General features: G+C 39.7%; 56 protein-coding genes and 1 riboswitch (1 of these 57 running past the window's edge). Of the genes, 53 read left to right on the top strand and 3 right to left on the bottom strand.

Translation table 11 applies throughout. The features are described from left to right. The 16 genes from N9I19_RS07070 to N9I19_RS06995 all read left to right on the top strand — a co-directional run. On the top strand, nt 1–134 hold the 3' portion of the coding sequence (locus tag N9I19_RS07070; RefSeq protein WP_061463924.1) for a hypothetical protein. Its footprint begins 283 nt before the window's first position; the window shows 134 of its 417 coding nt (coding positions 284–417); its start codon lies off the left edge, out of view; the stop codon is at nt 132–134. Nucleotides 135–156: 22 nt separating this feature from the next. After that, complete coding sequence (locus N9I19_RS07065) at nt 157–645, top strand: YpuI family protein (protein ID WP_034308117.1); 489 nt, start codon at nt 157–159, stop codon at nt 643–645. A gap of 121 nt (nt 646–766) precedes the next feature. After that, nucleotides 767–1642: a superoxide dismutase gene (locus tag N9I19_RS07060; RefSeq protein ID WP_284470289.1), complete on the top strand. Its 876-nt coding sequence runs from the start codon at nt 767–769 to the stop codon at nt 1640–1642. A 440-nt stretch (nt 1643–2082) separates the two neighbouring features. After that, nucleotides 2083–2646, top strand: a complete 564-nt coding sequence (ahpC, locus tag N9I19_RS07055) for an alkyl hydroperoxide reductase subunit C (RefSeq protein WP_057217417.1) — start codon at nt 2083–2085, stop codon at nt 2644–2646. A gap of 178 nt (nt 2647–2824) precedes the next feature. Beyond that, the gene (locus N9I19_RS07050) at nt 2825–4471 is read left to right on the top strand and encodes an FAD-dependent oxidoreductase (RefSeq protein ID WP_125160586.1); all 1647 of its coding nucleotides are present in this window, start codon (nt 2825–2827) and stop codon (nt 4469–4471) included. Nucleotides 4472–4639: 168 nt separating this feature from the next. Then, a complete protein-coding gene (locus N9I19_RS07045) occupies nt 4640–5800 on the top strand; it encodes a D-alanyl-D-alanine carboxypeptidase family protein (protein WP_317777345.1) in 1161 nt (386 codons plus the stop codon). Beyond that, entirely contained in the window at nt 5793–6386 is a 594-nt protein-coding gene (locus N9I19_RS07040) for a nucleoside recognition domain-containing protein (RefSeq protein WP_061463920.1), read from the top strand. The genes N9I19_RS07045 and N9I19_RS07040 overlap by 8 nt, the downstream gene beginning before the upstream one ends. 13 nt (nt 6387–6399) lie before the next feature. Continuing rightward, nucleotides 6400–6927, top strand: a complete 528-nt coding sequence (locus N9I19_RS07035; protein WP_411730414.1) for a spore maturation protein — start codon at nt 6400–6402, stop codon at nt 6925–6927. Between the two features lie 311 nt (nt 6928–7238). Further along, entirely contained in the window at nt 7239–7979 is a 741-nt protein-coding gene (gene rluB, locus N9I19_RS07030; protein ID WP_061463918.1) for a 23S rRNA pseudouridine(2605) synthase RluB, read from the top strand. Between the two features lie 208 nt (nt 7980–8187). Next, nucleotides 8188–8718: a thiol-disulfide oxidoreductase ResA gene (gene resA / locus N9I19_RS07025; protein WP_061463917.1), complete on the top strand. Its 531-nt coding sequence runs from the start codon at nt 8188–8190 to the stop codon at nt 8716–8718. Between the two features lie 18 nt (nt 8719–8736). Further along, the gene (resB, locus tag N9I19_RS07020) at nt 8737–10386 is read left to right on the top strand and encodes a cytochrome c biogenesis protein ResB (RefSeq protein WP_317777343.1); all 1650 of its coding nucleotides are present in this window, start codon (nt 8737–8739) and stop codon (nt 10384–10386) included. Next, nucleotides 10379–11557: a c-type cytochrome biogenesis protein CcsB gene (gene ccsB, locus N9I19_RS07015; protein WP_317777342.1), complete on the top strand. Its 1179-nt coding sequence runs from the start codon at nt 10379–10381 to the stop codon at nt 11555–11557. Before resB ends, ccsB begins: the two co-directional genes overlap by 8 nt. A 293-nt stretch (nt 11558–11850) precedes the next feature. Further along, the gene (locus N9I19_RS07010) at nt 11851–12567 is read left to right on the top strand and encodes a response regulator (protein ID WP_061463914.1); all 717 of its coding nucleotides are present in this window, start codon (nt 11851–11853) and stop codon (nt 12565–12567) included. Beyond that, nucleotides 12564–14357 carry an ATP-binding protein gene (locus tag N9I19_RS07005; protein WP_061463913.1) on the top strand — a complete coding sequence of 598 codons (1794 nt, stop codon included), beginning with the start codon at nt 12564–12566 and terminating at the stop codon, nt 14355–14357. The genes N9I19_RS07010 and N9I19_RS07005 overlap by 4 nt, the downstream gene beginning before the upstream one ends. Nucleotides 14358–14553: 196 nt before the next feature. Next, a complete protein-coding gene (gene sigX, locus N9I19_RS07000; protein ID WP_081109019.1) occupies nt 14554–15135 on the top strand; it encodes an RNA polymerase sigma factor SigX in 582 nt (193 codons plus the stop codon). Next, nucleotides 15101–16318: a hypothetical protein gene (locus N9I19_RS06995; protein ID WP_317777341.1), complete on the top strand. Its 1218-nt coding sequence runs from the start codon at nt 15101–15103 to the stop codon at nt 16316–16318. Before sigX ends, N9I19_RS06995 begins: the two co-directional genes overlap by 35 nt. Before the next feature lie 116 nt (nt 16319–16434). On the opposite strand, the gene serA is transcribed toward N9I19_RS06995, so the two are convergent. After that, the gene (gene serA / locus N9I19_RS06990) at nt 16435–18009 is read right to left on the bottom strand and encodes a phosphoglycerate dehydrogenase (protein ID WP_061463911.1); all 1575 of its coding nucleotides are present in this window, start codon (nt 18007–18009) and stop codon (nt 16435–16437) included. 1079 nt (nt 18010–19088) lie between these two features. Further along, nucleotides 19089–19225, top strand: a riboswitch (FMN riboswitch). Between the two features lie 166 nt (nt 19226–19391). On the opposite strand from serA, the gene N9I19_RS06985 reads away from it, so the two are divergent. Beyond that, nucleotides 19392–19973 carry an ECF transporter S component gene (locus tag N9I19_RS06985; protein WP_061463910.1) on the top strand — a complete coding sequence of 194 codons (582 nt, stop codon included), beginning with the start codon at nt 19392–19394 and terminating at the stop codon, nt 19971–19973. 138 nt (nt 19974–20111) lie between these two features. Here N9I19_RS06985 and N9I19_RS06980 read toward each other — a convergent pair whose 3' ends face one another. After that, nucleotides 20112–20360, bottom strand: a complete 249-nt coding sequence (locus tag N9I19_RS06980; protein WP_034308087.1) for a ferredoxin — start codon at nt 20358–20360, stop codon at nt 20112–20114. A 289-nt stretch (nt 20361–20649) separates the two neighbouring features. On the opposite strand from N9I19_RS06980, the gene N9I19_RS06975 reads away from it, so the two are divergent. From N9I19_RS06975 to fni, 19 genes are all read left to right on the top strand, one after another. Continuing rightward, the gene (locus N9I19_RS06975) at nt 20650–21714 is read left to right on the top strand and encodes a YpbB family protein (RefSeq protein WP_317777340.1); all 1065 of its coding nucleotides are present in this window, start codon (nt 20650–20652) and stop codon (nt 21712–21714) included. Further along, nucleotides 21714–23225, top strand: coding sequence for a RecQ family ATP-dependent DNA helicase (locus tag N9I19_RS06970; RefSeq protein ID WP_317777339.1), 1512 nt, complete (start codon nt 21714–21716; stop codon nt 23223–23225). Before N9I19_RS06975 ends, N9I19_RS06970 begins: the two co-directional genes overlap by 1 nt. After that, a complete protein-coding gene (locus tag N9I19_RS06965) occupies nt 23215–23841 on the top strand; it encodes a CPBP family intramembrane glutamic endopeptidase (RefSeq protein ID WP_317777338.1) in 627 nt (208 codons plus the stop codon). The genes N9I19_RS06970 and N9I19_RS06965 overlap by 11 nt, the downstream gene beginning before the upstream one ends. Next, nucleotides 23819–24631: a LysM peptidoglycan-binding domain-containing protein gene (locus N9I19_RS06960; RefSeq protein ID WP_317777337.1), complete on the top strand. Its 813-nt coding sequence runs from the start codon at nt 23819–23821 to the stop codon at nt 24629–24631. The genes N9I19_RS06965 and N9I19_RS06960 overlap by 23 nt, the downstream gene beginning before the upstream one ends. Nucleotides 24632–24771: 140 nt before the next feature. Continuing rightward, a complete protein-coding gene (locus N9I19_RS06955; protein ID WP_061463905.1) occupies nt 24772–25230 on the top strand; it encodes a YpbF family protein in 459 nt (152 codons plus the stop codon). Between the two features lie 100 nt (nt 25231–25330). Further along, on the top strand, nt 25331–26146 hold the full coding sequence (locus N9I19_RS06950) for a metallophosphoesterase (protein ID WP_317777336.1): 816 nt from the start codon (nt 25331–25333) through the stop codon (nt 26144–26146). 98 nt (nt 26147–26244) lie between these two features. After that, complete coding sequence (locus tag N9I19_RS06945) at nt 26245–27138, top strand: MerR family transcriptional regulator (protein WP_317777335.1); 894 nt, start codon at nt 26245–26247, stop codon at nt 27136–27138. Between the two features lie 88 nt (nt 27139–27226). Further along, the gene (locus N9I19_RS06940; RefSeq protein WP_061463902.1) at nt 27227–27802 is read left to right on the top strand and encodes a genetic competence negative regulator; all 576 of its coding nucleotides are present in this window, start codon (nt 27227–27229) and stop codon (nt 27800–27802) included. Between the two features lie 271 nt (nt 27803–28073). Beyond that, a complete protein-coding gene (locus N9I19_RS06935; protein WP_317777334.1) occupies nt 28074–29351 on the top strand; it encodes a Glu/Leu/Phe/Val family dehydrogenase in 1278 nt (425 codons plus the stop codon). A 150-nt stretch (nt 29352–29501) separates the two neighbouring features. Further along, nucleotides 29502–30470: a YpdA family putative bacillithiol disulfide reductase gene (locus tag N9I19_RS06930; protein WP_061463900.1), complete on the top strand. Its 969-nt coding sequence runs from the start codon at nt 29502–29504 to the stop codon at nt 30468–30470. Nucleotides 30471–30496: 26 nt separating this feature from the next. Then, nucleotides 30497–31459 carry an asparaginase gene (locus N9I19_RS06925; RefSeq protein ID WP_061463899.1) on the top strand — a complete coding sequence of 321 codons (963 nt, stop codon included), beginning with the start codon at nt 30497–30499 and terminating at the stop codon, nt 31457–31459. A gap of 89 nt (nt 31460–31548) precedes the next feature. Next, nucleotides 31549–32235, top strand: coding sequence for a glutamic-type intramembrane protease PrsW (gene prsW / locus N9I19_RS06920; protein WP_089364793.1), 687 nt, complete (start codon nt 31549–31551; stop codon nt 32233–32235). 125 nt (nt 32236–32360) lie between these two features. Continuing rightward, nucleotides 32361–33209, top strand: coding sequence for a spore cortex-lytic enzyme (gene sleB, locus N9I19_RS06915; protein ID WP_089364792.1), 849 nt, complete (start codon nt 32361–32363; stop codon nt 33207–33209). Nucleotides 33210–33223: 14 nt separating this feature from the next. Beyond that, the gene (gene ypeB, locus N9I19_RS06910) at nt 33224–34579 is read left to right on the top strand and encodes a germination protein YpeB (protein WP_289320116.1); all 1356 of its coding nucleotides are present in this window, start codon (nt 33224–33226) and stop codon (nt 34577–34579) included. 553 nt (nt 34580–35132) lie between these two features. After that, nucleotides 35133–35318 carry a YpfB family protein gene (locus tag N9I19_RS06905; RefSeq protein ID WP_061463895.1) on the top strand — a complete coding sequence of 62 codons (186 nt, stop codon included), beginning with the start codon at nt 35133–35135 and terminating at the stop codon, nt 35316–35318. Nucleotides 35319–35508: 190 nt separating this feature from the next. Next, on the top strand, nt 35509–36183 hold the full coding sequence (cmk, locus tag N9I19_RS06900; RefSeq protein WP_061463894.1) for a (d)CMP kinase: 675 nt from the start codon (nt 35509–35511) through the stop codon (nt 36181–36183). A gap of 2 nt (nt 36184–36185) precedes the next feature. Beyond that, nucleotides 36186–36767 carry a lysophospholipid acyltransferase family protein gene (locus tag N9I19_RS06895; protein ID WP_061466133.1) on the top strand — a complete coding sequence of 194 codons (582 nt, stop codon included), beginning with the start codon at nt 36186–36188 and terminating at the stop codon, nt 36765–36767. A 215-nt stretch (nt 36768–36982) separates the two neighbouring features. Then, on the top strand, nt 36983–38122 hold the full coding sequence (gene rpsA, locus N9I19_RS06890; protein WP_061463893.1) for a 30S ribosomal protein S1: 1140 nt from the start codon (nt 36983–36985) through the stop codon (nt 38120–38122). Nucleotides 38123–38141: 19 nt separating this feature from the next. Further along, nucleotides 38142–39188, top strand: a complete 1047-nt coding sequence (gene fni, locus N9I19_RS06885; RefSeq protein WP_317777333.1) for a type 2 isopentenyl-diphosphate Delta-isomerase — start codon at nt 38142–38144, stop codon at nt 39186–39188. A gap of 62 nt (nt 39189–39250) precedes the next feature. Here fni and N9I19_RS06880 read toward each other — a convergent pair whose 3' ends face one another. Further along, a complete protein-coding gene (locus tag N9I19_RS06880) occupies nt 39251–39382 on the bottom strand; it encodes a YpzI family protein (RefSeq protein WP_081108853.1) in 132 nt (43 codons plus the stop codon). Nucleotides 39383–39516: 134 nt separating this feature from the next. On the opposite strand from N9I19_RS06880, the gene N9I19_RS06875 reads away from it, so the two are divergent. From N9I19_RS06875 to ndk, 17 genes are all read left to right on the top strand, one after another. Further along, a complete protein-coding gene (locus N9I19_RS06875; protein WP_089364789.1) occupies nt 39517–40137 on the top strand; it encodes a YphA family membrane protein in 621 nt (206 codons plus the stop codon). 505 nt (nt 40138–40642) lie between these two features. Further along, the gene (gene der, locus N9I19_RS06870; RefSeq protein WP_089364788.1) at nt 40643–41953 is read left to right on the top strand and encodes a ribosome biogenesis GTPase Der; all 1311 of its coding nucleotides are present in this window, start codon (nt 40643–40645) and stop codon (nt 41951–41953) included. Between the two features lie 16 nt (nt 41954–41969). Continuing rightward, entirely contained in the window at nt 41970–43022 is a 1053-nt protein-coding gene (locus N9I19_RS06865; RefSeq protein ID WP_089364787.1) for an NAD(P)H-dependent glycerol-3-phosphate dehydrogenase, read from the top strand. A gap of 400 nt (nt 43023–43422) precedes the next feature. Next, on the top strand, nt 43423–44760 hold the full coding sequence (locus N9I19_RS06860) for an APC family permease (RefSeq protein ID WP_317777332.1): 1338 nt from the start codon (nt 43423–43425) through the stop codon (nt 44758–44760). Nucleotides 44761–44803: 43 nt separating this feature from the next. Next, the gene (locus tag N9I19_RS06855) at nt 44804–45055 is read left to right on the top strand and encodes a hypothetical protein (RefSeq protein WP_317777331.1); all 252 of its coding nucleotides are present in this window, start codon (nt 44804–44806) and stop codon (nt 45053–45055) included. A gap of 566 nt (nt 45056–45621) precedes the next feature. Continuing rightward, nucleotides 45622–47727 carry a sigma 54-interacting transcriptional regulator gene (locus N9I19_RS06850; protein WP_317777330.1) on the top strand — a complete coding sequence of 702 codons (2106 nt, stop codon included), beginning with the start codon at nt 45622–45624 and terminating at the stop codon, nt 47725–47727. A gap of 299 nt (nt 47728–48026) precedes the next feature. Next, the gene (locus N9I19_RS06845) at nt 48027–49397 is read left to right on the top strand and encodes a putrescine aminotransferase (RefSeq protein ID WP_125160557.1); all 1371 of its coding nucleotides are present in this window, start codon (nt 48027–48029) and stop codon (nt 49395–49397) included. 222 nt (nt 49398–49619) lie between these two features. Continuing rightward, nucleotides 49620–49817, top strand: coding sequence for a DUF2768 domain-containing protein (locus tag N9I19_RS06840; protein ID WP_284470311.1), 198 nt, complete (start codon nt 49620–49622; stop codon nt 49815–49817). A gap of 13 nt (nt 49818–49830) precedes the next feature. Next, nucleotides 49831–50556, top strand: coding sequence for a hypothetical protein (locus tag N9I19_RS06835; protein WP_411730412.1), 726 nt, complete (start codon nt 49831–49833; stop codon nt 50554–50556). A gap of 231 nt (nt 50557–50787) precedes the next feature. Continuing rightward, nucleotides 50788–52266 carry a stage IV sporulation protein A gene (gene spoIVA, locus N9I19_RS06830; RefSeq protein WP_061463881.1) on the top strand — a complete coding sequence of 493 codons (1479 nt, stop codon included), beginning with the start codon at nt 50788–50790 and terminating at the stop codon, nt 52264–52266. 505 nt (nt 52267–52771) lie between these two features. Beyond that, nucleotides 52772–53044, top strand: coding sequence for an HU family DNA-binding protein (locus tag N9I19_RS06825; RefSeq protein ID WP_034308023.1), 273 nt, complete (start codon nt 52772–52774; stop codon nt 53042–53044). Between the two features lie 306 nt (nt 53045–53350). Beyond that, nucleotides 53351–53917 (top strand): GTP cyclohydrolase I FolE, encoded by a 567-nt coding sequence (gene folE, locus N9I19_RS06820; RefSeq protein WP_061463880.1) that lies wholly within the window; start codon nt 53351–53353, stop codon nt 53915–53917. Between the two features lie 20 nt (nt 53918–53937). Next, nucleotides 53938–54186 carry a trp RNA-binding attenuation protein MtrB gene (mtrB, locus tag N9I19_RS06815; RefSeq protein ID WP_061463879.1) on the top strand — a complete coding sequence of 83 codons (249 nt, stop codon included), beginning with the start codon at nt 53938–53940 and terminating at the stop codon, nt 54184–54186. Between the two features lie 248 nt (nt 54187–54434). After that, nucleotides 54435–55268: a heptaprenyl diphosphate synthase component 1 gene (locus N9I19_RS06810; protein ID WP_317777329.1), complete on the top strand. Its 834-nt coding sequence runs from the start codon at nt 54435–54437 to the stop codon at nt 55266–55268. 3 nt (nt 55269–55271) lie between these two features. After that, on the top strand, nt 55272–55982 hold the full coding sequence (locus N9I19_RS06805) for a demethylmenaquinone methyltransferase (RefSeq protein WP_317777328.1): 711 nt from the start codon (nt 55272–55274) through the stop codon (nt 55980–55982). A 34-nt stretch (nt 55983–56016) separates the two neighbouring features. Continuing rightward, nucleotides 56017–56979 (top strand): heptaprenyl diphosphate synthase component II, encoded by a 963-nt coding sequence (gene hepT / locus N9I19_RS06800; protein ID WP_061463876.1) that lies wholly within the window; start codon nt 56017–56019, stop codon nt 56977–56979. Nucleotides 56980–57075: 96 nt separating this feature from the next. Continuing rightward, complete coding sequence (gene ndk, locus N9I19_RS06795; RefSeq protein ID WP_034308008.1) at nt 57076–57522, top strand: nucleoside-diphosphate kinase; 447 nt, start codon at nt 57076–57078, stop codon at nt 57520–57522. Nucleotides 57523–57671: the final 149 nt, after the last annotated feature.

Below are 57671 nucleotides of genomic sequence, written 5' to 3'. Positions count from 1 at the left end.
TAAATGCAGAAAAAGAGCTGGCTGGTTATTTCGAAAATATAGATTTTGAAAAATTGGAGAAAGTGTTTATATCTATTGACCAAGCTAAACCATATGATATAGAATCACATGTTGACTATTATATTCAATCTTAATCATTTTGAGGAGGGTTCACGGTTGGGGAATACATTGGTAAAATCTCAGCTTGAGGATGTAAAAGGGTTTTTAGAAACGACAGTGGCTCAACTAGAAGAATTTATAAATGAGACGACCTATTCTAAGCTGCAAGAGGAAAAAAGCGGGGATGAAACCTATTATAAAGGGATCCTTTCTAGTTTAAGAAGAATGCTTGTAAGTTGTGAAGAGGGCTTGGAGGCTTGCCAAATCGTTCTGAAAAATGATGTTTTCAATAAAGCTGCAGCTGAAAAGACGCTTTATAGAGTTTATCATCAATGTATCGAAGAATACTTTTCCCCAAAATCAGATCGGTGGTTTGAGGACAGCAGATCTGCCTATACAGGAAAAAACTCGATTAAATTTCACCAAAGTGTACCTGACAGCATAATCTCCATTCTGAAGGCCGTGGAAAGTGGATTCCAGACCATGCGTGAAGAATTGGAGTTTTATGAAACGGATTACCGGACGAAAATGTTACAGTCAAGATAGAGAAGCAGCTAGGCTTAACAGGCCTAGCTGTTTTTTTAGCTATAAATGGAATCTCCGCTTAATCGAAACATAAAATACTTTGATGATTAAAAGTGCATGAAGGTTAAGAGGAGGTTCGAAGATGTCTGATGTAGAAGAGTATGCAAAAGACGTAAGTGAATGGGTTGATGGAGTCATGGAATATCTTGAGAAGATCGATATCACCGATTCGCAATTGTTGTCAAACATTGAACGACTTTCCCAGTTGACAAAAGATTTGAATGAGGAAGAAATGGATGATGAGGATATGGTCCTGATTGAGGAAGAGATGGCACGGGTCTACGAAGAAATTGAAGAACTCGCTAGAGAATTCAGTATACAGGAAAGGCAATCAGTGCCGATTGGGAGGCATACACTTCCGCCATTACCTTATGCCTATGAAGCGCTGGAACCTACGATTTCAAGGGAAATCATGTATCTGCACCATGATAAGCATCATCAAGCATATGTCGATGGGCTGAATAAAGCGGAATTGATGATGCAAAAAGCGAGGGAGACGAAAGATTTTTCCTTGTTGAAGCATTGGGAAAAGGAAGCAGCTTTTCATGGGTCAGGCCATTATCTCCATACGCTGTTTTGGGAAGTGATGATTCCAGGAGGAGGCGGACAGCCAAAGGGAGATTTACTTAAACAGATTGAGAAGGATTTTGGAAGCTTTGCAGCGTTTAAAAGTCATTTTAGTGAAGCGGCCAAACAGGTAGTAGGTGTTGGCTGGGCGATTTTAGTCTGGGTTCCACGTGCGCGGCGGCTAGAAATACTTCAATCAGAATTGCATATGGTGTTGACCCAGTGGGATACGATCCCGATCCTTGTTCTTGATGTATGGGAACATGCTTATTACCTGCAATATAAAAATAATCGGGCAGGGTATGTGGACAAATGGTGGGACGTTGTAAACTGGCCGCAAACAGCGGTAAGGTTCACAGAAGCGAAGAAGCTTATTTGGAAAAAACAATAATTGATAAAATAAAGAAATGTCTAAGGAAAACCAATTCGCAGACGAGCCGTGATGGTTCGTTTTTTTTTGTCAGAAAATCCTGTATTAAGAATCTTTTAGGGAAAATATGGCAATGATATAAAGGAATGACTGACAATTTTATTTGAAACGGCCATTGATTCTCATTTGAATATTTTTATTTGATTGGAAAGGGGATGATATCAATTTCCGAAATAATGAGCATGTGTCTTGTTTTTAACCTTGAAATAACATTTAAAATGTGTTAAAGAGGCGATTTTGAAGTGCCATGGGTTTTTTAAAATAATTAATTTATATCAATATAAAAACTGTGACTAATTTGTGAACTTGAAAATTATTGAGGTATATTTATTGACTAATTTCTATTTAATAATTATTATAAATAGGAGCATATAAAAAAATAGCTATTGGAGGAATTTATTATGTCATTGATCAATAAACAAGTTGAAGATTTTAAAGTACAAGCTTACCATGCAGGAGAATTCAAAGAAGTTACACTTGAAGATGTTAAAGGAAAATGGGCAGTATTCTTTTTCTATCCAGCTGACTTCTCATTCGTATGTCCAACTGAATTAGCTGATCTTCAAGATAACTATGAAACATTCAAGGAAATTGGTTGTGAAGTTTACTCAGTTTCAACAGATACTCATTTCAGCCACAAAGGCTGGGCTGATGCTACTGATACAATCGGTAAAATTCAATATCCAATGTTAGCTGACCCAGCAAACGTTTTATCCCGTCAATTCGGTGTATTAATCGAAGAGGATGGATTGGCTCTACGCGGAACTTTCATCGTAAATCCAGAAGGACAAATTAAAGCATACGAAGTTAATGACTTAGGGATTGGCCGTAATGCAGAAGAACTTGTGAGAAAAGTTCAAGCTGCACAATTCGTAGCAGAACACGGAGATAAAGTTTGCCCTGCAAAATGGACTCCAGGTGAAGCTACTCTTGAACCAAGCCTAGACCTTGTAGGTAAACTTTAATTTTTAATGGGATGATCCATTTCTTTGATTAATGGATATATCCAGCAATTGATTACGATTACTGGGACAATTCGTCCGACAAGATTTAATGACAAAAGGCACTTACCTAAAATAAGTGCCTTTTGTTTTTCAAAATAATCAGTTTAGCACGCATTTTCTTTCAGCAAGGAGAACAAATATGAAAAAAATATATGATTTATTAATTATTGGCGGCGGTCCTGCAGGCCTCTCAGCGGGCGTTTATGCAGGAAGAGCTAAACTAAAGACAATAATTCTTGAAAAAGGAACTGGCGGCGGACAAGCTGCAACTACATCGGAAATAGCCAATTATCCTGGTATCCGCCATATTTCGGGCCCAAGGTTAGTTGAAGAAATGAAGCTTCAAAATGAAGATTTTGGCGTGGAATTCGCCAAAGCCGATGTAACGGGCGTGGATTTCTCCGGTGAGATAAAAGTCGTTAAAACCCTTGGTGGGGACTACCAGGCCCGCGCCGTCATCATTGCAACGGGTGCTACTCCAAGAACATTGGGCTTTCCGGGTGAAGAGGAATTCACTGGACGCGGTGTAGCTTATTGTTCAACTTGTGATGGCGAATTCTTTGAAGGGTTGGAAGTTTTCGTTATCGGGGCAGGGTATGCAGCCGCTGAAGAAGCTATATTCCTGACACGCTTTGCTACAAAAGTTACAATCATCGCCCGGGAATCAAGCTTCTCGTGTGCCCCGTCCATCGTTGATAAAGTGATGGCAAATGATAAGATTGAAGTGAAATTCAATACGGAGATCCTTGGGGTATATGGGGACGGGATGATTCAAAGTGCCCGTTTCATCAATAACGAGACTAAAGAAGAATTTGAATATAAGGCGAAGGAAGAAGACAGTACGTTTGGAGTATTTGTTTTCATTGGTTACGAGCCGAAAACAGAGATTTTCACTGGCCATATCGAAATGGACCATGCTGGTTACATTCTCACGGATGATGATATGAATACTAATGTGAAGGGTGTATATGCGGCGGGCGACCTAAGGCCAAAATCTTTGCGCCAGATTATCACCGCTGTATCTGACGGAGCGATTGCAGCAACGGATGCCGGCAAATATATTGCTGAAGAAAAAGATCGTTTAGGCATTAAAGATGAACCTGAAGTTGAAAAACCGGCGAAAAAAGAACAGGCCGCTGTCCCAGCAGGAAAGAGCGCTTTATTAAGTGATGCGTTACGTGGCCAACTGAAGGGAATCTTCGGCAAGATGGAGAGCGACGTTACATTGGTGTCCATCGTCGATGAAAGTTTGCCAAAATCAGTCGAATTGCGAGACTTCTTGTTGGATGTTGCGGAATTAGGCGATAATCTTCATCTTGAGTTATACAACAAGGGGGAAAATACGGAAATTGAAGCAAAAATCAATGCAGATAAGTTCCCAGTCGTTTCCCTCTTAAATTCAAATGGTGAATACAGCGGCGTCAAATACCACGGTGTACCAGGCGGCCATGAGCTGAATTCCTTCATCTTGGCTATCTATAATCTGGCCGGACCAGGTCAGGCATTGGATTCAGCCGTATTGAATTCAATTAAGGGAATCAGTAAAAAAGCGAACATTAAGGTTATGGTTTCATTGGCATGTCACTACTGTCCAGACGTTGTAGTGGGTGCACAGCGCATAGCGATTGAAAACCCTAACGTTGAAGCTGAAATGGTCGATATAAGCAATTTCCAGGAAATTAAGAAGAAATATAAAGTCATGAGCGTGCCGGCTATGATCATCAATGATGAAGAAGTGGTATTCGGCGCTAAGAAAATAGATGAAATCGCTGCATTATTAGTATGATAGAACACTAAATCGATAGGGGACTGTCCTCCTATCGATTTTTTTATTTATTGGAAATGATCTTTGAAAATATGGAGATATCATGAAGGTTTACATTCTTTTTATTCATAACCCTTGTCCATTTGCATAAACTTGTACAAAAACAAGTAAAGAGACGAGGGGGCACTTATGCGTTTTTCATATAAAGGGTTATCAAGTTTGTGTATCGTCATTCTCCTGTTGTCTTTTATGGCACCCTTACAAAGCGCCAAAGCAAAGGTTTCCGTAAGTGCCCATAGTGCGATTTTAATGGATGAGGATAGCGGAAGGGTCATTTATGAAGTGAATGCCCATGAAAAGAATCGTATAGCAAGCATTACGAAAATAATGACGGCTATCTTGGCTATTGAATCGGGACTAATGGATGAAAAAGTGAAGGTGAGCAGTACTGCCTTCGGGACGGAGGGATCATCCCTTTATTTAAAAGAAGGTGAAAGAATTAAGCTCGAAGATTTGGTTTATGGCTTGATGCTTCGTTCAGGCAATGATGCAGCAGTCGCAATCAGTGAAAAGGTTGGCGGAAGCCTGGATGGATTCGTCTGGATGATGAATCAAAAGGCGGAAGAAATCGGGATGAAAAATACTCATTTTTCAAATCCACATGGTTTGGATAATACGAAAAATCATTATTCAACCGCATATGATATGGCCATACTCACTCGTTATGCCATGCAAAATGAAACGTATGCCAAGATTGCCGGCACAAAGGAACATAGGGCACCTAATTCCACAGAACAATGGGATTATGTATGGAAAAACAAAAATCGCCTACTTACACAATTATATGAGTATTGCACAGGGGGGAAAACGGGGTATACCAAACTAGCAAAACGTACCTTGGTCACGACGGCAACAAAAAACGGGCATGACCTGATTGCAGTGACATTGAATGGTCCGGATGATTGGAATGATCATATTCAAATGTACGAATCCGCCTTTAAGGATTATAAGCCAACAGAAATTTTACCTGAAGGCATGGTAAAGAACTTGGAAAATAAAATATATAAAGGGCATGTCTACATTAAAAAGGATTTTTCGTACCCACTAACAAAAGAAGAGACAAAGTTGGTCAATGTGAAAATGAAATTGTTGAAGCCTCAGAAGGATTGGAAAGATAAAAGGGAAATCCCGGAAGTGGTCGGCAGGGCATCCATCTATCTCGATGGAAAGAAAATAGGTACGCGTTCAATTTTTTATGGGGAATCAAAAGAAAGCTTCAAGCAACAATCGTTCCAATCATCATGGGCCGAGGTATTTGAAGCAGTATTGGGAATCGAACGAAATGGTTAATTACATTTGGGTTGGGATGTTTGTGATCGGTATTGTATTTGGCATGATTAATGGGACCATGGATCAGGTGAATAAAGCTCTTTTTGTCAGTGCAAAGGAAGCGGTCACCCTTTGTCTGGGACTGATGAGCATTCTTGTCTTTTGGCTGGGTTTGATGAAGATAGCGGAAGAATCGGGACTGCTTGATAAACTATCCAATTTGTTCAAGCCATTCATGAGATGGCTGTTCCCTGAAGTGCCGCCTAATCATCCGGCTATGGGATATATCCTTTCGAACATGATGGCAAACACATTCGGTTTGGGGAATGCCGCTACACCTCTTGGTATTAAAGCCATGGAGCAGCTAAAGAAACTAAATGGAGGAAAAGCAACGGTAAGCCGCTCGATGGTCACTTTTTTAGCGATCAATACCTCAAGTGTAACGTTGATTCCGACGACTGTTATTGCAATCCGCATGAATTACGATGCCCACTCCCCGACGGACATCGTTTTCCCGACCATAATAGCAACAGCCATTTCTGCCGTTGGAGGAATCGCGATAGACCGATATTTTTATTACAGGAGAAAGAGAAGCGGGAGGGAATAGGATGTTACACTGGATGACCACCATATCAATTTGGATGATACCGATTTTGATCCTCTGTATATTACTGTACGGTACATTGAAAAGGATTCCCACCTATGAGAACTTCGTCGAGGGTGGGAAAGAAGGGATCAACATGTCCTTTTCCCTCATCCCTTTCCTGGTAGGCATGCTTGTGGCGATTTCGGTATTTAGGGCATCAGGGGCATTGGACTTCATTGTACAATTATTAAACCCATTGCTTTCCTTTCTTCATTTTCCGTCTGAGGTTTTACCCCTTGCGATTATTAGACCAATATCCGGAACAGCCGCTTTAGGCATGACCAGCGACCTTATATCGGTTTATGGACCGGATTCATTCGTTGGACGCTTGGCTGCCACGATTCAGGGAAGTACAGACACCACATTCTACGTATTGACCGTTTATTTTGGAGCGGTCGGGATCAAAAAAATGGGTGATGCCCTTAAGGTCGGTCTTTTGGCGGACCTGATCGGAATCATAGCTGCTGTTATCGTTGTCACACTAGTTTTCGGAATGAAGTAAAAGGAAGGAAATGGGCATCCCATTTCTTTTTTTTGTCTTTTTCTTAAACTAACGGCTATGATGGGCTATCGATTTTAAATGGGGTTCAAACTTTCATCTAAAAGAAACATTTTTTTGTATGGAAAAATAAGCTATGTTACACTCATTATGGAAACCAGACCATTTAACAGTCTCATTATTAGTGTATTGATAAAAGAAAAGCTCTTAATCGCGAAAAACCTTTTGTTTTTGCCTCTCCATATGTAATAATTGTATGATTGTGTATGTATAGACAATAACAAACGAATGATTATACTATGGGGTGAAGATAGATGGAACGATTACAAAAGGTGATAGCACATGCTGGACTGGCTTCCCGCCGTAAAGCAGAAGAGTTGATTTTAGAAGGCAAGGTAAAAGTGAACGGCAAAGTAGTGAAGGAATTAGGCGTGAAGGTGGGTCCTAATGATAAGGTTCAGGTTAATGAAGTCCCGCTTGAAAAAGAAGCTCCTGTTTATTTCCTATTCTATAAACCGCGCGGTGTCATTTCGGCAGTTTCGGATGATAAGAATAGAAAAGTCGTAACGGACTATTTCCCTTACATCAATGAGCGGATTTATCCAGTTGGCCGCTTGGATTACGATACTTCAGGTTTGTTGATTTTAACCAATGACGGAGAATTTGCAAACACGTTAATGCATCCGAAGCATGAAGTGGATAAAGTGTATGTTGCAAAAGTAAAAGGGATGCCTTTGCGTGAAAGCTTGAAAAAGTTGGATAAAGGTATCAAATTGGAGGATGGCAAGACTGCTCCAGCCAAGACTAGGGTATTGTCTACCGACAAAAAAAAGGAAACGGCCATTGTAGAAATCACAATACATGAAGGCAGGAACAGGCAAGTCCGCAGGATGTTTGAAGCAATCGGCCATCCCGTCATAAAATTGAAGAGGGAACAATATGGTTTCTTGACTTTGGACGGTTTAACAGCAGGAGATTCCAGGGAGCTGACTCCACATGAAGTTAAATTAATGAGGACTTTAGCATCGACCGAACCTAAACAGCGGAGAATGTAAAAAAAAATATTTCCTTTATTAATAGGTTGAAACCACTACCCCATTCTTCCTCGGGAAGAATGGGTGGTGGAAAACAACCTGTAAATACCTTTTCTTTCATGAATCGGGAATGAATGTCACAAAACCTTCAGAAATGTAAATAAAATGGGCATGGTGTTGAATGGTATAATGGTATGGTTAAATTTAGTGTGGCATTAGGAGGATCTCTATGGATAAGAAGAAGCGACGCCTAATAAGCAGGACCATCATTCTTCTGCTTTTAGGTGCAGCTTTAGTGTTTGCCCTTTATACGAACTTCACTAAAGATAAGAATGAAAGTCTGAGAAAAGGATCAGATGCACCCAATTTCGTTTTGACTGATATGGAAGGCAAAGAGCATAAACTTTCTGAATACAAAGGAAAAGGCGTCTTCCTGAACTTTTGGGGTACATATTGTAAGCCGTGTGAATATGAAATGCCTTATATGGAAAATCAATATAAAAACTTTAAGGACCAGGGCGTTGAGATATTAGCGGTCAATGTCGGGGAATCTGACTATGCTGTCAATAATTTTATTACAAAGCATAATCTTACCTTTCCAGTTATGATCGATAAAGGCAGGGAAGTGGAAAATGCCTATCGCGTGGATATTTTGCCAGTTACCTTTTTGGTCGATAAAGAGGGGAAAGTGGTAGATATCATCACCGGAGCTTTGACAGAAGAGAGCATCCAAAAGCATATGGAGAGAATTAAACCATAATATTGGGGAGTTTTTGACATGAAAGAAGTAAAATGCGATTGCGGTCATGTAAATCCGTTTGGCACAAAGATTTGTGGGAAATGCGGGATGGTCCTTGGTAACGAAAAAGAAAACAAGCTTATTGATATGCGATATGAAGGAACTGCCAGGCGTTCACAAACATATAAAAAAACGATCATCGATAAAATATGGAACTTCTTTTCTTCCGTTAAGGTAGGGGTGACGCTCATTGTCATTGCCTTGGTCGCTTCAGCTATCGGGACGATCTTACCCCAGGAAATGTATATACCTTCAACCGCGACGCCTGCAGAACATTATGAACTGGAATACGGCTGGTTCGGGAAGGTGTATTATGAACTCGGGTTCCATAATTTATATAGTTCATGGTGGTATTTGATTATCATAGGCATGCTGGGCACATCACTCCTGATTGCCAGTATCGATCGTTTTTTTCCATTATATCGATCGTTAAAAAAACAAGGGGTCACACGTCATGACGGTTTCATGAAGCGTCAGAGGCTTTATGGAGTGACAAAGCATGAAGACCAAGATATAAACCTTGAAGAAGTAAAGAATAGATTAAAAAGGCAGCGTTATCATATTCGCGAGGAAAACGGTCATATACTTGCCGAAAAGGGGCGTTTTTCACGTTGGGGACCCTATGTAAATCATATTGGACTTATCATTTTCTTAATTGGAGCATTATTGCGTTCTGTCCCCGGGATGTATATCGACAAAGTACTTTGGCTACGGGAAGGTGAGAGAAAAGAAATCCCGGGTACAAATGGTGAATACTATCTTCAGAATAATGAATTCACCTTAGAGGTGTATGACAAAGGAAATGAAGAAGATGAACAATACAGTGCTGCAATAGATAAAACCGGTACGATAGCCAAAACCTATCAATCTGATGTTACGCTCTATGAGCGCAAGGGAGAATCAATACCAGGGGAAAAGGTGGATCTTGATAAGGTAAAAGATTATAAAATCAAAGTCAATGAACCTCTGAAATATGATCATTATGCCCTTTACCAAGTAGATTATAAACTTAATGAGCTCAGTACGATGGCTTTTAATTTAATAAATAAAAAAACCGAGGAGAAATATGGCAGCTTAAAGGTTGATTTGAATAATCCTCAAAAGAAATACGAGTTGAAGGAAGGATATTCTGTTGATTTGATCAGTTACTTCCCTGATTTCGAATTCGATGATAAAGGTGTACCTAGAACGATATCGAAGATTCCGAATAATCCAGCATTTATCTTTAAAATGCATACTCCGGATAAGCCAGAGGGTGAAGTCAGTTTCGTTGCGATTAAAGAGACTGTGGAGCCTTTAGGGGAAAACACTTATAAAATGGCTTTTAATGGTGTGGAAACCCAAGATGTCACGGCTTTGACCGTAAGGAAGGATTTAACGCTTTGGATCCTATTCACAGGTGGAATCATTTTCATGATAGGCGTTGTCCAAGGCTCTTATTGGAATCACCGGAGAATTTGGATTAAGAGGAAAGATGATGAGATATTAATGGCCGGCCATACAAACAAAAACTGGCACGGTATTAAAAGAGATATAAAACAAGCGATAGAATCAACATCACTTTCCGAACCGATTGATCAACTTGAAGATGAGAAATCTTCTAGTAAGGGGGAAGTTTTAAATGGCTGAATTAAGCAGTAACTTTTTATATGCAGCTTTCTTATTATATCTTGTCGCTACCTTTTTATTTGGGGGATCGATCAAGGATAAACGCGGAGCCGAAGAAAAGAAACAAAACAAATGGGCTAAACTGGGCATTTTCATCACCATTCTCGGTTTCACGGCGCAAATTGGGTATTTCATCACTAGATGGATTGCTGCCGGCCATGCCCCGGTAAGTAACCTGTTTGAATTTACGACCTTTTTCGGAATGATGCTGGTCGGTGCTTTCATATTAATATATTACCTTTATAAAACACCTGCCCTTGGGCTATTCGCTTTACCGATTGCGTTATTGATAATCGCATATGCAAGTATGTTCCCTACAGAAATTTCGCCACTCATTCCTGCTTTGCAGAGCGATTGGCTTCATATTCATGTAACGACTGCAGCGGCAGGACAGTCGATCCTTGCCATAAGTTTCGTTACTGCCATCATTTATTTAATCAAATTCGTCGATCAGACACAATCAAGCAAAAGAACGTTCTGGCTTGAAGGCATCATGTTCACATTAGTCTGCACCATCGGATTCGTCATCATCACTTCTTCTTTTGCTGCGATGGATTATAAGGCGAATTTTGATTGGGTCGATAAACACGGAGCCGAGGTCAAACAGGAATTCAACCTACCGGCATTGGTTGGTCCCAATGAAGGGAAACTAATCGAGACGGATCGATTTGAACCACTTATGGACATGCCTCCACTGATCAATGCCAAGAAACTGAATACTGTACTTTGGTCATTCGGTATGGGGCTTGTCTTGTATGGTTTAATAAGGTTGATTGCTCGCAAAAGAGTGGCAGCATTGATTAAACCGATCGTTAAAAATGTGAATTTAAATTTATTGGACGAGATTAGTTATCGTTCGGTCCTTATCGGTTTTCCGATTTTTACACTCGGTGCCCTCATTTTTGCAATGATCTGGGCTCAAGTGGCCTGGACACGATTCTGGGGCTGGGATCCGAAAGAGGTCTGGGCACTTGTTACTTGGTTGTTTTATGCAGCTTTCTTGCATCTGCGCATGTCAAAGGGATGGCAAGGGGAAAAATCAGCTTGGCTTGCCGTCATCGGTTTTGCCATCATAATGTTTAACTTGATATTCGTCAATCTTGTTATTGCTGGTTTGCATTCATATGCTTGATTCTGTATTGTAATATTTAGATGAAGGGGGTCTTTTGATAGAAACGTCGAGGAGTTGGCTTATCGATTTTTCTAGAGAATGATCCCTTTTTCAGTCATAACCATTAATAAGGATATTTCGGTGAAAGCATTTATGAACTTTTAGTGAGCGGTCGAAGTCTTTTTTTGTGACAAAATGGTGAAAGGTTCATGGAAGCCATGCAAAATCGGCTCTTTATCGTACTTTGTAAGGAAAAAGTATTAGTCATGGAAGTTTTCATTTTGTAGAATATATGATAGGAGGCTGATTACATAATGTATAATGCTATAAAAATTCTCGTGGTGGATGATGAGGAAAGAATCCGCCGGCTGCTGAAGATGTATTTGGAAAGGGAAGAATACATGATCGATGAAGCGGAAAATGGAGATATGGCTTTAACAAAAGCCCTTGAAAATGATTATGATTTAATTTTATTGGATATTATGATGCCTGGTAAAGATGGAATCGAAGTTTGCCGTGAATTAAGGGAAAAGAAAACGACACCGATTATCATGCTGACTGCTAAAGGGGAAGAAGTGAACCGCGTTCAAGGGTTCGAAGTGGGAACCGATGATTATATCGTAAAGCCGTTCAGTCCTCGTGAAGTCGTGTTAAGGGTAAAAGCTTTATTACGTCGCTCTTCAAGCACGAGTTACATGCAGACGGAAACAACGGCAAAAGATGTGATCGTCTTCTCACATCTAACGATCGATAATGATGCCCACCGTGTACTTGCTGATAGCAAAGAGGTTTCTTTAACACCAAAAGAATATGAATTATTATATTTCTTAGCGAAATCCCCCGATAAAGTTTTCGATAGAGAGCAATTGTTAAAAGAAGTGTGGCACTATGAATTCTTTGGAGATCTTCGAACTGTAGACACGCATGTTAAACGCTTACGTGAAAAATTAAACCGCATATCCGAAAACGCAGCCAAGATGATTGTCACTGTTTGGGGTGTAGGTTACAAGTTCGAAGTCATTAATGACTGATGCTATGGGGCAGTGTTGTTGGGAAGCTATGGGCAACGATCCTATTGCTCGTGTCGTTTGTATTAATCGTTTTAACCGTTCTGCTGGTCGAATTCTTTCAGAACTTCCAAATTGAAAATATTGAAAATAATTTAACCAAAACGGCTGAACAAATCATTAAGGTAACCAATGACCATCAAGGATCTAACAATGAGGTTTTACAAATAGCTTCGGAATTAATAGGCAACGAAACGAAAATGATTATTCTTAACGATGAAAAAATGGTATTCTCATCCATCGGAGGAGAAAAGGAGTTTGAAATCACGGCGGAATTCATTAAGAATGATCCCGAATTGCTCAAGGTTTTTACGGATAGAAAGACAGTCAAAAAGGAAATCGCGTTATCCGATGATGCGGGTAAAGAGGAATTATCCGCAATTGTTGTAGGGATTCCACTTGAATTGAATGGGGAACAGGATGAAGTTTTCTTATTTCAATCGTTGGAATCCATGGAAGAAACCACAAAGTCCACTACACAGTTCATTTTATTGGCAGCGGGTATCGCCATCATATTGACAACGATTTTTGCTTTCTTTTTATCTACAAGAATCAATGCCCCATTGGTGAAGATGAGGGAAGCCGCGCTAGCGATTGCCCGGGGAAAATTTGATACAAAGGTTCCTATCTTGACTCAAGATGAGATTGGTGAGTTGGCCATAGCGTTTAATCAGATGAGAAAGCAACTGAAATTCAATATGAATGCACTTAGTCAGGAAAAAGAACATCTCTCAAGCATTCTTAGCAGTATGGCTGATGGGGTCATTACCTTCAATAAAGATGGCACAATCCTTGAAACGAATCCGCCAGCGGAAAGGTTTCTGCAATCCTGGTACTTTGAGAAAGGCTATAACCGGGAGGATAACGTGAATGTCCCCTTGGTTTTGATGAATCTTTTTGATGAATCAGAGTCCTTCGATAAGGAGCGAGTCGGTGAAATTACCTTGCAAGGCCGTGATTGGGGTTTGATTGTCAGCCCGCTATATACAAATGCCGACAATATCCGGGGAGCGGTGGCCATCATACGGGATATGAGTGATGAAAGACGTATGGACAAACTTAGGACGGATTTCATAGCGAATGTCTCCCATGAGTTAAGAACGCCAATTTCTATGTTGCAAGGATATAGTGAAGCGATCGTAGATGACATTGCGAGCAGTGAAGAGGAAAAGGTGGAAATGGCCCGAATCATCTATGATGAATCTTTGAGAATGGGACGTTTAGTCAATGACCTGCTTGATCTGGCTAAATTGGAATCGGGAAAAATGAACCTTAGCTTTGAATGTGTGCCTATATCTCCTTATTTAAAGCGGATAACAAGTAAGTTTTCCGGACTTGCCAAAGAAAAGGGGATCACAATATCAGCTAGTCTTCAAGACAATGAAATCGAATGGCAATTTGACCCTGACCGGATTGAACAGGTTTTGACTAATTTAATTGATAATGCGATTCGTCATACTCCTTCAGGCGGTAACATTGATGTCATCCAGAGGACTAGTGATCGAAGGGGTCTGATCATTGATGTGAGGGACTCTGGATCAGGTATTCCCGAAGAGGATTTACCTTTTGTATTCGAGAGGTTTTATAAAGCGGATAAAGCAAGGACCCGCGGCAGATCAGGTACCGGATTGGGTTTGGCAATCGTAAAAAATATAATCAATGCCCATGACGGCTACATTTCGGTAAACAGTTTACCTAATAAAGGGACAACGTTCAGTTTTATCCTGCCTCGAATTATGGAAAATGCTGAATGAATGACGGGTAGCTTGCCAAAAAATCTTGTTTCATACAAAACTGTGAAGACAAAGGCAATTGGATTCATTTCCAACTTGTCTTTGTTTTTTTTTAGGAGAAAGATGAGAAGCCTCGGATATGTGGCAATTTACGGAATTTTATAATAAGATTAAAGCCGAGGTATGTAACTTTTATTTAGGAATGACGACTATATTTATGAACGGATGTGGGGAAATGAAGGATTCCGTTTTCCACGATCTTTATGAAAAATATCATCAGGAAATTTATCAATTCATTTATTATATGACTAAAAATCGTGAAACGGCTGAGGACCTTGTTCAGGAGGTCTATATCCGGGTATTGAAGGCCTATGAACGCTTCGAAGGAAAAAGCAGTGAAAAAACGTGGATTTATTCGATTGCAAGAAATGTGACAATTGATTTTTTTCGGAAACAAAAAGGGTGGAAAGACAAAATCTTCCCTAACTTTGATTGGGATAGGCAATTGATTAAAGATACACAGCCCATTCCGGAAGAAGTGGCTATCATGAACGATGATATCCAAGATATTTATCAATGCTTAAACCGGTGTACCACGAATCAAAGATCCGTCATCATTTTACGATATATTCAGAGCATGTCCATTACGGAAACTGCTGAAGTATTAAATTGGAGTGAAAGTAAGGTAAAGACGACCCAGCACCGTGCTTTAAAGGCAATCAAAAAATTGATGGAAGATTCATCAGGGAAGGAGGGCCACCGCATTGAGAAAATCCCGTTGGAAAGAAAGCGAAATTGAAGACATGCTGCGCGAACTTCCAAAATTAAAAGATGACCGAACAAAGGCAGAGGTGTTTGCGGGAATACATGATAAAAAGAGAAAGAAACACTGGATGCCTCTAATTGCGGGTGTTACCTCCTTATTCTTATTGGTTGCTTTTGCGTCATCATTAATTATTGGGAAAAAAGGAACTACAAGTCAAGAGGAGACCGGCAGTAATGGGAAATTTTCCATTTCTGAAAATAAGGAAATGACAGAACATGAACGGCAGGGTATCAAAAAAGATACATCAGAAGATAAACAGGATAATCAAGAGTTTTTGGGTAAGCGAGTGGAAATTGAATCTAACGACGAGGTTTCAGAAATAGAACCATTAAAAGGTGAAAAGGAAAAAACTTTTGTACATGCGATTTATCAAGACGACCTGAAAAATGCTTCGTTCATTACCATGGGTATACCGGATGATCAAATGAATTTCATCGTTCCCATCTCAATAAAACTCAAACATAATGACGAATCGAATACACTGAATCGGTTAGTTAACCAAATGTCCGATATCGATGAAGAGCAATATGGGCTATTTGACTATTTTCCGCTTGATATAAAGATTAGCCAAGGAAAAGATATGAACACTGCTAATATTGACTTTCGAAAAAACAGCCGGCTATTGGATGATGATACACTTTTTCTCCACTCGATGGAAGAAACGCTTTCCTATAATAATATAGAGAAGATGACTTTTTCTACAGGTGGTAAACAAGGTGCAATGTTTGCACATGCAGGATTTTTAAAGGAGGCGGATATTCCTCATCAAAAAAAACGCACATACCTTCTTTACCAAAGAGATGAATCCTCTCCAAGGTTTCTTGTTCCAAGCAATCTGGATTATCAGGACTTCGAAGAGGCGCTTCAAGCTGGAAAAGGGAAGCAGGACATTGAGGGAATATCACCTGCAATCCCGGATGACCTGAATTGGGAAAGTATACGTTCAAAAGGAGATCTTGTGATCATTAATCTATCAGATCAAGCTGCTATTGAAAATAGCAAGGAATCCCTTCAAGCTTTAGAAGCCATTCTCTTCATTGCTAAGGATTTTGGTTTTGAAAAAGTGAAATTCGAAAATGCCCCTATTGAAGAGGTAGGCCAGCTGAATTTAACTGAAGACATAGTGGTGCCCAAAGCACCGAACCAAGTCAATTGATGCAGGGAGTTAGGCTAAATGATGGGGAGAAGTACATGTAATGGTGCTGAAAAGAACGTACATAATAAACACCCTAAAAGAAAAGTGCCCGCGCATGACGGGCACTTTTTTTCTTCTTATAATGAAATACGGGCCATGAACGTAATATCATCTATTTCCATTAAAAATTGTTTCATGTTGTCCTCTAAGGGTTCATCAAAGCTCAGAACCATGATGGCTTCCCCGCCAGCTTTTTTACGACCTACCTGCATTGTGGCGATATTCACTCCGTGGTCACCAAGGATCTTACCTACGTTACCAATAACACCAGGTTTATCGGTATGCTGGATATAAAGTAAATTCGATTCCGGATGAAAGTCGATTTTGAAATCATTCAAACTAACAATTCGAGAACCGTAATTTTCGATATAAGTTCCACTGATTGTTAATTCACGGTTGTCACCTTTTACTTTAAGGCTGATCAAGTTAGAGTACCCTAAAGAGTCCGTAGAGATTTTTTCACCAACTGTGATGCCACGCTCTTTTGCGATCAGCAGGGCATTCACTTCATTGACGGCTGCATCAACTCTTGATTTGAAGAAACCTGAGATCAGACTTTTTGTCAGAATCGCTGTATCGAAGTCCAATGATTCTCCAGCATACGTAACGGAGATTTCCTGAATTCCTTCTTTCATGCACTGAGAAGCAATGGATCCCATTTGCTGAACAAGTTGATAGAATGGTTGTACCTTTTCAAAGACTTCTTTAGAAATGGCTGGAAGGTTGATGGAACTTGAGACTGGATTTCCTTCGAAATAGGTCAATACTTCTTGGGCAACCTGTACGGCCACATTTAATTGGGCCTCTTTCGTAGATGCACCTAGATGAGGTGTAGCTATGACGCTATCCAGTTCAAGCAGTTTATGGCCAAGTGGAGGTTCTTCGACGAAAACGTCCAGTGCCGCTCCGGCAACATGTCCTTCAACTATCGCTTCATATAAGTCATCTTCATCCAGAATACCGCCACGGGCGCAGTTCAGTACATATATGCCTTTTTTACAGGTAAGCAGTTTTTCTTTATTGATCAATCCTCTAGTTTCATTCGTTAGGGGAGTATGCACAGTAATGATGTCTGCTTTAGGAAGCAATTCATCTAAGGGCAGGGATGTAACGGACATTTTCTTTGCACGATCGGCAGTAAGGAACGGATCGTAGACAATGACATCCATACCAAATACTTTAGCACGTTTGGCAATTTCCCCTCCGATACGTCCAAAGCCGACTATACCCAATGTTTTGCCGCGAAGTTCCGTTCCTGTATATGAAGAACGTTTCCACTCCCCATTCTTTAATGAAGCATAAGCTTGCGGAATATGTCGCATCATGGAGGCCATCATCGCAAATGTATGTTCTGCTGTTGAAATGGTATTTCCGTCGGGTGCATTAACCACGACAATTCCGCGTTTTGTCGCTGCGGGGATGTCTATGTTATCGACGCCGACACCAGCGCGTGCTATGATTTTCAACTGCGGCATACGGTTCATTAAATCTTCCGTTACCTTCGTTGCACTTCTTACAAGTATTGCATCAATTCGATCAAGTTCATTTGCCGCTTCTTCTACTGTCTTCTGAATAAGAAGAATATGGGATGCCTCTGATAGCGGTCCGAGTCCTTCTGGTTTGATGGCATCTGCCACTAAAATCCGATACATGCTAAACACCTTCCTAGGGGAGAATAATTATCTTAAATTTCAGTTAATTTTACAATTGAAATGGTAATTATGTCAATTTGACTTAAATGGATGTAAGCGCTTAAAACAATAATTATCATCCTGATCGTGTATGGAAGGCCGCCATAATATTGGCTTCCTCATCGATTGCTAAAAAAGAAAAATTATTTACATTATTCCGAATTATCATTTTGTATATCCAATTATTGTTTTAAACCTTTTAATCTATAAATGGACATTCACCATGACGATAGATATTCATCCTAACTGTATGTAACAGATGCTCAAAACCACTGGTAAGCCCAAAGTGGATTACTGGACCAAAGATAAAGTAAGTAAGTCTTAGCGGATTTGAGTACCGTAACAAGATGATCTTCATATTGGCTTCGAATCCGGCAAGGTGAACTCATGGCATTACGTAAGAGAAATGTAAGATCTTTGGTCCCACTAATCAAATTGGCGGCCAGACAGGAAGTATAGCGATTTATAATGCGGATCAACAGGATAAACAGAAAAAACTGGAGCGATTAAAACGCGTTGTCAGCCGTTTGCCTAAAAGAAAAGGCCTCTGATCAAAGAAAAAAATACATAAGGAGGAATCGAATTATTAAAAACTAGCTGTATTTAAAATAAGGAGATTTTAAAATGGGGCTTATAAACAGAAACGAATATCCCGAGGTGCTTGAACCAAAAGAGATTCAAGAAATGCTTAAGATAGGAAGAAGACAAACATATGAGTTATTAGCCAATGCTCGTTATAGAGTACTATAGGTCGGTAGGAATAATAAAATACCCAAGCATGTCTTTTTTAATTGGTTTGGAGCAAATGATAAAAAGGTTAAAGGCGGAAATTTATTTCTTGCTTTTTTAAATTTGCATGATAAAATCAAATAAATTAAGTGGTGGAGAAACGGTAGGTTTTTGGTAGGAAACTTGGTTGGAAAAGCGGGTTTTCAAAGGGGATTAGTGGAAACACATTAAATCGCCTATATGAATAAACTGCTGATACAAAGCTACTTAACGCACCTTTCGGAAACGAAAGGAAACTAAAAATTTTATAGGTCTATCTTCGGGGCGGGGTGCAATTCCCCACCGGCGGTGATGAAGGAAGTTCTCCTTCTAAGCCCGCGAGCCTTACGGGGCAGGATTTGGTGTGATTCCAAAGCCGACAGTATAGTCTGGATGGGAGAAGATGGAGGTTCCTGAGTGCGTTTCAACAGTCATTTGCTGATACGTTTGTTTGATGTAACCTTTAATTTATCCCTTTAATTCTATTGGAATTAAAGGTTTTTTTATTGAGCATCGACATCATTAAGGAACACTAACCTCTTTTCAGGTAGATCGGAAAAGAAGGAGAGAGAACTATGAAAAAGAATAAAGTGAAAAAAACGGTCACACTGGCAATGATGGGAAGCATTTCTTATTTATTGATGCTTTTGAATTTTCCGTTTCCAGGATTTCCACCTTTTCTGAATGTTGATTTTAGCGACATACCAGCATTGATGGCGGCATTGATTTTTGGTCCTATGGCAGGAATTCTAGTTGAATTCCTTAAAAACCTATTGGATTTAGTCATGACAGGGACCTTGACAGCTGTACCTGTGGGGCATATTGCTAACTTTATAGCTGGAATACTGTTTGTCTTGCCAACTTATTATGTATTTCAGAAAATCAATTCAAAAAAAGGGATGACGTTCGCTTTACTTGCGGGAACAGTTTCCATGGCAGTATTTATGAGTGTTTTAAACTATTATGTCTTTTTACCGGCTTATACCTTCTTTATGGGATGGGATGCAATGTCGGCACCCGAATCAAGAAAGCTAATCACGACGGCAATCTTGCCTTTCAATGTAATTAAAGGCGTGCTTATAACATCTGTATTCATGTTGTTGTTCATTAAATTACAGGCATGGATCAATAAGCAAACATTATATAAAAATGCTTAATGGCATTTACGATAGAAACATAAAAACAACCGATATCCAAATTCGGTTGTTTTTTATGTCCGTTTAATTTGGCAGGGGAAGATGCAATGAAATTGACCAAAAAAAAAAGCCATTCTCGATTGAAAATGGCTTGTATCTTTATTCGAATTTTAGTGCATCCCCGTCAAATGCCTCATCAGCAACTTTAATAGAATCCGTTGGACATCCTTCAAATGCATCCATCATGTCATCTATAAGTACATCTGGAATTTCAACGATTCCCTCGTTATCGTCAAGGGTAACAAATGCAATCCCTTCGTCATCATAATCATATATATCTGGTGCTGCTGCTCCGCAAGCGCCACAAGCGATGCATGTTTCTTTATCCACAATAGTAAATTTAGCCATGAATATAACCCCTCCTAAGTTGATAGACAACTGATAATCTTTTTATTTCAGATTATTATCTCTTTCTTATTGTAAGACCGAATGCCAAACTTTTCAATAGAAATTGTATTGATAATAACTATCATGTAGCAGGATGTCAACGAAAATCATCGAATAATTAACATGGCCCTTTCCATGATGCGTCATTTAGTCACATAATTTTCCTTGTATTCATCAATAATAACGGCGATTTTTGCAGTTTTTTGTTACAATAGGTTTATTGGATAAATGAAACAAGGATGTGAGTCCCATGAAAAATTATCTACAGGCAATCATTCTATATGCGATAAAAAAATTTCAAGGTGAACGTTCCATTTATGCTATATACCATATGCTTCAGGGGAAGAAGTCGTCACAAACAATCCAGGATGCCCATTTATTCGGGTTGACGAATATATTTGGGACAATACCACGATTTACCCGTCAGCAGTTAAATCAAAACATTGAACAGTTCCTTGACCATGAATACATAAATTTAACGGATAAATCAGATGCATTTGAAATTAGTATGCAAGGTGAGGGGATGTTAGTCGATTACTTCAATGATAATCCTTTTCCGAATTTTATAAATGGTTGGAAGTATCACAATATCACCCCGGTTTTCTGGGGAAGGTTAAACTTACTCATTCAAACCATATCCCATATTGTCCACAATGAAAGGCGTTTTTATCCGATACAAAGAAATCCCAAAATCCAATTTTTCGTAAAGGAATTTTTACATGCCAATCGTCAGGACCGAGAGTTGATTGCGCAACATCTATATGAAGAACTGATATCCCTTTTAGAAAGTCAAAGTGATTTGAAACGAGATGTTTTCATTATGAAATTAACTGGGACAAACAGGATTGGGCTTACGTTTGAACAGATTGCAAAAAGGAAAGATCTAGAAGAAGAGTTTATCCGCTTTACTTTCCTTGACTCGTTGCATCAAATGCTTTCTGAAATGGAAACGGGAACGGGTTACCCCCTTTTGTCAACGTTGATCTATGATTGGCAAAGGGGTGAAAATCCTCATTTGACACAATCTACACAAACTACTTTACGATACATCCAAGAAGGGAAAAACCTTGGGGAAATAGCTGAGGTCCGCCGATTGAAAGTCAACACCATTGAGGATCACCTAGTCGAAATTGTTCTATCGGATAAAAGTTTTCCGATTGCCGATTATGTGTCTCTCGACGATGAGAGGGAAATTGCAGCCGCTATTAATGAACTTGGTACGAAAAAGCTTAAGGCTATCAAGCAGATGGTCGATAATAAACAGATAAGCTTTTTCCAAATCAGGCTTGTACTTGCGAAAATAGGTGATGGATGATGAATATAGAACGTGTCCTAAAAGAAAAATTTGGATTTGATGAATTTCGTCCTGGACAAAAAGAAGTGATCGAATCATTGATGTCCGGACGTCATACATTAGCGATGCTACCCACCGGATCCGGTAAATCATTGTGTTATCAGCTGCCGGCTTACCTTTTAAATAAGACTGTCCTAATTGTCTCCCCATTATTATCATTAATGCAGGATCAGGCAGATCAACTGAAGATGAGTGGCGAAAAAAGCGTATTGACCCTCAATTCTTTTTTGACGCTAAATCAAAAAAGGAAAGCTCTCGATCGATTACATAGTTATCGTTTTATCTTTTTATCTCCTGAAATGCTAAGTCTTGAGAGTGTACTAAAATCCTTGAAATCGATAGAAATCGGTTTGTTCGTCATAGATGAAGCACACTGTATCTCACAATGGGGTTACGATTTCCGTCCGGATTATTTGAATTTAGGAGAAGTGAGGCGTGAGTTGAAAAATCCGTTGACGCTTGCCCTGACAGCAACTGCAACCACTGAAGTCCGAAGGGACATCGTAAGTAAACTCGAAATTGGTCAAGCGGAAGAAATCGTCTCATCTGTTGATCGGGAAAATATTGCAATAATTGTCGAGCGCCTGATCAGTTACGATGAAAAGCTATCCCGTGTACTGGAGCTTGTCAGGAAATTTACAGGGAGCGGTATTATTTATTTTTCATCTAAAAAGGTTGCGGAATCGGTCACTGGGTTTTTACAGGAAAACGGGATTGACAGTGTCAATTATTATCACGGTGGCATGGAACAGGAACAAAGGATGCTCATTCAGCAGCAATTCATTTCTGGTCAGTTGAAAATTATATGTGCAACAAGTGCTTTTGGCATGGGTGTAAATAAATCGGATGTCAGATACGTTATCCATTTTCATATGCCATCCACGATGGAAGCATATCTTCAGGAGATAGGCAGGGCGGGACGAGATCGGAAACAAAGTGTCGCTGTCTTATTATATTGCGAAGGGGATGAAGGGCTTCCCTTGCGTTTGATGGAACAACAGTTACCTACGGATATGCAAATCGATGGTGTTTGTTCTTTCCTTAATGCTTCACAAAAGGGTTTGGCGAATTTCACCCTATCAGAAAAAGAACAGCTGTCTCAATCTTTTTCTTTGAACGATATCCAACTTCGTTTTTTTACCCAGCTCATTAATGGAACTAAAAATCCTTTAGACCAAATGTCAGAAATGAAAGAGTATTGCCAAAAGAGGAAATCCGGTAATCAAGAAAAGCTGCATAAATTCCTTCATTGGTTATATGCACGTGAATGTCGCCGTATAGGGATACTGCACTACTTTGAAGAAAAGCAGCGAGTAGTGAACCCCATTTGCTGTGATATCTGTGGGATGGATGCCGAAAAAATGGCTGATGTATGGCCGGAAGTTAAGGTTGATCCAGTTAATCCCTTTTCCACGTGGAAAAATGAATTGGCTTTAATCTTATTAAAGAAGGAAAATGGGAATGAAAAATAAGCAAGCTGAATTAATTAAACAACTAACAGACAAGCAGTTGCTATATAATTTGTTTCTTACACAAATTATTCTCTTAACGTTAGCCGTTTTTTTAGGTATTATTTTATTTGAGGACCGTTCTGCTTTTTTCGACTTATTTATCTTTGATGACCTAAATATTTTGCTGATTGGAATTCCCGCTGGAGTCATTGTCTTGTTATTTGACATTTTATTGATGAGAGTGACACCATCTTCCTATCAGGATGATGGTGGTATTAACGAACGCATTTTCAGTAACTTGTCATACCAGATGATTTTTGTCGTTGCTTTAGTGGTAGCGATAAGCGAAGAATTATTATTTCGTGGAGTGTTGCAAACACATTTGGGATTGCTATGGACGAGCCTGATTTTTGCAGCCGTTCATTATCGTTACCTTTTTAATTGGTTTTTATTTTTAAATGTTTTGGTTTTGAGCTTCTTTATCGGTTTTCTATTTGAAATGACTAATAATATCATCGTGACGATTACGGCCCACTTTTTGATTGACTTTATCCTTGGTGTTCTAATCAGGAGCAAAAAGCAAAGAGGGTTGAGCAAGAAAGGGGGTGACTTGAATGAGCCGAGTCCAAAAGAATGAAAAAGAAAACGACCAGGCTGGTGAACTTCGTTCGCGAATTGAACGTCAGAAGGCTAAGTCATCATTGCCCAAGCGCAGTAAAGTCCACCAGAATAAAAAGAAAAAAAGTAAAGTGAAGATTAAGTTTCCAATGATACAATTATTAGCGTTATTTTTTATTTTGCTTCCAATTGGATTTTACAGCCTTTATACATATCTTCAGGATAGACCTGTACATGATACAAAAAGTGACCAAGTCTTCATTGATGAAAATAAGGGAGACGAGGATAAAGAAACGATTCCAACTACAGCAACAGCAGCTGATTTAAAGGAAAAGAAAGAGAAAGCGTCGGCAAAGGCTGAAGCGGAGAAAGAAAAAAAAGAAAAAGAAAAAGAAGAAGCTGAAGCTAAAGCTAAAGCAGAGGAAGAAGAAAAGCGGAAAGCCGCAAAAGAGGAGCAAGCAAAGAAAAAGGCAGAAGAAAAGGCAAAAGCACAGCAAGTAGCAGAAGAAAAGGCAAAAGCACAGCAAGTGGCAGAAGAAAAGGCAAAAGCACAGCAAATAGCTGATGAAAAAGCAAAGAGGGAAGCAGCCGAAAAGAAAGTGACAGCCGAACGCGTTCAAGACGCGAAACCGAATAAAGATGATTACAAGGTTCTCTTACATACTGTACAAGGTGAGGAAACATTATTCCGCATTTCCATGAACTACTACAAATCACAGGAAGGCATTGCCCTTATCAGGGAGTGGAATGGGCTGAATGGCAATGAAATCTCCAAGGGTCAGGTGTTAAAAATACCGATCAAGAAATAATGATGGCACCCTGTCTTTAGAGGCAGGGTGTTTTTGTTAAATGTTTGGCTTGTTTTTAGTATGTAAACTTGAAAGGTACTTTATCATTTTTTCCTGGACAGCTTCATATCATGATTTGTAAGAGTAGAGGAGGAAATGCGATGGAATCGACAATCATTTTATTGGATGAAAAAACCGATCAAGCAACAAAACAAATGCTTCAGAATGTTGTGGGTCGAAAAAAAAAGTTCGAGGCTCTTAAAAAGAAGCATCTTCAAAGCTTGTGGGCAACCATGATTGTTGCTGCCCTTTTTTTGGTTTATCTTTATTTTTATATCGTTGTACCTTATTCCTATTCCTTTTTTAGTATGTTTAGTGTTTTCGTCGACCATTTTAGCCATTTCCTTTTTTTGGCGGCCGCCATTGGACTATATGGATATATGGTATTAATTAAAAAAAAGCTTGATAAAGCAGAAAAGGAGTTTCAGCTTCTTCGCTGCGAAATTATTAATAAAAGCAAGCAGTTATGGGAAAAAGAGGAAGAATGGAAAAATCGACATAAAGTATTTGAAATGATGAAAAAAAATTATGATATTAACTTATATCATGAAAATAAATGAATGATCACATTAAAAATCATATTTGATTGCGAGTAATTTTGTTTTATGGTTATATGAAGGTAACTCTTGGGATTAGGATGGAAAGAAGGTTTAACGAAGGATGTTATTGGTATCTGGATTACTATTAGTCATCATTTTACTGATTGTTGCCACGATCATTTATATGTGGCGTACGGCTAAGCAAGATAGGCTGATTTTTCAAGATTTATATTTCAAAGACTTTCCTGAAGGGTTTGGCGATATGCGGATTTTCTTCATATCCGATCTTCATCGACGGATCATATCGGATAAATTAATTGAGGGTGCCCGTGACAAGGCAGATTTGGTAATCATAGGCGGGGACATAAGGGAAAGAGGGGTCCCCATAGAACGTGTGGAAAAAAATATATTAAAATTAAAAGAACTTGGTCCCCTTTATTTTGTTTGGGGAAATAATGATTATGAAGGGGATTTCCATGAGCTTGATGCAACTCTTCTGAAGCATGGAGTAAAAATGCTTGATAATACAGCTGTTTCTTTTGAGTCTCAAAATGGCAGGAAAATCGCTCTTCTGGGCATTGATGATATAACGGAGGAACGAGATAGGCTTGACCTTGCTCTGTCGGATTGCGGGAATGAGGCTTTTCGGATTTTGGTGAGTCATAACCCTTTGATAATGAAACAATTGATTCCGGAACACCAGATAGGTCTCGTCCTGTCCGGTCACACCCATGGCGGACAGATCCGCATATTCGGATTAGGGCCCTATAAGATAGGCAGCATTAAAAAGGAGGGGGAGTGTTTGTTTATGACAAGTAATGGTTATGGGACAAGCACAGTCCCTTTAAGGCTTGAGGCTAAGCCGGAAACGCATCTATTCAACCTGAAAAGGGGGACGAGCACTGAGGTGGGCGTTGCGGTGGAGAAGACCTATTAAGCTGCTTTTAATCTAGCATATCTGGATTTTACAGACTTAAAATAATCAACTATAATTTCAACAAATGAACGTACAGTTATTGGAGGCCTTGTAAAACCATGCAAGAAGGTAAATATAATATAAAGGCAGTTTCAAAACTGCTAGACATTCAGCCGGGAACCTTGAGGGCATGGGAAAGGCGCTATAAATTTATCGAACCTGTCAGGAATGAATCAGGGCACCGGCTGTATACAGAAAAACATTTGCAAATCCTAAAATGGCTCATCAATAAAACAGAGCAAGGTTTCACAATCAGCCAGGCCGTTTCACTTCTTGAAAGTACTGGCACTCTAGCGACTGAAGTTCCTGAAATGACCCGTAAGGACGAACAAACGATTAAGTTATCGGATCAATTAATCGAGGCCCTATTGAATTTCAATGAAAATAAAGCACACATGCTGATAAGCCAAGCATTCAGTATGTATACACTCGAACATACCATAGTTGATATACTCGGTTCCATATTGGTTCAGGTAGGGGATAAGTGGGAAAGGGGAGAAATTACTTCCGCCCATGAACACTTTGCTTCGAACATCCTAAAATCCAGGATCAGTTCAGTCATGCATACGATTCCGACTAACGGTTTTCTTCCGAAAGCCCTTACCGTTTGTGCCCCTGGTGAAAAACATGAATTCGGACTGTTGGTCTTTACCGTTTTTTTGAAACGGAAAGGATATGAAACTATTTATTTGGGAGAATCCATCGTGGATAAGGATCTTTTTACTGTTTTAAACATCATAAGGCCCTCATACTTATTCATGTCATGTTCACAGAAAGAGAATCTCGATGGAACATTCAGGCTGGTTGAAGCCTTAATAAAGGATTTTCCGGATTTGAAGGTGGGTCTTGGGGGTGCGGCGCTGAGCCTTGTATCCGAAGAAATCCGTACTTCCTTCAGCGGAGTTTTAATGGGGGATACACAATCGGAATGGGAGGAATGGCTGAAAGGTTAGCGGCAGGCTTTGGAGAAATAATGGATATGCACTCTAAGACCAAGGCTTCATATGATGTATGAAGATGGTAACCAGGGGGCATTTTTTTATGAAGCTGGAGCGATTAACTAATAATAAAATCAAGATTTTTTTGACCCTTGATGATTTGATTGATAGAGGTATAACAAAAGAAGATATTTTAGGGAATTCCTTAAAGGTCCACAAGTTATTTCAGGATATGGTCGAAGAAGCGTGCGAAGAACTCAGCTTTAAAATGAGTGGTTCCATTGCAATCGAAATTTTTTCCCTGCCTGCTCAAGGGTTAATAATCATTGTAACGAAGGAAGAAGAGGAGTTATTGACAGACGAAGAGGAATTTTTGGATTTACAGGTGAAAATTGATGACCATCCCCATATTCTGTATGTTTTCGATGATTTTGAAGATATCGTCCAATTATCTCAAAGATTGTCTTTTCAAGGTTTGATAAAGAGTAATCTTTATCATTATGAGGGAAGATACTATTTACTTATCGAAAATATTAAAGATGCGACATATGACACGATCATCTCTTTAGCGGCTGAGTATGGCCATGCATCAACACTGACACTCTGCCGCATCAATGAATATGGAACATGTATAATCGAAAATGAAGCGATACATGTTTTGATCTCACACTTTAGTTAGATGTAAACCGAAAGAGACAAGGCAGCCACATAATGGAAAAACAATGCGGGTTGCCTTACTTGTCTCACCTTTCCTGCCGAAGAAAATATATGGTAAAAGGGTAAGAAAACAGTTGATATGATAACGTTTTCATTTTTAGAATATTTCCAACTTTTAAATTCCCATTTTAACTCTTGCATAAATATAACGAAGGTGTATACTAGCACATGAAGAGGACTATTTGAAGATTATAATTTGATATATGGATGAGATTTTCTAGGAGGTACTTTTAATGGAATCGGCAAAAGGCAATAGCCATGTAAATGAAGAGGAAAAACACGATGTACTGAGGTCTACCCAAACAGTAATACATAAAGCTTTAGATAAGCTGGGTTACCCGGAAGAAGTTTATGAGCTTTTGAAGGAACCATTGCGTTTATTAACGGTGAAGATGCCAATCCGCATGGATGATGGGTCAGTTAAAATTTTCACTGGTTACCGTGCACAGCATAACGATGCTGTTGGGCCTACAAAAGGTGGTATCCGTTTTCACCCAAATGTAACGGAACGTGAAGTGAAAGCATTATCCATCTGGATGAGTTTGAAATGCGGAATCGTTGATTTACCATATGGCGGGGGTAAAGGCGGTATCGTTTGCGATCCTCGTAATATGTCCTTCCGTGAACTGGAAAGGCTAAGCCGTGGCTATGTTCGCGCAATTAGCCAAATCGTTGGGCCGACTAAAGATATCCCGGCACCTGATGTATTTACAAATTCTCAGATCATGGCTTGGATGATGGATGAATACAGCCGTATGGATGAATTCAACTCACCAGGATTCATTACGGGTAAACCGCTTGTACTTGGCGGTTCTCATGGCCGTGAATCAGCCACTGCCAAGGGTGTAACGATTTGTATCAATGAAGCTGCCAAGAAACGCGGCATTGATATTAAAGGTGCACGTGTCGTCATCCAAGGTTTTGGTAACGCTGGTAGTTTCTTAGCTAAATTCATGCATGATGCAGGTGCTAAAGTTATTGGGATTTCAGATGCATATGGTGCTCTTCATGATCCTGAAGGCTTGGATATCGATTATCTTCTCGATCGGAGAGATAGTTTCGGAACCGTAACGAAATTGTTTAAAAGCACAATTTCAAATAAGGAACTGCTTGAATTGGAATGTGATATTTTAGTTCCCGCTGCAATTGAAAACCAAATCACTGAAGAAAATGCTGCTGATATCAAAGCATCGATCGTTGTCGAGGCAGCAAACGGACCTACAACAATTGAGGCGACACAAATCCTAACGGATCGTGGAATCCTTCTTGTTCCTGATGTTCTTGCTTCTGCTGGTGGAGTAACGGTTTCCTACTTCGAATGGGTACAAAATAATCAAGGATATTACTGGTCTGAAGAAGAAGTGGACGAAAAGCTGGAAAAAATCCTTGTCAAATCTTTTAATAATATATATGAACTTGCACAATCCAGACGTGTTGATATGCGTCTTGCGGCTTATATGATCGGTGTAAGAAAAATGGCTGAAGCTTCACGCTTCCGTGGTTGGATCTAAAAGATTCAGATCATGTATTGATTATAATTAAAATCATGTTCATTGCTTTATCATTGAAATGATTTGTAAAAACTCCTATCATGTATTGATAGGAGTTTTTATTTTTAGACGAACGAATTATATAGTGAATGGAAAGGCAGTGGAGTATAGATGAATGTTGAAGAAGTCATTATCATAGGCGGGGGGCCTTGTGGATTGGCTGCTGCTATCGCTCTTAAAGAAGTGGGAATACAGTCCCTGATCATTGAAAAAGGTAATGTGGTGGATTCCATTTACCGGTATCCAACTCACCAAACATTTTTCAGTTCAAGTGAAAAACTGGAGATTGGTGATACCGCTTTTATTATCGAAAATCGTAAACCGGTCCGTAATCAGGCGCTAGCCTATTATAGGGAAGTGGTCAGAAGGAAAGAATTGCGGATCAATAAATTTGAAAAAGTAGAAAAAGTGGAAAAACGTGAAGATGGGAAATTTTTGGTCAAGACATCAAAAGGTGACTATACTGCTCTACATGTGATCGTATCGACCGGATATTATGATCATCCTAACTATATGTGCATTCCAGGCGAACAGCTTCCTAAAGTGTTTCATTACTTCAAGGAGGGCCACCCCTACTTTAATTGTGATGTTGCAGTCATCGGTGGTAAAAACTCAAGTGTGGATGCGGCACTGGAATTGGTCAAATCAGGCGCAAGAGTTACAGTCCTTTATAGAGGATCGGATTACTCTTCAAAAGTCAAACCATGGATTCTCCCGGAATTTGAATCATTAGTCCGCAATGGAACGATCAAGATGGAGTTTAATGCGAATGTTGATAAGATAACTGAAGATAGTGTCATATATCATGTAGGTGAAGAGGAAAAAGTTGTTAAAAATGATTTTGTGTTTGCCATGACTGGCTACCATCCTGATCATACCTTTTTAGCTTCAATGGGCATAAATATTGATAAGGAGACTGGAAGGCCCGAATATAACGAGGAAACGATGGAAACGAACGTTAAAGGCCTTTATATTGCAGGAGTTCTGGCAGCAGGAAATAATGCGAACGAAATCTTCATTGAAAATGGCAGGTTCCATGGTGGTTTGATTGCCTATCATTTGGCTGTTAAAGAAAAGTGAATGGAATGAAAAGGAGATGGGGAAATATGGATAAAATAACATTGATAACGACAGGCGGGACTATTGCCAGTAAAGAAACCATTAATGGTATGTTGGCCTCAGGTGCATTGACTGGCCAGGAGTTGGCATCACTTTGCGAATTACCCAACGATATTGAGGTTAAAGTGGTGGATGTTTTCCAGATTTCTAGCATGTCCATGTCCTTTGAGAAAATGCAACAGCTTAAATTAGCCATTCATAAGGAATTGGAAGATCCGGAAGTTACGGGAATCGTTGTGACCCACGGTACGGACACACTAGAGGAAACGGCTTACTTCCTTGATGTCACGAATAAGGATCAACGTCCAATTGTATTAACCGGCTCCCAGCGGTCTCCCCATGACGTGGGAACCGATGTATATTCCAATCTAAGGAATTCAATATTATGCGCTGCGAGTGATTTGCTTAGGGATGTTGGCGTAGTTGTCGTTTTTAATGAGCGGATCTATTCAGCAAAGTATGTTAAAAAAGTCCATGCTTCCAATTTGCAGGGATTCGAATCCTTTGGATATGGATATTTGGGGATAATTGATAATGATGTCGTAAGCATTTATCAAAAACCTTTACATAGGGAGTATTATGAGATTCAGAATTGCATTCCCAGAGTGGATATCATCAAGTGCCACACAGGTGCTGATGGCATCTTTATTGATGCAGCGGTTGCAAATGGTGCAAAAGGCATCGTGCTCGAGGGTGTAGGAAGGGGACAAGGTACCCCTGAAATGGTAACTTCCATACAAAATGTAATCGATAATGGCATTACGGTCGTCATGACAACAAGTGCCGAAGAAGGTAAAGTTTACCCGGCATATGATTATGTAGGCAGCGCATTTGATTTAAAACAGCGCGGCGTGATATTAGGTGCTGATTATGACAGCAAAAAGGCTAGAATTAAGTTAGCTGTCGTGCTGGCAAGCGAAAACTCTGTAGATGAAACCTTCTTTAAGTAAATAAATGCTGGAAGACTTGATTCTTGGATTCAGTTTTTCTTCATTCCGTGGTACGATTAAGGAAAAGAAGAGGAAAAGAGGGTCAGCTAATGCTGGTCATGTTGTCAGCGGCTATTGCGCCAGGGTTGGCGCTACTTAGCTATTTCTATTTGAAAGATCAATATGAAACCGAGCCTATATCGGTTGTGGTCAAAACATTTTTATTCGGTGTCTTTCTGGTTTTGCCGATAATGTTCATACAGTATGTGCTCGAAACGGAACATATCTTGAATACCGACTTAGCTAATGCATTTTTATGGGCTGCACTGCTTGAGGAATTCTTCAAGTGGTTCATTCTCATTTATGTTATTTATCAGCACGTAGCATTCGATGAGCCATATGATGGGATCGTGTACGGCGCTGCAGTCTCCCTTGGATTCGCTACGATGGAGAATATTTTATACCTGCTGGCCAACGGGGTGGAACATGCTTTTCTCAGGGCGGTTCTCCCTGTATCCAGTCATGCTTTGTTCGGTGTGCTCATGGGGTATTATTTGGGCAAGGCGAAATTTTCAGCTTCGAATAATAGGTTCTATTTATTATTGGCATTGGTCATCCCAATTGCTTTACATGGGGTTTATGACTATATTTTAGTTTCCCAAAAATTTTGGGTATACTTCATTATGCCATTTATGATTTACCTATGGTGGTTAGGTATGAAAAAAGTAAAAAAAGCACGTTTGTTGTCTGACTTTCACGCAGAAAAACTTTCTCAAAAACATTTTATTAGCAAATGATAAATACTTCCAAAACGGAGTGCTGGCATATTTTGCCCGCTCCGTTTTTTTATGGTATGGAATAAAAAAGCCAGTTAAGAAGAAAATAGTATTACATTAATTCAAGAAAAAGAGGAGTGTTTTTGATGAAAGGAATTTCGTCAAAATGGAAATGGCTATTGCTGTTTTCGTGTATAACTATTTGTTTCGGAATTTACCCGGAAACAAGAACAAATGCCTTTTCGAGCCAAGTCATTCAAAAAGGTGCGGTGGGTGATGATGTAATTGAAATGCAGGCACGATTACAAAACATCGGTTACTATAATGGAAAGATTGATGGAGCCTATGGATGGGGAACTTATTGGGCACTTCGAAACTTTCAACAAGATTTCGGGCTTCCTATCGATGGTTTAGCAGGAACTACAACAAAACAGAAGTTGACCAATGCCTCTAACTTCAATAAAAAATTTGTTCACGAACAGATCAATAAAGGGAACGAGTTCACCTATTATGGGGGGGTCCCCATTGAAAAACAGGTGAAAGTGAAAAGAAATGCAAATGGATCCAAGTCAGGTGGAGGCAATGCTTCCGGAAATGCTCCTTCCAAAACGGCGACATCAGCCAATCTTCCGGGAGGATATTCTCAAAACGATATACAGCTGATGGCCAATGCCGTTTATGGAGAGGCACGAGGGGAGCCATATACAGGTCAGGTTGCTGTTGCAGCAGTAATACTGAATAGGGTGGAAAGTGCAGCTTTCCCGAATACGGTTTCAGGAGTAATTTTTGAACCTGGGGCCTTTACGGCTGTTGCGGATGGACAGATTTGGCTGACTCCAAACGAAAGGGCAAAAGAAGCCGTGGTGGATGCCATCAATGGTTGGGATCCAAGCAGTAATGCAGAATATTACTTTAATCCCGATACGGCAACAAGTAAATGGATCTGGTCAAGACAACAAATTAAAAGAATCGGAAAACATATCTTTTGTAAGTAAAGAGGTGAAGGAAAATGATCAGGAATATAGTGATTGCCCTGCTTGTTGTAGTTGTTGCAGGAACTGCATTCTGGGGCTATCAAGAACATAAGGAAAAAAATGCTATATTAATTAACGCGGAAAATACGTATCAGCGAGCCTTTCATGATTTAAGCTACCAAGTAGATTTATTGCACGATAAGGTCGGCGGTACTTTGGCGATGAATTCAAGATATTCATTAAGTCCAGCTTTAACAGATGTTTGGCGTATCACTTCCGAAGCCCAAAGTGATGTAGGGCAATTGCCATTGACCTTGCTTCCTTTTAATAAGACAGAAGAATTTTTATCAAAAATTGCGGACTTCAGTTATAAAACAGCTGTACGTGACCTTGAAAAAGAACCATTGAATGATCAGGAATATTCGACTTTGCAATCCTTGTACACGCAGGCAGGGGACATCCAGGACGAGTTAAGAAAAGTCCAGTATCTAGTCCTTAAAAACAATTTAAGATGGATGGATGTCGAAATGGCTCTTGCATCTGGAAAAGAAAATTCAGATAACACGATCATTGACGGATTAAAAACTGTAGAGAAAAAAGTTTCTGGATATGGGGAAACAAATGAGATGAATCCGACGTTTACTACTGCACCACAGAGGGATGAAAACTTCAAAAATTTGCAAGGTGCAACCATTACAAAACAAGAAGCGATTGCGACAGCAAAAAGCTATGCTCATTCAAAAAGCAAAAATTTGAAGGTGAATGTTGAAGAAAACGGCAAAGGTTCCGATTATGGATTTTATAGTGTGAGCATCCTCGATAAGGACTCCGGTACCGAATTAAATATGGATTTAACAAAAAAAGGCGGTTACCCTATTTGGTATATCAATAATAGGGACGTGAACAAAACAAATATTGATTTGAATCAAGCCAATACAAAAGCCATAGATTTTTTAAAGGAACATGATTTCAGTTCACTTGAATTATTTGAAAGTGCTCAGTACGATAATATCGCTTTACTTAATTTCGTATCATCTGAAAATGGAGTCAAGATTTATCCTGATTCAGTCAAGGTCAAAATCGCATTGGATGACGGATCCGTTATAGGATTTTCAGCTGACGAGTATTTAAAATCACATAAAACCAGGGAAATAGGAAATCCGAAAATATCCGAGAAAGAAGCTAAGGACAAAATCAACTTGAATGTGAAAATAATGGAAGAAGGAAAGGCGTTAATCATCAATGATATTGGTGAAGAAGTACTTTGTTATGAATTTCTCGGCACGATTAAAGAGGATACCTACCGTATTTTCATTAATGCAGATACTGGTCAAGAAGAAAAGGTGGAAAAATTAAAGAACTCCGAACCCGTATACGAGAATTTAATTTAAACTGTCAGGATGTTTCATTCATTTAGGGAAATGTGCCCAGTCACTTTCCCTTTTTTATTTCATGACATAATAAATTATATGTTTTTTGAATTATATGGGAAAAATCATTAGTAATGTTATGTTGTTTCCTGATAGTTCAAATACGTGCGAATGGTTGTAACCCTTGATACGGCATATATCCAGAACATTCCGGGTGTACTCCCTTTCGCAATGGAGGATATCAGTAGCAGAGCTTCTAAAGGCTTTAAAAAGGGGCTCATATACAATCGGTTTCGCAATTATACCTGTGGATGGCGCTTACACTAAAATCAGGGAGATCCATTATTTACGTTTAAAAGTAAAGTCATTCGTGTAACGGAGAAAGAGCCTGGAGATAAGCTGCTGTACGTCAATTTCTTGGACTGACTAAAAATGAAGTACAGACACTAATGAGATTCATTTTTGAAAAGCAGGTCGATTTAAAGAAAAAAAGGCTTGTAAGTTTGACATGATTGAATGAAAAACAGCTATTCCATCCATACTGCTAATATAAACAGTATGGAAGGTGCGGCTTATGAAAACATTTGAAAGACTATTAATTAAAGTGATAATCATCCAATTGGCCTGCTTATTTTTTTTCCAGTTCCTTTTGAGCAGGGAGGATCAAATCTTTGATTTGACCAAGCTTTCGAGGTATGAAGGTGTCACTAGCAATAATTATACGAAAATCATTGAAACATTCAATGGGACCTCAAAGTAAAAGCGGTGATCCGCTTTTTTTTGTATGAAGATTTTGGATAAAGGGAAATGATTGATGGATGTATGATCGAGAGATGAACTAGGTGATTTTGAACGTACACTTCCCTTTTATTAATGATTTTCCCGCTAGATGTGATAAAATATAAGGGTACTAAATAATCAGCATGATTGTAGGATTCTTGGGAGGATTTATGGAAAAAAAATTATCAGTTGCAATCGATGGGCCAGCTGCTGCTGGAAAAAGCACGGTTGCTAAAATTGTTGCAGAAAAGTTCAATTACATATATGTGGATACAGGTGCAATGTACAGGGCCCTTACCTATAAGGCCATTAACCAACAGATTCGACTGAATGATGAACAAGCACTATCCGAAGTTCTCATCAATACAGATATCGAATTAAGACCAAGTGAAAATGGGCAGTTGGTGTTCGTGGATAATGTGGACGTGACAGCCCAAATCAGAAACAATGAAGTGACTGGTTCTGTTTCGGAGGTGGCAAAGCACCGGAGCATCCGGGAAGAAATGGTTTGCAGGCAGCAAATCTTTGGTGAAAATGGCGGAGTGGTCATGGATGGCAGAGATATCGGAACGCACGTTCTTCCTAACGCCGAAGTAAAAGTTTTTCTAGTCGCCTCTGTAGATGAAAGGGCACAGCGGAGACATCAGGAAAATATATTGAAAGGTTTCCCATCCGATATCGAAAAGTTAAGGGAAGAAATTGCAACAAGGGACAAGCTGGACTCGGAACGCGAGGTATCGCCCCTGAAAAAGGCAGTGGATGCCATCGAAATTGATACGACTTCATTATCGATTCAAGAAGTGGCAGAAAGTATCATGTCTTTAATAGAAGAGAGGAAAAGATGAAATTGGATTTTTACACATTTGGCAAAAACGTCGTAAAAGGCGTTTTAATGCCAGCGTATAGGGTTAAGACGCTTGGAAAGGAACATATCCCTAAAGAGGGCGGAGTATTGATTTGTGCCAATCACATTGATAATTTTGATCCGCCTGTAGTTGGCATGACATCTCCAAGGGACATCCATTTCATGGCGAAAGAAGAGTTGTTTCAAGCACCTATTTTAAAGGGTATATTACCAAGAGTGAATGCTTTTCCCGTGAAGCGGGGCAATAGCGATCGGGAATCCCTTAGAAAAGGTTTAAAGCTATTGAAAGAGGGCAAGGCTATTGGGCTGTTTCCCGAGGGAACCAGGAGTAAGACAGGTGAATTGGGAGAAGGTTTGGCTGGCGCCGGATTTTTCGCACTGCGATCTGATGCCGTGATCATACCATGTGCGATTATCGGCCCATATAAACTTTTGCGTCCTTTGAAGGTGGTTTACGGACCTCCTATAAATTTTACCGAATATCGGGAACGGAAAATATCAGCTGATGAAGCTACTAAAATCATCATGGAACAAATTGGAAAATTGATTTCCGAGCATAAATAGTTCTTGATACTTGACAATTTTCTGATTTTGTTAGAATTTATAAAATAAGGGTATTGTTCCTTATTGGGGATGAAAAGGAATATAACCTTATTACTCTAAAAAAAACTGTTTTTATCTTTATTAGGAAAGTGTTTTTATTGAACCACTTTAAATAAAATATGTGGCCGATGAAGAGGAAGTTTGCTGATCAGTCATGGGTTAAGGAGGAGTTAGTAATGACAGAAGATATGAACCAGGTAGAAGTGAACAATTACAAAGTTGGGGATCAAGTTAAAGGTACCGTTTCAAAGGTAGAAGAAAAACAGGTCATTGTCGATTGTGAAAACAGCAAGACAGATGGAATCATTCCTATCAGTGAGTTATCGAGCCTTCATGTCGAAAAGGCGTCAGATGCCGTTTCGGTAGGTGATGTATTGGAGCTGGAAATCATTAAAGTAGAAGAAGAAGCTCTCATTCTATCTAAACGTAAGATTGACGCTCTGAAAGCATGGGATGACCTGGAATTGAAATTTGAAAACGGAGACGTATTTGAGGCTGAAGTTAAAGATGTCGTCAAAGGCGGGCTTGTTGTAGATCTAGGCGTACGTGGTTTTGTTCCAGCTTCTCTAGTAGAAGACTATTTCGTTGAAGACTTTTCTGATTACAAAAACAAAACCTTAACATTCAAGATCGTTGAGCTTGAGAAAGACAAGAATCGCTTAATCCTCTCACATCGGGCAGTCGTCCAAGACCAAAAGGAAAAACAAAAAGCAAACGTTTTGGATAAGATTGAAAGCGGGCAGGTGCTTGAAGGTGTGGTCCAAAGGATTACCGATTTTGGTGCATTCGTGGATATTGGCGGCGTAGATGGTCTTGTCCACATTTCCCAGCTATCCCATCAGCATGTCGAAAAGGCATCCGATGTGGTTTCCGAAGGGGATAATGTGCAGGTGAAAGTTCTATCCATTGATCGTGATAATGAAAGGATTTCACTTTCCATAAAGGATACTCTTCCGGGACCATGGTCAGGAATTGCAGAAAAAGCGGCAAAGGGCTCTACACAAGATGGTATCGTTAAACGCCTTGTTTCTTTTGGTGCATTCGTTGAGATTTTCCCAGGGGTAGAAGGTCTTGTCCATATTTCACAGATCTCGCACAAGCATATTGCAACACCACAAGAAATACTTAAAGAAGGCCAGTCTGTTGAAGTGAAGGTCCTGGATGTCAATGAAACGGATCAACGTCTATCATTGAGCATTAAAGAACTTGAAGAACCTCAATCCAAATACAACACATCGGATTATGAGCTTCCTGAAGAATCGAAGGGCTTTCAGCTAGGTGAAATGATTGGTGATCAATTGAAAAAACTAAAATAAGATAATAATGGTGAGGGTCTTGGAGAGAGAACAACGAAAATTAGATCATATAGAATTTGCGTTAAAAACAGGTCAGCAGCATAAAACAGGGCTAGAGGATATTTCGTTTATTCACCAAAGCTTACCAGGAATTTCCTTGAATAATGTGAACCTATCAGCGGAAGTTGGCGGACTTGAATTAAGTTCGCCAATTTTTATAAATGCCATGACCGGTGGCGGAGGCCCTGAAACTGAAAAATTGAATGGTGACCTGGCCATTGCTGCCCGGGAAACAGGAATCGCTATGGCGGTTGGATCACAAATGGCAGCCATCAAGGATTCTAGTCAGCAAGACTCCTTTAAAGTGGTAAGACAGGAAAATCCTGATGGGGTGCTGATTGGTAATCTTGGCGGTGAAGCAACAGTCGAACAGGCAAAGCGAGCCAGCGAAATGATCGGGGCAAATGCCCTGCAGATTCATCTTAACGTCATTCAGGAATTGACGATGCCTGAAGGGGATAGGAATTTTGCGGGTACCCTTTCGAGAATAGAGAAAATCAACAGAAGTATCGGAATTCCTGTCATCGTAAAAGAGGTTGGATTTGGGATGAGTAAGGAAACGGTGCAGCAATTACATTCCGTTGGTGTATCGATCATTGATGTAGGCGGGTTTGGCGGAACGAATTTTGCTAAAATCGAAAATGAAAGACGAGCGAAAATACTCGGATATTTTAATGAATGGGGCATACCGACAGCTGCTTCGATAGTCGAAGCCGTTAATGTTTCACCTCAGCTTTCAGTTATTGGATCGGGGGGCATTCAAAGCCCTTTGGAAATTACAAAAAGCCTGGCCTTAGGAGCGAAAGGTGTCGGGTTAGCCGGACATTTCCTCAAGCTGCATAAAGAGTTTGGCCTGGTACAATTGATTAAAGAAATAAACTACATACATGAAGATTTAAAGATCATCATGACTGCACTAGGGTGCGGTAATATTTCAGAATTAAGGAACGCGAAAATAGTCATCAAAGGCAACACCTATCATTGGTTATCTCAAAGAGGCATAAATTGTTCGGCATATGCTAAATGAATTCCACAAAAAGAAGCATCTCAATTGAAACGATTGAGATGCTTCTTTTTGTTCGGGATAACTTAGCTATTCCTTTTTCGTGCCTCTTCGGGACTTTCCATTCTTGTTGCCCCTTTATGACCCAAGGATTGGTCCCTATCGGACTCCACCCGTTTACTTTCTTTCAATTTCTTTTCTTGTCGATCTTTGCCCATGTTTACACCTCCTTTTTAAAATGATAGGGGGACGGTTTTATGGATGAATATTGCAGTTCCTCATTTAAATCCCCGCCTTTACGTTTATTCTTTGAATAAACAAGCCATAATGTTCCTAAAAGGGGGATGCATGCATGGATGGAATTTTGTTTTATTGGATGTCATGGATAGTTTGGGTCATTGTCATGTATTTTATTCCAAAAACGGTTCCATTTCGTTTTGATTTTCTTTTTCATCTATTAGCCGTAATGGTATTAACGGGGTATAAACTGGAGGTTTCCTTATTTTCCATGCATTTGAGCGGTCCATATCTTTTCTTTATACTATGTGTGTATATTAGGAAACAATCAATCATCAAGGTGATGGAACTGATCTGCGGAAGTCTTATTATCACTCTCGCCTATGCCAGTTTTCAACTTTTTTCTTTACTTGATCCGATATGGCTCATCATGAAACCCTCTTATCTTTTGTGTATTTTCCTGAATTATCTTATCCTATTACTTTTTAAAAATTGGAAACATCGATTGTTCGTCCTTTTAATCGGTTTGATAATGGGTGATATCATATATTCTGGATTGCTTGTTTATCACTCTTTGTCTTATGTGGCCCTTGCATACGCATGGCACGATAATGCAGTGCTGATATTGGGCACGAACATACTGTGGAGAATGTTGGAGCTTGTTGGCCAATACATTTATTCATCATCCCAATCGAGATTGTTATCAAAACAAAGAAAAGAGAATTTTAATCAATGAGGAGTATTGGGAAAGATTAAGGAAAAAAGATATGGGGTGTTATCCGTTTTTATCCAAAATGCTGCAGGTTTAAATGGAATCAATTGGAAGTGGAAGGCTTTTATGCATACAATCATTGTTGATTGGCGAGAAATTTGTTACTATAGGATAGTTAGAGGTCTGTAGATATATCGTAAAATGCTCTAAATAATTAAAAGGAAGCAGTGTGCCGAAAGCTTCTTCATTTTTTTGGGCTGTTTATAATCACGTTTTAGCATGCTGAGGGTTCAGCTTCACGCCACCTGAGGAACTGGGGAGTAAAGTGGACAAACTGCCTGATACGTTTAACTGAACATCAGTAGGGAATTCTCTTACTGATGAAATTTTCCTTTATATGATGATGGATACAGCCTTTTCCTTTAAAAGGAAATAATGAAAATCAATAATGCAAAAAGCAACCTTAATAAATGCATTCATGAATTTCGTGACTTTGACAGAGATATAGTAGCAGAAAGGGTGAATAGCAATGCCAAAACCGGTAATTGCGATAGTCGGTCGTCCGAACGTGGGGAAATCGACAATCTTTAATAGAATAGTGGGAGAACGGGTTTCGATTGTCGAAGACGTTCCTGGAGTAACACGTGACAGGATTTATAGTTCAGGTGAATGGTTGACACATGATTTTAACATTATTGATACAGGTGGAATTGATATCGGTGACGAGCCGTTCCTAGAACAAATTCGCCAGCAGGCTGAAATTGCCATCGATGAAGCCGATGTGATAATTTTTATGACGAATGGTCGTGAAGGGGTAACGTCTGCAGATGAAGAGGTCGCTAAGATTCTCTTTAAATCGAGAAAGCCAGTTGTCCTTGCGGTAAATAAAGTCGATAACCCAGAAATGAGAGATCAAATCTATGATTTCTATGCGTTAGGTTTTGGAGATCCATTCCCGATCTCCGGGTCTCATGGACTCGGTCTTGGTGACCTACTGGATGAAGCGGCCAAACACTTCCCTAAATTCAGCGGCCAGGATTATGCTGATGATGTCATTAAATTCAGTTTGATTGGACGACCGAATGTAGGTAAATCTTCACTGGTCAATGCATTGTTAGGTGAAGATCGTGTCATTGTAAGTGAAATTGAAGGAACGACTCGCGACGCGATTGACTCCCCTTATAAATATAATGGCAAAGAATATGTCATTATTGATACTGCTGGGATGCGGAAAAAAGGGAAAGTGTATGAAAGTACGGAGAAATATAGCGTTCTTCGTGCATTAAGGGCAATTGAACGTTCAGACGTTGTTCTTGTGGTCCTGAACGCTGAAGAAGGTATTCGTGAGCAGGATAAAAAAATTGCCGGATATGCCCATGAAGCGGGTAGAGCGGTCATCATCGTCGTCAATAAGTGGGATGCCATCGAGAAAGATGAAAAAACGATGAAGGATTTTGAAGAAAAGATCCGTGCCCATTTCCTATTCTTGGATTATGCGCCAATCATCTATCTTTCTGCCTTAACTAGAAAAAGGACACATACCTTAATACCAGTCATCGATCAGGCTAGTGAGAATCATGCTATCCGTGTTCAGACAAATGTATTGAATGAAGTGGTCATGGATGCCGTGGCGATGAATCCGACACCGACTCATAATGGCAACCGTTTGAAAATCTATTATACGACTCAGGTTGCGATTAAGCCGCCTACTTTCGTTGTATTCGTTAACGATCCGGAGTTATTGCATTTCTCATATGAGAGATTTTTAGAAAATCGAATTAGGGATGCCTTTGGTTTTGAAGGAACACCGATACGAATTTTTGGACGCCAAAGGAAATAGTAAAGGTGGTTATACAATGGTGAAAGCAAAAGAAAGTATCGCTGTGATTGGTGCAGGGAGCTGGGGAACTGCTTTAGCGATGGTAATAGCTGATAACCAGCATGAAGTGAGATTATGGGGACATAATCAGAAACAAATTGATGAAATGAATCAAAATCATACGAATGAAAAATACTTGCCTGGGATTGAATTGCCTTTGGGGATTAAAGGATATTCGTCCATTAAAGAAGCGTTGGCCGGGATTGAAATAATTATTTTGGCGGTGCCGACCAAAGCCTACAGGGAAGTGCTTGGTCAGATTAAAGAGGCTCATGATAAACCATTGACGATCGTTCATGTGAGTAAAGGAATTGAACCTGATTCACTGCTTCGTATATCGGAAATGATTGAAGAAGTCTCTTCGGCGGATTGGCTTAAAGATATAGTGGTTCTTTCAGGACCGAGTCATGCAGAAGAAGTCAGTCTGCGTCATCCGACAACAGTTGCCGTTTCTTCAAAGAATATGAAGGCAGCCGAAAGGGTTCAGGACATCTTTATCAATAATAATTTCCGTGTGTATACAAATCCCGACTTGATTGGTGTTGAAATCGGTGGGGCATTGAAGAACATCATTGCTTTGGGTGCCGGCCTTACGGATGGTTTAGGCTATGGTGATAATGCCAAGGCTGCATTAATGACACGGGGATTGGCTGAAATATCCCGCCTGGGGGTGGCCATGGGGGCCAACCCACTAACGTTTTCAGGTTTAGCTGGGATTGGCGACTTGATCGTCACTTGTACAAGCGTCCATTCCCGTAATTGGAGAGCTGGGAATATGCTTGGTAAAGGGCAAAAGCTTGAAGAAGTTTTGGAAAACATGGGTATGGTCGTTGAAGGTGTCAGAACCACTAAAGCCGCCTATCAACTAGCTAAAAAGTACGAAGTGAACATGCCGATCACAGAAGCCTTGTACGATGTTTTATTCAATGGGGAAGAAGTGAAAAAGGCAGTTGACCTTTTAATGAATCGTTCAAAAACGAATGAAATGGAAGAACTTTTTAACATATTGGATAGCAGACAGCAGGATTAACCTCGCGTTTGTTGATTTTAATAAAAGAATTTCATTAAATTAGGCATTCGATGATGCGCCTTGCCGTGTATCAGCATACAATGCAACGAAAGTAAACTAGTAATTTGACCTCGGCACGGGGGATTTAGTCAAATGAGCAGAAGGTATCTTTATATCTTCTGCTTTTTTTATGGGCAAAAATCATTGATTCTCTTTTAGCTAACTTTAGGTTAGGGATTATGAATAATTGCATGAGTTATTCAAATTTGCATGAAATATTCTACTTATTTCCTTGTTTTTTGTTAAAAATCGACTTTTTTTTTGGTATGAAAATTGCGAAGTGTAATATAACAAAAAAATTATAAAGGAGGCCGGGAAAGTTGGTTAACTTTTCTGGCTAAACAAGGAAGGGGAAGGATACATGCAAACAGGTCAACTGAAAAGGTCTTTAAACTTATGGCATATCGTATTGCTTGGTGTTGGTTATATGACGCCGATGGTTGTTTTTGATACTTTCGGGATAGTTTCAGAAGAAACGGGGGGGCATGTGCCAACAGCTTATGTCATTGCTCTTATGGCGATGTTGTTTACTGCAGCCAGCTATGGAAAAATGGTGAAAATTTATCCGCAGGCAGGTTCATCCTATACTTATACTCAAAAAACGATAAATCCACATTTAGGCTTCCTTGTCGGGTGGTCATCGATGCTTGATTATTTATTTTTACCGATGGTGAACGCCATTTTAACAAAAATATACCTAACAGCTCTTTTTCCTGAAGTATACCCGTGGATATGGGTAGTGGCATTTGTTCTTTTAATGACAGGGATTAACTTATTCAATGTTAATTTTGCTGCCAACTTTAATAGCTTTCTAGTTTTCTTTCAAATGTTGGTCATCATTATTTTTGTGGCTCTTGTGGTCAAAGGGGTCATGGGTGGAGAAGGAACAGGTGACGTTTTTTCAGTTCAGCCATTTATCGGGCCTCATATGGAAATTTCCACACTCATTACAGGCGCTACAATCCTTTGTTTTTCGTTTCTGGGGTTTGACGCTGTAACTACATTATCGGAAGAAACACCAAATCCATCTAAAACGATTCCCCGGGCCATCTTTTTGACTGCCCTGATCGGTGGGGTTTTATTTGTGACGGCTGCATTCTTTACACAGTTATTTTTCCCTGATGTTTCCCGTTTTGGCGATCCTGAGGCGGCTTCCCCGGAAATTGCCCTTTTTGTGGGCGGGAAGTTATTTCAAGCTTTCTTTCTCGCTGGAACTTTATCCGGTACCCTTGCCTCCGGTCTTGCATCCCATGCTAGTGTTTCTAGGTTGTTATATGTCATGGGGCGTGACCAAATGATCTCAAAAAAACTTTTTGGGTTTGTCCACCCCAAATACAATACGCCATTTTTTAATGTCATCTTTGTCGGGACCATATCAATGATTGCCTTATTCCTTGATTTGGTTACGGCCGCTTCCCTCATTAACTTTGGGGCTCTAATTGCTTTTACTTTTGTGAATATTTGTGTAATCGTCCATGCAATAAGAAACAAAAGTTTCCGAACGATGAAAGGATTTCTTTCAACTATTCTGTCCCCGGTTATTGGAGGGGCATCGGTATTCATTCTGTGGCTTAATCTCGATATGAGTTCATTGATCCTAGGGGTTGTCTGGGCGTTAATTGGAATTTGTTATCTTCTGTACCGGACAAAATGGTTTACGGAATCCCCTCCGCTATTTCATTTTGAAGAAGCCCAGTGAATCCACTCTATTGATGTAACGAAGGGGGGAGGTTATAAGTCTGATGAGAAAATGGAGAGGTTTCATGCCTGTTATTCTATTCGGTTTTTCATTCATGGCTTTAGCAACGGTGTTCAGCACATATGGCATCGCAGCAGAAATGTCACATGTGGTTCCTGGAGCCTACATACTCGCTTTAATGGTGATGCTTTCCACGGAAAATGGCGAAGGTCATTCCATCGGCAGGTTCAGCATATGCCTACGCAAAAGTCGATTAATCCATATGCCGGTTTTCTGGTGGGTTGGTCGATACTAATGGATTTTATTCATTCCAATGGTCAATTATTTGTTGTTCAGCAGTTCTTTTCAGCAGCTTTCCTTCTGTACCGGCTTATGTGCGGGCTTTGAGTTTACTGATTATTGCGACGATTATCAATGTTGTGGAGGATATTAAATACGAAAAGGTGAACGCCCCTTTGTCCAATGAAAAATAAGTAAAAGATGTTTAACTGATCTTTAGGTCAAAAGGGTTCAATAAAGAACTCTTCAGATTGTAGACAAACTCGATAATAATTGAGTTTGTCTACAGTCTTTTTGAGGGTTTGTAAAATAGAACGTTGATTGGAACGTAGGGCACTCGCTTTCCACGGACGGTCCGCCCTCGGCCCTTTGCGCCTGCGGGGTCTCCCCTTGGACGGGCTTTTCCCGCAGGAGTCTCACGCACCCGTTCCAATCACTTTGTTTTAACATTTAGAAGGAACCCCTTTTATTATGGATCGAATAAAGGTAAATGTTGGGTATGAGAAGCTGAACATATTTTTTTATCTTGCAATTCAGAATTGTGTTAAAATATAGGTTGGGTTACAAAAGGAGAGTGAAACTGTGTTATCTATTCCGGATGATAAAATTAGACCATTCATATCTATAACAATTGATCAGCCAACATTTTCAGAGCAAAAAATTGATGAGATACAGGAACCTTTCTTCTTTCTTATGAAGGATAATCAAGTATTTGCCTATATCCGCATGGATGACCTCCCGTTAAATGAAAGAGTAACGACAGTCGATCAGCTTTTACAGTATGCTTTCTCGATTGAAAATGTTTGTAAATTGCATCCAAACATTTCCATGCCGCTTCTGTTTCAAATTATCGGTGAACCTATCGTACTGATAAAAACGGATGAAGGCCTGCTTACCGGTTATGTAAAAAGGGAAGATGTTTTAGCTGAATTATTCAAGCAGGACAGCAAACAAAACTTAGACCTGCTAAATGTGATTTTAACATCCATTCCTATGGGGATTTTTGTGGCTGATAAAGAAAAAAATATCGTGAACTTCAATGAATCTGGCTTGAAAATGATAAAAAAACCTTCAGAACAAGTCCTTAATGAACCTGCTGCAAACATCTTCGATAAGCAGCATATACATAACGTGTTTGCCAGCGGGAGCAGTATTCTTAATCAGCTGGAGATTACTGATGTCATGAGTGTGCTTGTCGATTATAGCCCGATTTTAAATCATGAAAAAGAAGTCGAAGGCCTGATCATCATCGTTCAGGATTTACCGATGGTTGAGGAAATGGCCATGGAAATAGATTTGATAAAAAGCTCGAATAAAGACTTGAATGCCATTTTAGCGAATATCTATGATGAAATTCTGGTCGTCAATCAAAAAGGGGAGCTATTACGCTATAGTGACAGCATTATCTCAGGTTTCTGGGGAAAGGATTTAAAAGATTATATCGGAAAGAATCTCTTGCAATTAGAAGATGAAGGGATTTTCAATCCTTCGGTCCCCCGGTTAGTCCTTGAACAAAAAAAGAAAGTATCGATTGTCCAAGATACGAAAATGAATAAAAAAGTACTTTCCGTCGGTACTCCAGTATTCAATGAAAAAGGGGATATAGAGCGTATAGTCATTGCATCTAGGGATATAACGGAAACGGCACAATTGAAATCGGAACTAAATGAAATGAAGAAAGAACTGGACTCATTCAAAAAACAAGATCAATTTTATAAAGAGTTGATTTTTGCCAGTCCTAAAATGGAGCAGATAATCAGCCAAGTCCAGAAAATCGCTCATTTTTCATCTACTGTATTAATCAACGGGGAGTCGGGAGTGGGTAAAGAAGTGATAGCCGAAGCCATCCATAAAATGGGCAGGCGCTCCAAGCAACCTTTCCTGAAGATAAATTGCGGGGCGATTCCGGAAAACCTCCTCGAAAGTGAATTGTTTGGTTATACGAAGGGTTCATTTACAGGAGCGGATAAAAATGGGAAAGTAGGATACTTTCAACAGGCCAATAACGGTGTTTTATTCCTTGATGAAGTGGGTGACATGCCTATACATCTGCAAGTCAAGCTGCTGCGAGTCCTCCAGGAACAGGAAGTGATCCCGATAGGAAGTACGACACCTGTCTCCATCGATGTTCAAATTGTTGCGGCAACGAATAAGAGACTGGAAAAAATGGTCGAGATGGGGACGTTTAGAGAAGATTTATTCTATCGATTGAACGTCATTCCCATACATGTGCCCCCGTTAAGGGAAAGGCCGGAGGATATACCGCCGCTAGCCTTTCATTTTCTGCAAAAACTGAATGAAAGGTATCAGCGGAATTACCACTTTTCCCCTGATGCCTTGAATATACTGGAAGTCTATACATGGCCGGGGAACATTCGTGAATTGCAGAACATGATTGAAAGATTGGTTGTTTCTGCAGATGAAGAGATGATCGATGCCGGCTTCATTCAAAGGTTCATTCCGGTCGGCAGTGACTTTAAACAAACAAAACCCATCATTACGAGAATCCTTCCTCTACAGGAAGCCCAGGATCATGTTGAAGAGCAATTGATCATGCTGGCCATGAAACAGTATAAAACTACGACGAAAGCGGCAAAAGCGCTGGGGATAAGTCAATCATCAGTGAGCAGGAAGTATCAAAAAGTCTTGGCTGAACAGAGTAAGAGGATCGAAAAAAATGCATATTGAAAAAAAGCCGTTGACGAGTGATGTTATTCACTTATCAACGGCTTTTTTTATGAAGGAATTTTGTAAGCTTTTTTAATGGTTTTCCAAGGATAGGTTATGCAAAGTGAAATAATGATATGCAAAATTGCATAGGTTTAGTGGTATTTATTAAAAAAAATGCGATTTTATTGGTTAATTATCTTGGCACGGTACTTGCTTGGTAAGTAAGTATAAGAAAAAAGGGAGGTAAGCATTAAAGATTCATCAAAAGCATCCTTAATTAACCATCCAATAAATTTATAAAAAAGGGAGAGTATAAAATGTCAATTAACGTAGAAAGTAAAACTCAAGCCAACCAATCAGAAACCCAGGATTATATTAAAAAGGTGCTTCAATTAATTGAGCAAAAAGAAATTTCAAAAGAAGATGCCCAATGGGTAACGAAAGAAACGGTCGAGAATTTCCGTAACCATGTAAACCCAGGGTTTTTGGAATATCGGAAGACGGTCACTAAAGACACACAATTCGCTGCGGTAGAGTGGTCTGATCAAGATTCATGTTTTACGGATGTTAATGGAAAAAAATATATTGATTGTTTAGGTGGGTTTGGCATTTATAATGTTGGCCATCGTAACCCTAAAGTAGTAAAGGCCGTAACCGATCAATTGCAAAGACAAGCCCTTCATAGCCAGGACTTACTTGATCCATTGCGTGCAATGCTTGCAAAGATCCTAGCCGATATCACGCCGGGAGATTTAAAATACTCATTCTTTACGAACAGCGGTACGGAGAGCGTGGAGGCTGCGCTTAAGTTGGCTAAAATGTACAGTGACAAATACACGATTATTTCAACGACAAAATCATTCCATGGTAAAAGTCTTGGTTCCTTATCAGCAACAGCAAAGGGCATGTTCCGAAAACCGTTCATTCCACTGATTCCAGGTGTGCGTCATGTACCTTTCGGTGATGTGGATATGATGAGAAAAACGTTTGAAAGTTGTGCGTTGGTCGGTGAAGACGTTGCTGCTGTGCTGTTGGAGCCTATCCAGGGTGAAGGAGGGGTCATCCTCCCTCCGCAAGATTATTTAAAGCAGGTTCGGGCACTATGTGACGAATATGATGCGTTATTGATATTGGATGAGGTTCAAACAGGAATGGGACGTACAGGTAAAATGTTTGCATCCCAGCTTTATGATGTGGTTCCGGACATTCTTTGTTTAGCGAAAGCATTTGGCGGCGGAGTAATGCCTGCAGGGGCCGTTGTCGCCAATGAGAAAGTGTTTAAAAGCTGGTTCGACAATCCATTCATGCACACTACGACATTTGGAGGAAATCCACTCGCATGTGCTGCTGCCATTGCTACGATCGACGTGCTTTTGGAGGAAAAATTACCGGAGCGTGCTGCAGAAGTTGGTGAATACTTCTTAAATGGGTTAAGGGAAGTGGCTAAAGAGCACAAAGATAAGGTATTGGAGATTCGCGGACAAGGATTGATGATTGGTATTGAGTTCCATAAAGACGAAGTGGGTTATGAATTTTCTAAAGCCCTCTTTGATAAAGGCATCTTGGTGGCAGGTACGCTTATAAACTCCAAAACAATTAGGATTGAGCCGTCATTGACTATACATTTGGATGAAGTGGATACAGTCATAAAAGCGTTTAAAGAGGTTTTGCCGACGCTTCAATCTTAATATAAGTAAGCAGAAAAACAGCCTTAGGGCTGTTTTTTTTGATTGGAGGGAGGAGGTATGGAAATTACTATACATATTTTTTGTTATATATCTGTACCTAAAAATTTTTTGCGCGAAAATGAGTCATGTAAATTGAGAATTACACAGTTTTGACAATGATTTAATTCCTTTAACGTAATTTGGTATGTTATAATAATTTCTGGAAAAAGGAGTGATGAAGATATGACACCTGCTCTGCAAAAAATGTGGATATCCTTTATAGCTATGGGCTTTATGGTTATCTCTATATTTCTAATCTACTTAAGCCGTTATAAATTAAAAGGTTTTTGGAGAGGCTTGACAGCAATTATCGCATACATACTTATGATTCTAGCCGGCTTGATCATCCTTATCGTTGTTCTTAGCGGGCCAACCACTTAATAGGTGAGGAGAAATGATGAAAAATTTTTTCAAAATATTATGTTTATTATGCATTGCCGTATCATTATCTGGCTGTTTATATCCAGAGAAGCAAAAAATGCAAAACCAACTGCCTTATAAAGAGCAGATACAATCCGTACAAAGTGCAGTCGATCAATTTCAGAAAGATGAAGGCGGCATACTGCCCATTGTTACAAAAGATGCAGAAACACCGATTTATCAAAAATATGTTATAAAGTTTTCTAAGATCTCACCGAGGTATCTGGCTGAACCGCCGGAAAATGCCTTTGAATCAGGGGGCGTGTTTCAATACATCCTCGTTAATGCTGAAAAAGATCCGACTGTAAAGCTGTTGGATGTCAGGATGGCACAGAAGATTCAGGATGTTTCCTTGAGATTGACTGCTTATCAGCAAAGCAACGGATATCCGCCATTTAGGGAAAGGTTATCCGATAATGTCTTTACACTTGATTATGAAAAAATGGGCCTGAAGGAAGCTCCTACGGTCACGAGTCCATTTTCACAAAAAGACTTATACCTTGTAGTTGATGGTCAAGGTGATATTTTTGTTGATTATACCCCGGATTTACTTGAGGCATTGAAGAAGTATGATGGGGAAATCAAGCCAGGTGATGATATCCGGGACTTGCTAGTGCAGAGTTCGGAGTTCGTCCCTGCCTATTCATTGCCATATACAATTGATGAAAAAACAAATAATCCAATATTTCTTACAAAATAGGCATAACCCTTCTTCTGCAAAATATATTGTAGGGGAAGGGTTATTTCTTTATCTTTATTTCATCCTACATTTTAAATAACAACCCTTATATAAAATTTCTGGTGGAGGAAGGGATTGAACCAGGGAAATAATTGGAATAAATTTTTAGGACAACATCATAGATATATAGTGTCCTAAATAAAATCAAATGGATAAACGAAATCCCAAAACTCTAATTCGGGAGGGGATACCTTGGAAAAGGTAGATATTTTTAAAGATATAGCTGAGCGGACCGGTGGCGATATATATTTGGGGGTTGTCGGTGCCGTCAGGACTGGGAAATCCACATTTATTAAAAAATTCATGGAGTTAGTCGTTATTCCGAATATCCCGTCAGAGGCGGACCGTGCCAGGGCACAGGATGAATTGCCTCAAAGTGCTGCTGGAAAGACGATCATGACTACAGAACCAAAATTCGTACCGAATCAGGCAGCATCGATTCAGGTAGCTGAAGGTCTAGACGTGAACATCCGTTTAGTCGATTGTGTCGGTTATACAATACCTGGGGCTAAAGGGTATGAAGATGAAAATGGTCCCCGCATGATTCATACGCCTTGGTATGAAGAGCCGATTCCGTTCAATGAAGCGGCTGAGATCGGTACTCGCAAAGTAATACAGGATCATTCCACATTAGGCGTAGTCGTCACGACGGATGGATCAATAGGAGAAATTCCGCGAAGTGATTATTTAGATGCCGAGGAAAGGGTTGTTGAAGAATTGAAGGAGGTTGGCAAGCCATTTATCATGATTGTCAATTCCGTTCAGCCTCACCACCCAAATACGGTCGCACTGAAGGAATCCTTGCAGGAAAAGTATGATATCCCTGTATTGGCCATGAGTGTCGAAGGAATGCGGGAATCGGATGTTTACAGCGTACTTCGTGAGGCCCTGTACGAATTCCCTGTTCTCGAAGTCAATGTTAATCTACCAAGTTGGGTAATGGTTCTGCGAGAGGATCATTGGTTAAGGGAAAGTTACCAGGAAGCGGTTAAAGAGACAGTTAAGGACATTAAACGCCTAAGGGATGTAGATCGTGTAGTCGGTCATTTCAATGAATTCGAGTTCATTGACCGTGCCGCGCTTGCAGGCATTGAAATGGGGCAGGGGGTTGCAGAAATCGACCTATACGCCCCAGATGAACTCTATGATGATATTCTGAAGGAAATTGTCGGTGTGGAGATCCGGGGCAAGGATCATCTGTTATCTTTGATGCAGGACTTTGCGTATGCGAAAGCAGAATATGATCAGGTGGCCGATGCATTGAGAATGGTCAAACAAACTGGATATGGTGTCGCAGCCCCTTCCCTTAACGATATGAGTCTTGATGAACCGGAAATCATCCGTCAGGGAGCCAGGTTCGGTGTCAGGCTAAAAGCTGTAGCTCCTTCCATCCACATGATCAAGGTCGATGTCGAATCCGAATTCTCGCCAATCATCGGAACGGAAAAGCAAAGTGAAGAATTGGTCCGTTATCTGATGCAGGATTTCGAAGACAATCCACTTTCCATATGGAACTCTGATATTTTTGGAAGAAGCCTAAGTTCCTATGTAAGGGAAGGTATACAGGTGAAATTAGCGATGATGCCAGATAATGCACGCTATAAATTGAAAGAGACACTGGAGAGGATTATTAATGAGGGCAGTGGGGGATTGATTGCCATCATCTTATAAAAAACGTTTAAAAGCTGGACCAACTCCATTAATGGATTGGTCTTTTTGCATGCAATGGACGGAAGGATCACAAGTGAAATTTCATTTACGGAGGCTTATATTTGAAAAAAACTGTTGTTTTTTAGTATAATCTTGAAAAAACCCTGTGGTTAAGCGATTTTCAGTAATATAATAAGTTTAATTTCTATAAAAAAGGGAAATGATGAATAGCGAAAGACAAAATTTATAATATATACAATTATTTATGAAAAGATTCCCATTATTTTTTGAATTCCCTTGCTAAGCTAATAGGATTTGTGATAATCTACATACAGAAAACGCGTTATAACAGCGATTTCAACCTATTTTTAAATTTATGGATGCATTATTTGGAAATTAATTCGGCTAGGTAATCCTTGATTTCCAGGGAATGAAAATTTGTAAACCGAAACTAATATCAAATCACTATTATAGTGTTGTAATAATGATTTTTTATAAAGAATCCTTTTGGGAGGAGGTGAATGGCATGAACAAAACAGAATTGATTAATGAAGTTGTGACAGCAACTGAAATTTCTAAGAAAGACGCTACAAAAGCTGTTGATGCTGTTTTTGATACAATCTTAGAAGCTCTAAAAAACGGTGATAAAGTCCAATTGATTGGTTTTGGTAACTTTGAAGTTCGTGAACGTGCGGCTCGTAAAGGTCGTAACCCACAAACTGGTGACGAAATCGAAATTGCAGCTAGCAAAGTGCCAGCTTTCAAACCTGGTAAAGCACTGAAAGATGCAGTGAAGTAATTCTACCATTACATACGGGTGCTTAACCGAAAAGGGCCGCGTGAAAACGCGGTCCTTTTTTTGCTTCTTAATTTCTATCTGTGATAATATAAAAGACAGTGAATATTTTAGAAACGCTGTAAATGGTAAATTTGCATTAAGGATATAACCATTACGAAAAAACCGTTTCCGGCGAAACTGCGTTTCTTGGGCTCGTCATTGCTGGAGGTAATGAGTCGCTTTAATTATAGGAAATATGGATATCAGGGTGTAATGCCTTGAATTTCTGAATACATAATATTATTGAATTTTTAGGAGGTACTATAAATGGCTAATGTTAATCATGCCAAAATAGAAGAAGCGGTGAAAATGCTTCTTGAGGCTGTAGGGGAAGACCCTACGAGGGAAGGGCTGCTTGATACTCCTGGCCGTGTAGCCAGAATGTATGAAGAAATTTTTTCTGGACTTAATCAGGATCCAAAGGAATATTTCGAAACAGTTTTTGGAGAAGACCATGAAGAACTCGTACTTGTAAAGGATATTCCATTTTACTCTGTCTGTGAACATCATTTAGTCCCTTTTTACGGAAAAGCCCATGTAGCATATATACCGAAAAACGGGAGAGTAACCGGTTTAAGTAAATTGGCAAGGGCGGTTGAGGCTGTTTCGAAGCGTCCACAACTTCAAGAGCGCATCACTTCAACAGTGGCTGACTCGATCATGGAAAAGCTTGAGCCTCATGGTGTAATGGTTGTAGTGGAAGCTGAACATATGTGCATGACCATGCGAGGTGTAAAAAAGCCGGGATCTAAAACAGTGACTTCTGCTGTAAGGGGAACGTTTGCGAAGGATCACCGTACTAGAGCTGAAGTGCTGGCATTCATTAAAGACTAAGGACTTGGGGGCAAGGAAAAATGAATGAAAAAAAGATTCTGAATGATTTTGTCGTAATCAAAGCCATTGAGGATAGTGTGAATGTCATCGGGTTAACTAGAGGAACCGACACCAAGTTTCATCACTCTGAAAAACTTGACTCAGGAGAGGTGATGATTGCACAATTCACGGAGCACACCTCGGCGATAAAAATCAGGGGACATGCAAAAGTTTATACTCCATTCGGGGAGATAGAAAGTGATTCTAAAAAGAATGCATCTGACAAATGATAGCTTATCTTTAATGGGTTAAATATTAAATCAATCATCTGATATCGCGTTTAACAAGCTGTAAATTTCCCGCATCCATTTTTTTGAAGAACAAAAGACGATGGTTTCCTTAGTTTTGGAAGTTTCTTTTTATAAACGTTGTCCATTTCATCTGGTTGTTTTTATGGTATAATAATGTGTATTTTACACGGACAGAAACCAATATGTATGAAAAAAATTATCTTTCGGGGATGCAAGGGTGATCTCAATTGTTAAACATAACGGACGACATAAGGCAATTAAAACGATTAATAGAAACGAAAGCTCAACATCCATATTTATTGAAGTATATACAAAAGCCAAGCTTAGACGAAGATAAACTGATATTGCTTTGGGGATTGTTTAGCGATTTGGACGTTTTAAGCGAAAAACGGAATCAATACATCATTTCAACAATGTTAGTGCAAATAGCTTTGGATACCCATGAAATCGTATCGAATTCTGGTGAAGGGGCCGAGTTGCCTGAGGTTTTGAAAAATCGCCAACTGCAAGTGCTTGCTGGCGATTACTATAGTGGCTTATACTATCAAGGGCTTGCCAGTGTAGGTAATGTTGATATGATCCGTATCCTTTCAAGCGCGATAAAAAAAATAAATGATAATAAAATCATCCTTTATCAACAAGGGTCCATTAATGATGTGCCAACGCTTTTAAAGACGATAAAAGCAATCGAGGCTTCAATGATTCATAAACTGGCGGATCACTATAATCAGCCTGACTGGATAGACATTTCGGAAGACCTGCTGCTTTTGAATCGGTTGCTTGCCGAGAAGAGGAGTTATCTGAAGTCGGGTCAATCGATAGTTTTTGATGCCCTAAGGGAAATGCCTTTTGATGACTCGATTAGTAGTGGAACCATGCTGATGTCAGAAAAAGAAGAACGGGTGCGGACCCAATTCGACAAGTGCCTGTGGGATGCCAGGCAATCTGTACAGTGCTCGATGCGGAAGCTGGCTAAATTGGGTGATGAACTTCAAGAAAGAGTGAATGTCATCTTGGAGCAAACAGAGAGTATAGCAAATTCATATGTGAAAGAAGGGTGAGTCATGGAGCAGTCTAAAGAGCAAAAAGTTCATCATGTCTTTGAAAAGATCTATGGAAACTATGACAAGATGAATTCCCTCATCAGCTTTAAACAGCATCTTAAATGGCGGAAGGCTACAATGGCCATCATGAATGTCCCAAAAGGCGCCCATGCACTTGATGTATGCTGTGGAACAGCGGACTGGACCATTGCCCTTGCTAACGAAGTAGGACCAGAAGGAAAGGTTGTTGGTTTGGATTTTAGTAAGAACATGCTGAAAATCGGCGAACAAAAGGTGAGCGAACTCAAATTAGATCAGGTGTCCCTAAGGCATGGGAATGCAATGGAACTTCCTTTTGAGGACAATAGCTTTGATTATGTCACGATCGGTTTCGGGCTGCGGAATGTCCCTGATTACATGCAAGTGCTTAAAGAGTTAAACCGGGTAGCCAAGCCGGGTGGAATGGTCGTTTGCCTGGATACTTCACAGCCGACGATGCTTGGTTTTAAACAGGGCTATTATTTTTATTTCCGTTTCATCATGCCCATGTTCGGCAAATTATTCGCAAAAAGCTATAGCGAATATTCATGGCTGCAGGAATCAGCTCGAGATTTCCCAGGTATGAAAAAGCTTGAAAGCATGTTCAAGCAGGCTGGAATGGAAAATGTCAGTTACAAGGCACATTTCGGCGGTGTTGCAGCAACACATTTCGGGTACAAGCCTTCAAAATAAGCATAATAGCAATGGACAAAGCTGGGTGGAATGTATGAAATTTAAAATGATGTATTCATTTTTGAATGCAGATTTGCAATTAATAGAAAAAGAACTAGAAGCCGCAATTGAAGCGGATTCCACTGTTTTAAGGGAAGCTTCTCTGCATTTACTGCAATCCGGTGGAAAGCGGATCCGGCCGGTATTCGTCCTATTGGGTGCGAAGTTTGGCAGTTATGATATCCATGTCGTAAAGCATGTTGCCGCGACATTGGAACTGATCCATACGGCTTCCCTTGTACATGATGATGTTGTGGATGATGCGGATTTACGCAGGGGATCTGCGACCATTAAATCAAAATGGGATAATCGTGTCGCCATGTATACAGGCGACTTCATTTTTGCTCGTGCACTGGAAATGATGGCGGTGATCGAGTCTCCTCTTGCGCATCAAATTCTCGCTGATACTATGGTTGAACTATGTCTTGGGGAAATTGAACAAATAAAAGATAAATACAATTTCGAACAGAATTGGCGGATATACCTTAGAAGGATCAAACGAAAAACGGCATTACTGATTGCATCCAGCTGCCAGTTGGGAGCAATTTCAGCGGGGGTTGAAGAGAAAGTTCACCAAAAGCTATTTAAATTCGGATATTATGTCGGTATGTCTTATCAAATCACAGATGATATATTGGATTTTACGGCTTCGGAAGAAGAGCTTGGGAAACCAGCCGGAAGTGATTTGATTCAAGGGAATATCACTTTACCCGTTTTGATTGCAATGGAAGATCCAAAGTTGAAAAAACTTATCGAAACAGTTCGGGAAGATACGCCAAAAGACGAAATGTCGCATATAATTAATGCGATAAAATCTTCCGGGGCCATTGAACAGGCAGCGAGAATCAGTGATATGTATTTAGAAAAGGCTTTTACTGAGTTGAAAGGTCTTCCTGCTATTAAAGCCAGAAAAACTTTATCCGATATCGCAAAAAATATCGGAAAAAGAAAGTTTTGATACTAGGAGTTGCGAAACTTATCAAACAATGGTAATATTCTAAAAGGATTGCCTTATAAAGGCAAATAACAATGATACATATTAGGAGTGACATTCATGGAAAGAACATTTTTAATGGTAAAGCCTGACGGCGTTCAACGCAATTTAATCGGTGAAATCGTTTCCCGTTTTGAAAAGAAAGGCTTCCTTCTTGCAGGAGCAAAATTAATGGTCATTTCCCAGGAATTGGCTGAGCAACATTACGGCGAGCACAAAGAACGTCCTTTCTTTGGCGAATTAGTGGACTTCATTACTTCAGGTCCTGTCTTCGCAATGGTTTGGGAAGGTGAAAATGTAATCGCTACTGCACGTCAAATGATGGGTGCTACTAACCCTAAAGATGCAGCAGCAGCAACAATTCGTGGTGATTTTGCCGTAACTGTTGGCAAAAACATCATTCACGGATCTGATTCAGCTGAAAGTGCTGTACGTGAAATTGGTTTATTCTTCAAAGAAGAAGAGCTTGTTGAGTATTCAAAACTTGTTAACGAGTGGGTTTATTAATTAATACGATCAATATATAAAAAGCGGGTTCCATCGACATTATGCGATGGAATCCGCTTTTTTTTGAATTGCTTTTTTATTTTGGCTCTTTTCGTAAAGATTGTTGTTTTTAAAACGAAACTATTTAAGGTTGATTGGAGCGGAAGTGC

Origin of the sequence: Peribacillus sp. CSMR9, assembly GCF_033141925.1 — a bacterium.
Classification (GTDB): domain Bacteria; phylum Bacillota; class Bacilli; order Bacillales; family DSM-1321; genus Peribacillus; species Peribacillus simplex_A.
This window is presented reverse-complemented; position numbering and strand designations above follow the sequence as displayed.

Excerpts from the sequence above, each read along its gene's own strand:
- N9I19_RS07040 (WP_061463920.1), top strand. The coding sequence starts at position 5,793 with ATGGTTAATTACATTTGGGTTGGGATGTTTGTGATCGGTATTGTATTT.
- N9I19_RS06860 (WP_317777332.1), top strand. The coding sequence starts at position 43,423 with ATGCAAACAGGTCAACTGAAAAGGTCTTTAAACTTATGGCATATCGTA.
- der (WP_089364788.1), top strand. The coding sequence starts at position 40,643 with ATGCCAAAACCGGTAATTGCGATAGTCGGTCGTCCGAACGTGGGGAAA.
- hepT (WP_061463876.1), top strand. The coding sequence starts at position 56,017 with ATGAAATTTAAAATGATGTATTCATTTTTGAATGCAGATTTGCAATTA.
- sleB (WP_089364792.1), top strand. The coding sequence starts at position 32,361 with ATGAAAGGAATTTCGTCAAAATGGAAATGGCTATTGCTGTTTTCGTGT.
- prsW (WP_089364793.1), top strand. The coding sequence starts at position 31,549 with ATGCTGGTCATGTTGTCAGCGGCTATTGCGCCAGGGTTGGCGCTACTT.
- resB (WP_317777343.1), top strand. The coding sequence starts at position 8,737 with ATGAAAGAAGTAAAATGCGATTGCGGTCATGTAAATCCGTTTGGCACA.
- N9I19_RS07035 (WP_411730414.1), top strand. The coding sequence starts at position 6,400 with ATGACCACCATATCAATTTGGATGATACCGATTTTGATCCTCTGTATA.
- N9I19_RS07050 (WP_125160586.1), top strand. The coding sequence starts at position 2,825 with ATGAAAAAAATATATGATTTATTAATTATTGGCGGCGGTCCTGCAGGC.
- N9I19_RS06955 (WP_061463905.1), top strand. The coding sequence starts at position 24,772 with ATGGAATCGACAATCATTTTATTGGATGAAAAAACCGATCAAGCAACA.
- N9I19_RS06865 (WP_089364787.1), top strand. The coding sequence starts at position 41,970 with ATGGTGAAAGCAAAAGAAAGTATCGCTGTGATTGGTGCAGGGAGCTGG.
- N9I19_RS06845 (WP_125160557.1), top strand. The coding sequence starts at position 48,027 with ATGTCAATTAACGTAGAAAGTAAAACTCAAGCCAACCAATCAGAAACC.
- N9I19_RS06975 (WP_317777340.1), top strand. The coding sequence starts at position 20,650 with ATGAAAAATTATCTACAGGCAATCATTCTATATGCGATAAAAAAATTT.
- N9I19_RS06835 (WP_411730412.1), top strand. The coding sequence starts at position 49,831 with ATGATGAAAAATTTTTTCAAAATATTATGTTTATTATGCATTGCCGTA.
- folE (WP_061463880.1), top strand. The coding sequence starts at position 53,351 with ATGGCTAATGTTAATCATGCCAAAATAGAAGAAGCGGTGAAAATGCTT.
- rluB (WP_061463918.1), top strand. The coding sequence starts at position 7,239 with ATGGAACGATTACAAAAGGTGATAGCACATGCTGGACTGGCTTCCCGC.
- N9I19_RS06985 (WP_061463910.1), top strand. The coding sequence starts at position 19,392 with ATGAAAAAGAATAAAGTGAAAAAAACGGTCACACTGGCAATGATGGGA.
- N9I19_RS06930 (WP_061463900.1), top strand. The coding sequence starts at position 29,502 with ATGAATGTTGAAGAAGTCATTATCATAGGCGGGGGGCCTTGTGGATTG.
- N9I19_RS06950 (WP_317777336.1), top strand. The coding sequence starts at position 25,331 with ATGTTATTGGTATCTGGATTACTATTAGTCATCATTTTACTGATTGTT.
- N9I19_RS07045 (WP_317777345.1), top strand. The coding sequence starts at position 4,640 with ATGCGTTTTTCATATAAAGGGTTATCAAGTTTGTGTATCGTCATTCTC.
- serA (WP_061463911.1), bottom strand. The coding sequence starts at position 18,009 with ATGTATCGGATTTTAGTGGCAGATGCCATCAAACCAGAAGGACTCGGA.
- N9I19_RS06840 (WP_284470311.1), top strand. The coding sequence starts at position 49,620 with ATGACACCTGCTCTGCAAAAAATGTGGATATCCTTTATAGCTATGGGC.
- N9I19_RS06925 (WP_061463899.1), top strand. The coding sequence starts at position 30,497 with ATGGATAAAATAACATTGATAACGACAGGCGGGACTATTGCCAGTAAA.
- cmk (WP_061463894.1), top strand. The coding sequence starts at position 35,509 with ATGGAAAAAAAATTATCAGTTGCAATCGATGGGCCAGCTGCTGCTGGA.
- N9I19_RS06935 (WP_317777334.1), top strand. The coding sequence starts at position 28,074 with ATGGAATCGGCAAAAGGCAATAGCCATGTAAATGAAGAGGAAAAACAC.
- sigX (WP_081109019.1), top strand. The coding sequence starts at position 14,554 with ATGAACGGATGTGGGGAAATGAAGGATTCCGTTTTCCACGATCTTTAT.
- ahpC (WP_057217417.1), top strand. The coding sequence starts at position 2,083 with ATGTCATTGATCAATAAACAAGTTGAAGATTTTAAAGTACAAGCTTAC.
- N9I19_RS06905 (WP_061463895.1), top strand. The coding sequence starts at position 35,133 with ATGAAAACATTTGAAAGACTATTAATTAAAGTGATAATCATCCAATTG.
- ypeB (WP_289320116.1), top strand. The coding sequence starts at position 33,224 with ATGATCAGGAATATAGTGATTGCCCTGCTTGTTGTAGTTGTTGCAGGA.
- N9I19_RS06965 (WP_317777338.1), top strand. The coding sequence starts at position 23,215 with ATGAAAAATAAGCAAGCTGAATTAATTAAACAACTAACAGACAAGCAG.
- N9I19_RS07010 (WP_061463914.1), top strand. The coding sequence starts at position 11,851 with ATGTATAATGCTATAAAAATTCTCGTGGTGGATGATGAGGAAAGAATC.
- N9I19_RS06875 (WP_089364789.1), top strand. The coding sequence starts at position 39,517 with ATGGATGGAATTTTGTTTTATTGGATGTCATGGATAGTTTGGGTCATT.
- N9I19_RS06825 (WP_034308023.1), top strand. The coding sequence starts at position 52,772 with ATGAACAAAACAGAATTGATTAATGAAGTTGTGACAGCAACTGAAATT.
- ccsB (WP_317777342.1), top strand. The coding sequence starts at position 10,379 with ATGGCTGAATTAAGCAGTAACTTTTTATATGCAGCTTTCTTATTATAT.
- N9I19_RS07060 (WP_284470289.1), top strand. The coding sequence starts at position 767 with ATGTCTGATGTAGAAGAGTATGCAAAAGACGTAAGTGAATGGGTTGAT.
- rpsA (WP_061463893.1), top strand. The coding sequence starts at position 36,983 with ATGACAGAAGATATGAACCAGGTAGAAGTGAACAATTACAAAGTTGGG.
- N9I19_RS06805 (WP_317777328.1), top strand. The coding sequence starts at position 55,272 with ATGGAGCAGTCTAAAGAGCAAAAAGTTCATCATGTCTTTGAAAAGATC.
- N9I19_RS06945 (WP_317777335.1), top strand. The coding sequence starts at position 26,245 with ATGCAAGAAGGTAAATATAATATAAAGGCAGTTTCAAAACTGCTAGAC.
- N9I19_RS06880 (WP_081108853.1), bottom strand. The coding sequence starts at position 39,382 with ATGGGCAAAGATCGACAAGAAAAGAAATTGAAAGAAAGTAAACGGGTG.
- N9I19_RS06970 (WP_317777339.1), top strand. The coding sequence starts at position 21,714 with ATGAATATAGAACGTGTCCTAAAAGAAAAATTTGGATTTGATGAATTT.
- N9I19_RS06940 (WP_061463902.1), top strand. The coding sequence starts at position 27,227 with ATGAAGCTGGAGCGATTAACTAATAATAAAATCAAGATTTTTTTGACC.
- mtrB (WP_061463879.1), top strand. The coding sequence starts at position 53,938 with ATGAATGAAAAAAAGATTCTGAATGATTTTGTCGTAATCAAAGCCATT.
- ndk (WP_034308008.1), top strand. The coding sequence starts at position 57,076 with ATGGAAAGAACATTTTTAATGGTAAAGCCTGACGGCGTTCAACGCAAT.
- N9I19_RS06855 (WP_317777331.1), top strand. The coding sequence starts at position 44,804 with ATGAGAAAATGGAGAGGTTTCATGCCTGTTATTCTATTCGGTTTTTCA.
- N9I19_RS06960 (WP_317777337.1), top strand. The coding sequence starts at position 23,819 with ATGAGCCGAGTCCAAAAGAATGAAAAAGAAAACGACCAGGCTGGTGAA.
- N9I19_RS06980 (WP_034308087.1), bottom strand. The coding sequence starts at position 20,360 with ATGGCTAAATTTACTATTGTGGATAAAGAAACATGCATCGCTTGTGGC.
- resA (WP_061463917.1), top strand. The coding sequence starts at position 8,188 with ATGGATAAGAAGAAGCGACGCCTAATAAGCAGGACCATCATTCTTCTG.